At 68.3% G+C, this 54,429-nt stretch carries 52 protein-coding genes (1 of these 52 only partly in view); 29 read left to right on the top strand and 23 right to left on the bottom strand.

Going from position 1 to position 54,429, the window contains the following annotated elements; translation table 11 throughout:
- Positions 1 to 1,396 carry the 3' portion of a thiamine pyrophosphate-binding protein gene (locus tag HMPREF2914_RS14480; protein ID WP_023091890.1) on the top strand. 263 nt of this gene lie to the left of the window's left edge, so only the last 1,396 of its 1,659 coding nucleotides appear in the window; the start codon falls outside the window, past its left edge; it ends in the stop codon at positions 1,394 to 1,396.
- A gap of 7 nt (positions 1,397 to 1,403) precedes the next feature.
- On the opposite strand, the gene HMPREF2914_RS14475 is transcribed toward HMPREF2914_RS14480, so the two are convergent.
- From HMPREF2914_RS14475 to HMPREF2914_RS14465, 3 genes are all read right to left on the bottom strand, one after another.
- Positions 1,404 to 2,078: a class I SAM-dependent methyltransferase gene (locus HMPREF2914_RS14475; RefSeq protein ID WP_009315628.1), complete on the bottom strand. Its 675-nt coding sequence runs from the start codon at positions 2,076 to 2,078 to the stop codon at positions 1,404 to 1,406.
- Positions 2,078 to 2,986, bottom strand: coding sequence for a siderophore-interacting protein (locus tag HMPREF2914_RS14470; protein WP_003139694.1), 909 nt, complete (start codon positions 2,984 to 2,986; stop codon positions 2,078 to 2,080). The genes HMPREF2914_RS14475 and HMPREF2914_RS14470 overlap by 1 nt, the downstream gene beginning before the upstream one ends.
- Positions 2,987 to 3,120: 134 nt before the next feature.
- Positions 3,121 to 4,545 carry an aminotransferase-like domain-containing protein gene (locus HMPREF2914_RS14465; RefSeq protein WP_003100354.1) on the bottom strand — a complete coding sequence of 475 codons (1,425 nt, stop codon included), beginning with the start codon at positions 4,543 to 4,545 and terminating at the stop codon, positions 3,121 to 3,123.
- Positions 4,546 to 4,724: 179 nt separating this feature from the next.
- Here HMPREF2914_RS14465 and HMPREF2914_RS14460 point away from each other — a divergent pair, with 179 nt between their 5' ends.
- Both HMPREF2914_RS14460 and HMPREF2914_RS14455 read left to right on the top strand, forming a co-directional pair.
- Entirely contained in the window at positions 4,725 to 4,979 is a 255-nt protein-coding gene (locus HMPREF2914_RS14460) for a DUF1127 domain-containing protein (protein WP_003100355.1), read from the top strand.
- Positions 4,976 to 5,233, top strand: coding sequence for a hypothetical protein (locus HMPREF2914_RS14455; RefSeq protein ID WP_003128788.1), 258 nt, complete (start codon positions 4,976 to 4,978; stop codon positions 5,231 to 5,233). Before HMPREF2914_RS14460 ends, HMPREF2914_RS14455 begins: the two co-directional genes overlap by 4 nt.
- Before the next feature lie 74 nt (positions 5,234 to 5,307).
- Here HMPREF2914_RS14455 and HMPREF2914_RS14450 read toward each other — a convergent pair whose 3' ends face one another.
- Positions 5,308 to 5,607: a winged helix-turn-helix domain-containing protein gene (locus HMPREF2914_RS14450; RefSeq protein WP_003088651.1), complete on the bottom strand. Its 300-nt coding sequence runs from the start codon at positions 5,605 to 5,607 to the stop codon at positions 5,308 to 5,310.
- Between the two features lie 23 nt (positions 5,608 to 5,630).
- Complete coding sequence (locus HMPREF2914_RS14445; protein ID WP_003088649.1) at positions 5,631 to 6,104, bottom strand: Lrp/AsnC family transcriptional regulator; 474 nt, start codon at positions 6,102 to 6,104, stop codon at positions 5,631 to 5,633.
- A 132-nt stretch (positions 6,105 to 6,236) separates the two neighbouring features.
- Here HMPREF2914_RS14445 and HMPREF2914_RS14440 point away from each other — a divergent pair, with 132 nt between their 5' ends.
- Both HMPREF2914_RS14440 and HMPREF2914_RS14435 read left to right on the top strand, forming a co-directional pair.
- Complete coding sequence (locus HMPREF2914_RS14440; protein ID WP_003088646.1) at positions 6,237 to 6,629, top strand: hypothetical protein; 393 nt, start codon at positions 6,237 to 6,239, stop codon at positions 6,627 to 6,629.
- Between the two features lie 152 nt (positions 6,630 to 6,781).
- Positions 6,782 to 7,783 (top strand): bile acid:sodium symporter family protein, encoded by a 1,002-nt coding sequence (locus HMPREF2914_RS14435; RefSeq protein WP_003128792.1) that lies wholly within the window; start codon positions 6,782 to 6,784, stop codon positions 7,781 to 7,783.
- A gap of 54 nt (positions 7,784 to 7,837) precedes the next feature.
- On the opposite strand, the gene gorA is transcribed toward HMPREF2914_RS14435, so the two are convergent.
- Positions 7,838 to 9,193, bottom strand: coding sequence for a glutathione-disulfide reductase (gene gorA, locus HMPREF2914_RS14430; protein WP_003128794.1), 1,356 nt, complete (start codon positions 9,191 to 9,193; stop codon positions 7,838 to 7,840).
- Positions 9,194 to 9,337: 144 nt separating this feature from the next.
- On the opposite strand from gorA, the gene HMPREF2914_RS14425 reads away from it, so the two are divergent.
- Entirely contained in the window at positions 9,338 to 9,760 is a 423-nt protein-coding gene (locus HMPREF2914_RS14425) for a VOC family protein (protein WP_003088641.1), read from the top strand.
- 181 nt (positions 9,761 to 9,941) lie between these two features.
- On the opposite strand, the gene galU is transcribed toward HMPREF2914_RS14425, so the two are convergent.
- Both galU and HMPREF2914_RS14415 read right to left on the bottom strand, forming a co-directional pair.
- Complete coding sequence (galU, locus tag HMPREF2914_RS14420) at positions 9,942 to 10,781, bottom strand: UTP--glucose-1-phosphate uridylyltransferase GalU (RefSeq protein ID WP_003088639.1); 840 nt, start codon at positions 10,779 to 10,781, stop codon at positions 9,942 to 9,944.
- 47 nt (positions 10,782 to 10,828) lie between these two features.
- Complete coding sequence (locus HMPREF2914_RS14415) at positions 10,829 to 12,190, bottom strand: UDP-glucose 6-dehydrogenase (protein WP_015503026.1); 1,362 nt, start codon at positions 12,188 to 12,190, stop codon at positions 10,829 to 10,831.
- Positions 12,191 to 12,343: 153 nt separating this feature from the next.
- On the opposite strand from HMPREF2914_RS14415, the gene HMPREF2914_RS14410 reads away from it, so the two are divergent.
- A complete protein-coding gene (locus HMPREF2914_RS14410) occupies positions 12,344 to 12,568 on the top strand; it encodes a DUF3203 family protein (RefSeq protein ID WP_003088627.1) in 225 nt (74 codons plus the stop codon).
- 5 nt (positions 12,569 to 12,573) lie between these two features.
- Here the strand turns inward: HMPREF2914_RS14410 and amrR are convergent, their stop codons facing one another.
- The gene (gene amrR, locus HMPREF2914_RS14405) at positions 12,574 to 13,206 is read right to left on the bottom strand and encodes an efflux pump transcriptional repressor MexZ (RefSeq protein WP_003088626.1); all 633 of its coding nucleotides are present in this window, start codon (positions 13,204 to 13,206) and stop codon (positions 12,574 to 12,576) included.
- A 164-nt stretch (positions 13,207 to 13,370) separates the two neighbouring features.
- Between amrR and mexX the strand changes: the two genes are divergently transcribed.
- The 3 genes from mexX to HMPREF2914_RS14390 are packed head-to-tail and all read left to right on the top strand — an operon-like array spanning position 13,371 to position 17,932.
- Complete coding sequence (gene mexX / locus HMPREF2914_RS14400; protein WP_003118551.1) at positions 13,371 to 14,561, top strand: multidrug efflux RND transporter periplasmic adaptor subunit MexX; 1,191 nt, start codon at positions 13,371 to 13,373, stop codon at positions 14,559 to 14,561.
- A 15-nt stretch (positions 14,562 to 14,576) separates the two neighbouring features.
- A complete protein-coding gene (mexY, locus tag HMPREF2914_RS14395) occupies positions 14,577 to 17,714 on the top strand; it encodes a multidrug efflux RND transporter permease subunit MexY (RefSeq protein ID WP_003110686.1) in 3,138 nt (1,045 codons plus the stop codon).
- On the top strand, positions 17,714 to 17,932 hold the full coding sequence (locus HMPREF2914_RS14390; protein ID WP_003110687.1) for a hypothetical protein: 219 nt from the start codon (positions 17,714 to 17,716) through the stop codon (positions 17,930 to 17,932). The genes mexY and HMPREF2914_RS14390 overlap by 1 nt, the downstream gene beginning before the upstream one ends.
- Positions 17,933 to 17,954: 22 nt before the next feature.
- Here HMPREF2914_RS14390 and HMPREF2914_RS14385 read toward each other — a convergent pair whose 3' ends face one another.
- Complete coding sequence (locus HMPREF2914_RS14385; RefSeq protein WP_003088602.1) at positions 17,955 to 18,884, bottom strand: SdiA-regulated domain-containing protein; 930 nt, start codon at positions 18,882 to 18,884, stop codon at positions 17,955 to 17,957.
- 192 nt (positions 18,885 to 19,076) lie between these two features.
- On the opposite strand from HMPREF2914_RS14385, the gene liuR reads away from it, so the two are divergent.
- The 6 genes from liuR to liuE all read left to right on the top strand — a co-directional run bounded on the left by liuR (position 19,077) and on the right by liuE (position 26,121).
- Positions 19,077 to 19,481: a liu genes transcriptional regulator LiuR gene (liuR, locus tag HMPREF2914_RS14380; RefSeq protein ID WP_003139704.1), complete on the top strand. Its 405-nt coding sequence runs from the start codon at positions 19,077 to 19,079 to the stop codon at positions 19,479 to 19,481.
- Positions 19,482 to 19,529: 48 nt separating this feature from the next.
- A complete protein-coding gene (gene liuA / locus HMPREF2914_RS14375) occupies positions 19,530 to 20,693 on the top strand; it encodes an isovaleryl-CoA dehydrogenase (RefSeq protein WP_003088600.1) in 1,164 nt (387 codons plus the stop codon).
- Between the two features lie 122 nt (positions 20,694 to 20,815).
- Positions 20,816 to 22,423: a methylcrotonyl-CoA carboxylase subunit beta gene (liuB, locus tag HMPREF2914_RS14370; protein WP_003100387.1), complete on the top strand. Its 1,608-nt coding sequence runs from the start codon at positions 20,816 to 20,818 to the stop codon at positions 22,421 to 22,423.
- A gap of 13 nt (positions 22,424 to 22,436) precedes the next feature.
- Entirely contained in the window at positions 22,437 to 23,234 is a 798-nt protein-coding gene (locus tag HMPREF2914_RS14365; RefSeq protein WP_003110689.1) for a gamma-carboxygeranoyl-CoA hydratase, read from the top strand.
- Positions 23,231 to 25,198, top strand: coding sequence for a methylcrotonyl-CoA carboxylase subunit alpha (gene liuD, locus HMPREF2914_RS14360; protein WP_009315622.1), 1,968 nt, complete (start codon positions 23,231 to 23,233; stop codon positions 25,196 to 25,198). The genes HMPREF2914_RS14365 and liuD overlap by 4 nt, the downstream gene beginning before the upstream one ends.
- A gap of 20 nt (positions 25,199 to 25,218) precedes the next feature.
- Entirely contained in the window at positions 25,219 to 26,121 is a 903-nt protein-coding gene (gene liuE / locus HMPREF2914_RS14355; RefSeq protein WP_003088593.1) for a bifunctional 3-hydroxy-3-isohexenylglutaryl-CoA lyase/hydroxymethylglutaryl-CoA lyase, read from the top strand.
- Positions 26,122 to 26,188: 67 nt separating this feature from the next.
- Here liuE and HMPREF2914_RS14350 read toward each other — a convergent pair whose 3' ends face one another.
- Positions 26,189 to 26,992 carry an IclR family transcriptional regulator gene (locus HMPREF2914_RS14350; RefSeq protein WP_003111362.1) on the bottom strand — a complete coding sequence of 268 codons (804 nt, stop codon included), beginning with the start codon at positions 26,990 to 26,992 and terminating at the stop codon, positions 26,189 to 26,191.
- Positions 26,993 to 27,152: 160 nt separating this feature from the next.
- On the opposite strand from HMPREF2914_RS14350, the gene hmgA reads away from it, so the two are divergent.
- The 7 genes from hmgA (at position 27,153) to bdhA (ending at position 35,798) form a co-directional block, all read left to right on the top strand.
- Complete coding sequence (gene hmgA, locus HMPREF2914_RS14345; RefSeq protein ID WP_003088587.1) at positions 27,153 to 28,451, top strand: homogentisate 1,2-dioxygenase; 1,299 nt, start codon at positions 27,153 to 27,155, stop codon at positions 28,449 to 28,451.
- 4 nt (positions 28,452 to 28,455) lie between these two features.
- A complete protein-coding gene (gene fahA / locus HMPREF2914_RS14340; RefSeq protein WP_003111363.1) occupies positions 28,456 to 29,754 on the top strand; it encodes a fumarylacetoacetase in 1,299 nt (432 codons plus the stop codon).
- Positions 29,751 to 30,389, top strand: a complete 639-nt coding sequence (gene maiA, locus HMPREF2914_RS14335; RefSeq protein ID WP_003128823.1) for a maleylacetoacetate isomerase — start codon at positions 29,751 to 29,753, stop codon at positions 30,387 to 30,389. Before fahA ends, maiA begins: the two co-directional genes overlap by 4 nt.
- An 84-nt stretch (positions 30,390 to 30,473) precedes the next feature.
- Positions 30,474 to 31,826 carry an MFS transporter gene (locus tag HMPREF2914_RS14330; RefSeq protein WP_003088580.1) on the top strand — a complete coding sequence of 451 codons (1,353 nt, stop codon included), beginning with the start codon at positions 30,474 to 30,476 and terminating at the stop codon, positions 31,824 to 31,826.
- A 68-nt stretch (positions 31,827 to 31,894) separates the two neighbouring features.
- Positions 31,895 to 33,340: a sigma-54-dependent transcriptional regulator HbcR gene (gene hbcR, locus HMPREF2914_RS14325; RefSeq protein ID WP_023091891.1), complete on the top strand. Its 1,446-nt coding sequence runs from the start codon at positions 31,895 to 31,897 to the stop codon at positions 33,338 to 33,340.
- A gap of 262 nt (positions 33,341 to 33,602) precedes the next feature.
- A complete protein-coding gene (locus HMPREF2914_RS14320; protein ID WP_019726133.1) occupies positions 33,603 to 34,994 on the top strand; it encodes a GntP family permease in 1,392 nt (463 codons plus the stop codon).
- Between the two features lie 33 nt (positions 34,995 to 35,027).
- Entirely contained in the window at positions 35,028 to 35,798 is a 771-nt protein-coding gene (gene bdhA / locus HMPREF2914_RS14315; protein WP_023091892.1) for a 3-hydroxybutyrate dehydrogenase, read from the top strand.
- Positions 35,799 to 35,988: 190 nt separating this feature from the next.
- Here the strand turns inward: bdhA and HMPREF2914_RS14310 are convergent, their stop codons facing one another.
- From HMPREF2914_RS14310 to HMPREF2914_RS14295, 4 genes are all read right to left on the bottom strand, one after another.
- Positions 35,989 to 37,413: a short-chain fatty acid transporter gene (locus HMPREF2914_RS14310; protein WP_003088572.1), complete on the bottom strand. Its 1,425-nt coding sequence runs from the start codon at positions 37,411 to 37,413 to the stop codon at positions 35,989 to 35,991.
- A gap of 212 nt (positions 37,414 to 37,625) precedes the next feature.
- Complete coding sequence (locus HMPREF2914_RS14305) at positions 37,626 to 38,807, bottom strand: acetyl-CoA C-acetyltransferase (protein ID WP_003088570.1); 1,182 nt, start codon at positions 38,805 to 38,807, stop codon at positions 37,626 to 37,628.
- 149 nt (positions 38,808 to 38,956) lie between these two features.
- Positions 38,957 to 39,613 carry a CoA transferase subunit B gene (locus HMPREF2914_RS14300; RefSeq protein WP_003088567.1) on the bottom strand — a complete coding sequence of 219 codons (657 nt, stop codon included), beginning with the start codon at positions 39,611 to 39,613 and terminating at the stop codon, positions 38,957 to 38,959.
- A 34-nt stretch (positions 39,614 to 39,647) separates the two neighbouring features.
- The gene (locus HMPREF2914_RS14295; protein ID WP_003088566.1) at positions 39,648 to 40,346 is read right to left on the bottom strand and encodes a CoA transferase subunit A; all 699 of its coding nucleotides are present in this window, start codon (positions 40,344 to 40,346) and stop codon (positions 39,648 to 39,650) included.
- A 131-nt stretch (positions 40,347 to 40,477) separates the two neighbouring features.
- Here HMPREF2914_RS14295 and HMPREF2914_RS14290 point away from each other — a divergent pair, with 131 nt between their 5' ends.
- The 6 genes from HMPREF2914_RS14290 (at position 40,478) to HMPREF2914_RS14265 (ending at position 46,025) form a co-directional block, all read left to right on the top strand.
- Entirely contained in the window at positions 40,478 to 41,398 is a 921-nt protein-coding gene (locus HMPREF2914_RS14290) for a LysR family transcriptional regulator (protein WP_003088564.1), read from the top strand.
- Positions 41,399 to 41,465: 67 nt separating this feature from the next.
- Positions 41,466 to 43,421: an acetoacetate--CoA ligase gene (locus HMPREF2914_RS14285; RefSeq protein ID WP_003139739.1), complete on the top strand. Its 1,956-nt coding sequence runs from the start codon at positions 41,466 to 41,468 to the stop codon at positions 43,419 to 43,421.
- Between the two features lie 57 nt (positions 43,422 to 43,478).
- Entirely contained in the window at positions 43,479 to 43,757 is a 279-nt protein-coding gene (locus HMPREF2914_RS14280; protein WP_003088559.1) for a peptidylprolyl isomerase, read from the top strand.
- Between the two features lie 18 nt (positions 43,758 to 43,775).
- The gene (locus tag HMPREF2914_RS14275) at positions 43,776 to 44,132 is read left to right on the top strand and encodes an MmcQ/YjbR family DNA-binding protein (protein WP_003111913.1); all 357 of its coding nucleotides are present in this window, start codon (positions 43,776 to 43,778) and stop codon (positions 44,130 to 44,132) included.
- On the top strand, positions 44,129 to 44,692 hold the full coding sequence (locus HMPREF2914_RS14270; protein WP_003132242.1) for a putative glycolipid-binding domain-containing protein: 564 nt from the start codon (positions 44,129 to 44,131) through the stop codon (positions 44,690 to 44,692). Before HMPREF2914_RS14275 ends, HMPREF2914_RS14270 begins: the two co-directional genes overlap by 4 nt.
- Before the next feature lie 124 nt (positions 44,693 to 44,816).
- Positions 44,817 to 46,025: an MFS transporter gene (locus HMPREF2914_RS14265; protein WP_003139740.1), complete on the top strand. Its 1,209-nt coding sequence runs from the start codon at positions 44,817 to 44,819 to the stop codon at positions 46,023 to 46,025.
- On the opposite strand, the gene HMPREF2914_RS14260 is transcribed toward HMPREF2914_RS14265, so the two are convergent.
- The 8 genes from HMPREF2914_RS14260 to pqqA form a co-directional block, all read right to left on the bottom strand.
- The gene (locus HMPREF2914_RS14260; RefSeq protein ID WP_003139741.1) at positions 45,970 to 47,754 is read right to left on the bottom strand and encodes a PAS domain-containing hybrid sensor histidine kinase/response regulator; all 1,785 of its coding nucleotides are present in this window, start codon (positions 47,752 to 47,754) and stop codon (positions 45,970 to 45,972) included. The two genes, HMPREF2914_RS14265 and HMPREF2914_RS14260, sit on opposite strands and share 56 nt — an antisense overlap.
- Positions 47,738 to 48,901, bottom strand: a complete 1,164-nt coding sequence (gene ercA, locus HMPREF2914_RS14255; protein ID WP_003088548.1) for an alcohol dehydrogenase-like regulatory protein ErcA — start codon at positions 48,899 to 48,901, stop codon at positions 47,738 to 47,740. Before ercA ends, HMPREF2914_RS14260 begins: the two co-directional genes overlap by 17 nt.
- An 85-nt stretch (positions 48,902 to 48,986) precedes the next feature.
- Positions 48,987 to 50,813: an alpha/beta hydrolase family protein gene (locus HMPREF2914_RS14250; protein WP_015503037.1), complete on the bottom strand. Its 1,827-nt coding sequence runs from the start codon at positions 50,811 to 50,813 to the stop codon at positions 48,987 to 48,989.
- A 4-nt stretch (positions 50,814 to 50,817) separates the two neighbouring features.
- Positions 50,818 to 51,963 carry a pyrroloquinoline quinone biosynthesis protein PqqE gene (pqqE, locus tag HMPREF2914_RS14245; protein WP_003119136.1) on the bottom strand — a complete coding sequence of 382 codons (1,146 nt, stop codon included), beginning with the start codon at positions 51,961 to 51,963 and terminating at the stop codon, positions 50,818 to 50,820.
- A complete protein-coding gene (gene pqqD, locus HMPREF2914_RS14240) occupies positions 51,935 to 52,213 on the bottom strand; it encodes a pyrroloquinoline quinone biosynthesis peptide chaperone PqqD (protein WP_003088542.1) in 279 nt (92 codons plus the stop codon). The genes pqqE and pqqD overlap by 29 nt, the downstream gene beginning before the upstream one ends.
- A complete protein-coding gene (pqqC, locus tag HMPREF2914_RS14235) occupies positions 52,210 to 52,962 on the bottom strand; it encodes a pyrroloquinoline-quinone synthase PqqC (protein WP_003111679.1) in 753 nt (250 codons plus the stop codon). The genes pqqD and pqqC overlap by 4 nt, the downstream gene beginning before the upstream one ends.
- Before the next feature lie 9 nt (positions 52,963 to 52,971).
- Positions 52,972 to 53,886, bottom strand: coding sequence for a pyrroloquinoline quinone biosynthesis protein PqqB (gene pqqB, locus HMPREF2914_RS14230; protein ID WP_003113495.1), 915 nt, complete (start codon positions 53,884 to 53,886; stop codon positions 52,972 to 52,974).
- Between the two features lie 52 nt (positions 53,887 to 53,938).
- A complete protein-coding gene (gene pqqA, locus HMPREF2914_RS14225; RefSeq protein WP_003106462.1) occupies positions 53,939 to 54,010 on the bottom strand; it encodes a pyrroloquinoline quinone precursor peptide PqqA in 72 nt (23 codons plus the stop codon).
- Positions 54,011 to 54,429: the final 419 nt, after the last annotated feature.

Raw genomic sequence — 54,429 nt, 5'->3', positions numbered from 1 at the left:
TGGCGTGCACACGGCGCAGCAGGACTCGACGCCGATGATCCTGTTCGTCGGCCAGGTGGAAAGCGCCTTCAAGGGCCGCGAGGCGTTCCAGGAAGTCGACTACGTGCAGATGTTCTCGGGCCTGGCGAAGTGGGCCGTGGAAATCGACCGTATCGAACGCATCCCGGAGATCGTCGGCCGCGCCTTCAGCGTCGCCACCTCGGGCCGACCGGGCCCGGTCGTGGTCGCCCTGCCCGAGGAAATCCTCTTCGGTTCCGCGCAGGTCGCCGATGCGCCGGTGCCAAGGGTGCTTCCGGGGCGGCCGGGCGCCACGGCGATGGCAGAACTGCGCGAACTGCTGGCGAACGCCAGGCGGCCCCTGCTGGTACTTGGCGGCAGCGGCTGGGACGGCGCCGCCAGGAAACGGCTAGGCGCCTTCGTCGACGCCAATGGCCTACCGGTGGCCACCTCGTTCCGTCGCCAGGACCTGTTCGACAACCGTGACCCGCACTACGCCGGGCAACTGGGCTTCGGCGCGGCGCCGGCACTATTGGAGCGGCTGCGCCAGGCCGACCTGCTGCTGGTGGTCGGGGCGCGCCTGGGCGAAACGCCGAGCGCCGGCTACAGCCTGGTGCGTAGTCCGGCCCCCGCGCAGACGCTGGTCCACGTGCATCCGGACAGCGCGGAACTGAACCGCGTCTACCTGGCGCGACTGCCGATCCAGGCCACCCCGTGTACCTTCGCCGAGGCCCTGGCCGACCTCGCGCCGTTGCCCTCGAGCACCTGGCAGGACTGGCGCGAAGCCGCCCATGCCGACTACCTGGCCTACTCGACCCCGGCCGCGAGCGACCCCGCCATCCAGGGCGTCGACCTGGCGTCCGTGGTCGCGTACCTCAGCGAAAACCTGCCGGACGACGCGGTGATCGCCAACGGTGCCGGCAACTATGCCGTCTGGGTGCATCGCTTCTACCGCTATCGCCAGGCCCGCACGCAGTTGGCGCCGACCAACGGCGCCATGGGCTACGGCCTGCCCGCCGCGATCGCCGCCAGCCTGCGCGATCCGCAGCGCAGCGTGGTGTGCTTCGCCGGCGACGGCTGTTTCATGATGTATCCGCAGGAGCTGGCGACCGCCGCGCAGTTCGGCGCGACGCCGGTGGTGATCGTGGTCAACAACGGCATGCTCGGCACCATCCGCATGCATCAGGAACGCGAATATCCCGGGCGGGTATCCGCCACCCGCCTGGACAACCCCGACTTCGTCGCCCTGGCGCGAGCCTTCGGCGCCCACGCCGAACGAGTGGAATGCAGCGCCGACTTCCCCGCCGCGTTCCGCCGCGCCCGCGAAAGCGGACGCCCGGCGCTGCTGGAGCTGCTGACCGACCCACGCCAGATCACGCCGCAGGCGCGCCTCGCCTGAGGCATCCTCAGCCGGCGCGGAAGGCGATCCAGGCCTGGTAGCCCACGGCCTGGAAATAGCGGCTGGGCAGGACGAAGCCGGTGTCTTCCAGCAGTTCGCCGAGGCGCTGCTCGGACAACGGATCGAAATCCTCGCGCAAGCGTTGCAGCATGCCGTCGCTGTCCTCCGGGGAAAGCCCGGCCAAACGGCAGGCCTCGGCCTGCACCGGGCGTTCGAAGGCGTCCCGGGCTTCCATCAGGTTGGCCAGCAGCAACGGCGCCGCTGGCGCCAGACGCTCGGCGACCGCCTCGAGGAAGCGCCGCTTGGCCTGGTCGCCGCGCAGGAAATGCAGCACCAGCAGGACCAGCGCCGCATCGCAAGGCGGCGCAGGCGGTAGCCCGGCGACGTCGCCGCAGTGCAGCTCGATCCGCTCCAGCAGGCCGAGCCTGGCGCAGCGCTGGCGGGCCAGGGCGAGCATGTCGGCCGACAGGTCCGCCCCGACGAAACGCCAGCCTGGACGCAACCCGGCCAGCTCCGCCAGTTCGCCGCCGGCGCCGCAGCCGACGCTGAGCAGGCGCGCCCGTTCCGGCATACGGGCCAGCAACTGCGCGCGACTGAGCAGGTGCAGCAACTCGTAGCCCGGCAACAGGCGGCCGATCCGCGTCTCGTAGCCGTCCGCCTGTTTCCCGACGAAGCGGCCCATCAGTCGAACACCTTGCCCAGGCGCCAATAGCCCATCAGGGTCAGATGACGCTTGTCGATACCGCGCTCCTGCACCAGGTAGCGCCGGATCGCCATCACCGCCGCCGACTCGCCGGCGACCCAGGCGTAGAAACTGCCGCTCTCGGGGCTCGCCAGTTCCCAGAGGATCTCCTCGTCGATATCGATGTCCTCCAGCTCCTGGGCCGCACCACCCGCCACCTCGCGCTCCGGCAGCCGCGCCTGGCGCGCCGCCTCGATCATCCGCTCGCCGTTGCGCGAATGGATGCCGGCCTGGTGGCGCGGCAGCCAGTGCAGGCGCGCACCGGGAATCGCCGGCAGGTCGAGGATATCGGCTTCTCCCGGCACTTCGAGAAAGGCCTCGACCACCGGCGGCTCGGCTTCGCCGGCCAGCTCCTCGAGAATTCCCGCCACCGCGGGCAAGGCGGTTTCGTCGGCGATCAGCAGGATATGGCGGACGCCAGCCGGCGGCTTCCATTCGTAGCCGCCGGGGTCATCGCCGTATTGCCGGTTGGGCGCGGCCAGTTGCAGGCGGTCGCCGATCCGCGCGTGGGTCGCCCAGGCCGAGGCCGGGCCGTTCTCGCCGTGGAGGACGAACTCCACGTCGACCTCCTCCTGCTCGGCGCGCAGCGCACGGATGGTGTAGGTACGCATCGGCGGCCGGCGAGCCGGCTCGACGCTGCGATAGGCCTGGTACCACTCGCTGCCACCGGGCAGGCTGGGCGGCTGGCCGCTGGCATCGGGGAAGAAGATCTTGATCCGCTGGTCGGCGGCCAGGGTCTTCATCTCGGCGACCTCCGGGCCGCCGAAGACGAAGCGGGTCAGCGCCGGGCTGAGTTGCTCGCGGCGCTTGAGTTCGACATTGAACAGACGATAGGCGGGTTGCGACATGACGATGGTCTCCTGGTGACCGGCGCCCAGCGGCGCCGGCGGATGCATGCATCAGGCAACTCTAGCAAACAATGCGAATGATTAGCATTTGCTATTTGTGCAATCGTCGACTGCGTCGAAAGCACGACTGCCGCTCAGGCCTCGCAAGGCTCCAGCAGCTCGCAAGCGCTCTCCCCTACTCGCCTGACCGCCTGCTCGATGGCCGGGGTCGGCAACGCCGCGTAGTTCATCCGCAGGCAGTTCCGGTACTTGCCGGAAGCGGAGAAGATGCAGCCCACCGCGACTTGTACGCCGCGGTTGCGCAAGGCCTTGTCCAGGCGCAGGGTGTCGAACGCCTCGTCCAGTTCGACCCAGAGCAGGAAACCGCCCTGGGGCCGGCTGGCGCGGGTGCCCTCCGGGAAATAGCGCGCCACCCAGTCGATCATCAGATCGCGTCCGCGCTGGTACTGGGCGCGCATGCGCCGCAAGTGCGGCTCGTAGTGGCCGTTGCCGATGAATTCGGCGATCGCCAGTTGCGGTTGCAGGGCGCTGGCGCCGGTACTGATGTACTTCATGTGCAGCACGCGGTCGGCGTAGCGCCCGGGTACCATCCAGCCGATCCGCAGGCCCGGCGCCAGGACCTTGGAGAACGACCCGCAGAGCAGCACCCGGCCATCGTCGTCGTACGACTTGATGGTGCGCGGGCGCGGATAGGTGTAGGCCAGGTCGCCGTAGACATCGTCCTCGATGATCGCCACGTCGTAGCGCTGGGCCAGGGCCAGCAGCGCCCGCTTGCGCGACTCGGGCATGATGTAGCCGAGCGGGTTGTTGCAGTTCGGGGTCACCTGGATGGCCTTGATCGGCCACTGTTCCAGCGCCAGTTCGAGGGCTTCCAGGCTGATGCCGTTGACCGGATCGGTGGGGATCTCCAGGGCCTTCATGCCGAGGCCTTTCAGCGATTGCATGGCGCCATGGAAGCTCGGCGACTCCACCGCGACGATATCGCCCGGTTCGCACACCGCGCGGATGCTCACCGACAGGGCCTCGTGGCAGCCGGTGGTGATCACCACGTCGCTGGCGGTGGCCCGACAGCCGGAGTCCACCAACAGGCGGGCGACTTCCTCGCGCAGCAACGGCGAGCCGTGGATCCCGTCGTAGGCCAGCGCACGGGCGTCGGCGTGGCGGTTGAGCCGGGCCAGGCTGCGGGTCAGCGGTTTCAGCGAAGGGCTGGAGATGTCCGGCATGCCGCGGCCGAGCTGGACCACGTCCGGCCGCGGTACCGTGCTGACCAGGGCCAGCACCTGCTCCCATTGCGAGATTTCCACCGGCCGCTGGGCCAGGCGGGCGATCGCCGGCAGCGGCGGCATCTGTCGCGCGACCGGGACGAAATAGCCGGACTTCGGCCGCGGCTCGGCCAGCCCGCGATCTTCCAGCAGCCTGTATGCCTGTTGCACGGTGCTCAGGCTGACGCCGTGCTCGATGCTCATGGCCCGCACCGAGGGCAGCCGGTCGCCCGGACGGTAGAGGCCCTGTTCGATGCGCGAACCGAGGGTCTCGGCGAGTTGCAGATAAAGGGTCATGAACGGGACTCCAGGGTGAGCGAAAGCGGGACCGGTACAGATGGTGGCGAAATCCACCATTCAGGCCGGGGAGCGCTTGATCTGTATGCAGTCAACCCACCTTTTCTGGACCTGTACGGAACAGCGCGCGATGGCCATTCTATCTCCGTCGTCCAGCCGATCAATATGGAGTACGCAGCATGACGCGACTCAGTGCGAAATCCGAGCGCCGCCAACGCCTCGATGGCCCCTTCCCACTCGCCGCGATGGACAACCTGGCGCAGGCCCTGCGTCGCGGCTATCGCCTGGCCCGGCAACGCCAGTTGACCCGGCGCGCGCTGCTGGACCTGGAAGCGGCGGAACTGAAGGATATCGGCCTGAGCGCCGAGCAGGCCCGCGAGGAAGCCTCGCTGGCGTTCTGGCAGGCGGGAAAATCCGGCGGGAGGAAGGCATGATCCGCTGTCGCAACTGTGGCGAACGCCCAGCCAGCGAAGGGCATATCTGTATGGTCTGCAAGCGCCGATCCGACATCGACCCATACAAGGCGCTGATCGCCATGGCCCTGCTGGTCTACTGCGGCGTCAGCCTGGCGGCCTACCTCAAGCCGCATATGCCGTCACCGCCGCCTACCGCCGGCAGCAGCGTCCAGCCCGCCGAGGAGCTGGCCCAGCGCGCCCGCCAGGCCACCCTGGAACAGCGCGGCATCTGAAGAACGCATGCTCGGGAGGGGAGGCAGTTTGAGCCCCTCCTTCTTTTATATGCATATGGCCGCCAGCGCGTGGCTCATTGCGCCGGATACTCCAGCGCCGCCGCGATTCGCCGATGCTGCTCGACCACCCACTCCCGCCGTACCGCCCCCCAGTCGCGGATGACATAGCCGCCCTGGTGGTTGCGCGCACCCTCCCGCTGCTCGAACTCGCAGACGATGTCCAGTTCCTCCAGCGCGGCGATGGTGTCCTGGGCGGTACGCCGGGGCATGCCGGTGGCGGCCATGATCTCCGGCACGCTGGCGATGCCGCTGTCGATCAGGTAGGCGACGTAGAGGCGGCGGTAGAAGCTGGACTTGGTCTTGCTGATGGTCATGGGCAGGCGTTCTCCGGGAAGGCTCAGGGAGCGAGCAGGGGCAAGGTAGTGGTGGATTTGATTTCCGACAAGGCGACGATGGAGTTCACTTCCTGAATGCCCGGCACCGCCGACAGCTTCTCGAAGAAAAAGCGTTCGTAGGATTCGATATCGCGGGTGACGATACGCAGCATGAAGTCCACCGCGCCCATCAGTACGTGGCACTCCAGCACCTCGGGAAACTGGTGCATCGCCTCGGCGAAGTCGGTGAGGTTCTTGCGCCCATGGGCGTTGAGCTTGATCTGGGCGAATACCTGGGTATTCAGGCCGATCTTCTTGCGGTCGAGCAGGGTCACCTGCTTGCGGATCACCCCCTCCTCCTTCAGGCGTTGGATGCGCCGCCAGCAGGGCGATTGGGAAAGTCCGATGCGCTCGGCGATCTCGGCGGTGGAAAGCGAGGATTCCTCCTGCAGCAAAGCGAGAATACGCTGATCGTACATATCCAGTGGAATGGACATAAATATTCCCTACAAAGAAAAATATAGGGATCAAGTATGCACGGATAGCGCAAAATCACGCAAAAACAGGAGAAAAAATCCGGCACGCCTCTGGGAGAATTTCTCTCGTCGAAACACTGCCTGGAGCGTCACATGTCAACCCTCGCCCCCCTTTTCCTGGCCAAACACCCTGACGGCGAAGAACGCCAGGTGATCCGCCCGAACGTCTGGGAAACCTCCTGCGCAGATACCGAGACCCTGTCGATCTTCCATATCGAGGGCATGGCCGACCCGGACCTGCTGTGCCGGGTGCTCAACCTGTTCGCCGTGCAGTCCTTCACCCCGGAGCGGGTTCGTGCCGACCGCGAGGACCACAAGATCCGCCTGCTGCTGACCTTCCCCGGCCTCAGCCAGCACCGCGCCAGCGTGATCGCGGAGAAACTGCGCTCGCTGGTCACCGTGCTCGCCGTCCGCCTGGAGTTCTCTCCCCATGCCGGCAAGGTCCGTCCCAGCGTCAGCGAGCCGCTGCTGGCCAGCGTCGTCTGAGCCCCTCGGGGCGGCGCGGCGGCCGCCCTGTCCACTCAGCGTCATCGGCTGGCCTTCTGGCGTTAGCCGGTCGCCCAGCCCATGGCTACAGTGCAGGTTCGCCAGGCAGCCAGAAGACTGCCGTGTGTTCCCCGATCCTGCAGAGCGTGCCCATGTCCCGACCGCGTTTCCTTCCGGATAACTTCACCCTGGCGCTGATCGCCACCGTCCTTCTCGCCACTTTCCTGCCCTGCAGCGGCCAGACCGCCGTGGTCTTCGAATGGGTGACCAACATCGGCATCGGCCTGCTGTTCTTCCTCCACGGCGCCAAGCTGTCGCGCCAGGCGATCGTCGCCGGCATGACCCACTGGCGCCTGCACCTGCTGGTGTTCGCCTGCACCTTCGTGATGTTCCCGCTGCTCGGCCTGGCGCTGAAACCGGCGCTGTCGCCGATGGTCACCCCGGAGCTGTACCTCGGCATCCTGTTCCTCTGCGCCCTGCCGGCCACGGTGCAATCCTCCATCGCCTTCACCTCGCTGGCGCGCGGCAACGTGCCGGCAGCGGTATGCAGCGCTTCCGTGTCGAGCCTGCTCGGCGTATTCCTCACCCCGCTGCTGGTCAAGCTGCTGCTCGGCGCCGAAGGCGAGACCGGCAACGCGCTGGACGCCATCGGCAAGATCACCCTGCAACTGCTGGTACCCTTCATCGCCGGCCAGGTCCTGCGGCGCTGGATCGGCGCCTGGGTGGAGCGCAACAAGCCGGTGCTACGCTATGTCGACCAGGGCTCGATCCTGCTGGTGGTCTACACCGCCTTCAGCGCCGCGGTGATCCAGGGTCTGTGGCACGAAGTACCCTGGCTGGCGCTGCTCGGCCTGACCGTCGCCTGCTGCGTGATCCTCGCCCTGGCCCTGGTGCTGACCACGGTGCTGGCGCGACGCCTGGGCTTCAGCAAGGAAGACGAGATCACCATCGTCTTCTGCGGTTCGAAGAAGAGCCTGGCCACCGGCGTGCCCATGGCCAAGGTGCTGTTCGCCACCAGTGCGGTGGGGCCGATGGTGTTGCCGCTGATGCTGTTCCACCAGATCCAGCTGATGGTCTGCGCGGTGCTCGCGCAACGCTACGCCAGGCGCCGCGACGACGCAGCGGCGGCGCTGGCCGAGGCCCCCTCGCGCTGAGCGCGAAAATGAAAGAAGCCGGCCCTGGGGCCGGCTTCTTCGTTCAGACGCGGCTCAGCGCGTCGGCGTGCGCAGGGTGACGAACTCTTCCGCCGCGGTCGGGTGGATGCCGATGGTCTCGTCGAACGCCTGCTTGGTCGCCCCGGCCTTCATCGCCACCGCGATACCCTGGAGGATCTCGCCGGCCTCGGCGCCGACCATGTGGCAGCCCAGCACCCTGTCGTCGTGGGCATCCACGACCAGCTTCATCAGGGTCTTTTCCTGGTCGTCGGTAAGGGTCAGCTTCATCGGCCGGAAGCGGCTCTCGAAGATCTTCACCTTGTGCCCGGCGCTCAGCGCCTCCTCCTCGGTCAGGCCGACGGTGCCGATGTTGGGCAGGCTGAACACCGCGGTGGGAATCAACTTGTAGTCCACCGGACGGTACTCCTCCGGCTTGAACAGCCGCCGCGCCACCGCCATGCCCTCGGCCAGCGCCACGGGGGTCAACTGGACGCGACCGATCACGTCGCCCAGGGCGAGGATCGACGGCTCGCTGGTCTGGTAATGCTCGTCGACCGCGATGAAGCCCTTGTCGGTCAGCTTCACTCCGGTGTTTTCCAGGCCAAGGTCATCCAGCATCGGCCGCCGCCCGGTGGCATAGAACACGCAGTCCGCCTCCAGCACCCGGCCGTCCTTGAGGGTCGCGGCCAGGCTGCCATCGGCCTGTTTGTCGATACGGGCGATGTCGCTGTTGAACTGCAGGTCCAGGCCCTTCTTGCCCAATTCGTCGCGCAGGTGTTCGCGGACGCTGCGGTCGAAGCCGCGCAGGAACAGGTCGCGACGGTAGAGCAAGGTGGTCTCGGCGCCGAGCCCGTTGAAGATCGAGGCGAACTCGACGGCGATGTAGCCGCCGCCGACCACCAGCACGCGGCGCGGCAGGCGCTCGAGGAAGAACGCTTCGTTGGAGGTGATCGCGTGTTCCTTGCCGGGAATGTCCGGCACCTGCGGCCAGCCACCGGTGGCGACGAGAATGTGCTTGGCGCTGAAGCGCTGGCCGTCCACCTCGACGTTGTGCGCATCGAGCAGACGGGCGTGACCTTCGAGCAAGGTCACCCCGCTGTTCACCAGCAGGTTGCGGTAGATGCCGTTGAGCCGCTGGATCTCGCGGTTCTTGTTGCCGATCAGGGTCGCCCAGTCGAACTGCGCCTCGCCGGCGCTCCAACCATAGGCCCGGGCCTGCTCGAAGTCCTCGCTGAAATGCGCGCCATAGACCAGCAGCTTCTTCGGCACGCAGCCGACGTTGACGCAGGTGCCACCCAGGTAGCGACTCTCCGCCACCGCGACACGGGCACCGAAGCCGGCGGCGAAGCGGGCGGCGCGTACGCCCCCGGAGCCGGCGCCGATGACGAACAGATCGAAATCGAAAGACATGTTCCTACTCCTGGATCAGATGCGTTCCAGCATAACCCATTCACCAGCGTCGGCTCCCGCCGGATCGACGCAGAAACCTGTCGAAACGGCTCAGCGCAGGGCCTGGCAGGCGATGGGCTATGCTTGTCCGTGGAGGTAAGCGCGATGTCCCCCACCCTCACCCACCTGGCGCTGCACGTCCCCGACCTCGACGCCTGCATCGCCTTCTACGAAACCTTCTGCGGCATGCGGGTGATCCACCGGCGCCCCGGCAAAGGCTCGCAGATCGTCTGGATGGCCGAACCCGGCCAGGAACAACGCTTCATCTTCGTCATCATGCCCGGCGGCCAGCCGCGCAACCTGGCCAGCGACGATTACAGTCATTTCGGCTTCGCCCTCTCCAGCCGCGCCGCGGTAGACGATCTGGCGCGCCGCGCCGAGGCCGCCGGCTGCCTGGTCTGGGCGCCGCGCGACGAGCCCTATCCGGTCGGCTACTACTGCGGCCTGCGCGACCCGGCGGGCAACTACGTGGAGTTCAGCTACGGCCAGCCGCTGGGCCCGGGTTCCGAGGCGCTGTCGATTCCCTGACCGGGCGCGGAGGCGCCGCGTGGCCCAGGCCAGGCTGGCGGGGTTATTCGCCCGACGCCAACAACGCCACGCCCGCCGACAGCTCGGGTAGAGCGGATAACCCCCCATGGTCGTTCGCCCCATACGAAAAACGCCGCGCCCCCATCGGGGACGCGGCGTTTTTCATCGGGAACGGCGAGGCTCAGTGAGCCTTGCCGGTCTTGTAGAGGTTTTCGTAGCAGAAGTTGGTCGCCTCGATGTAACCCTCGGCGCTGCCGCAGTCGAAACGCTTGCCCTTGAACTTGTAGGCCAGCACGCAGCCGTCCTGGGCCTGCTTCATCAGGGCATCGGTGATCTGGATCTCGCCGCCCTTGCCCGGTTCGGTCTGCTCGATCAGGTCGAAGATGTCCGGGGTCAGGATGTAGCGGCCGATGATCGCCAGGTTCGACGGCGCCTCTTCCGGCTTCGGCTTCTCGACCATGGTGTTCACCCGGAAGATATCGTCGCGGATCATCTCGCCGGCGATCACGCCGTACTTGTTGGTCTCTTCCGGCGGCACTTCCTGGATCGCCACGATGGAGCAGCGGAACTGGTTGTACAGCTTGACCATCTGCTTCAGCACGCTGTCGCCTTCGAGGTTCAGGCACAGGTCGTCGGCCAGGACCACGGCGAACGGCTCGTCGCCGATCAGCGGACGACCGGTGAGGATGGCGTGGCCGAGGCCCTTCATCTCCACCTGGCGGGTGTAGGCGAAGGTGCACTCGTCGATCAGCCGACGGATGCCGACCAGGTACTTTTCCTTGTCGGTGTTGCGGATCTGGTGTTCCAGCTCGTAGCTGATGTCGAAGTGGTCTTCCAGCGAACGCTTGCCGCGGCCGGTGACGATGCCGATCTCGGAAAGGCCGGCTTCCAGCGCCTCCTCCACCGCGTACTGGATCAGCGGCTTGTTCACCACCGGCAGCATTTCCTTGGGCATGGCCTTGGTGGCCGGGAGGAAACGGGTGCCGTAACCGGCGGCCGGGAAAAGACATTTCTTGATCATGAGAATCCTTCGACATGGACGAAGTATGCGGATGGCGCGCAGTCTAATCAGGCTGCGCTCGCCTTACAATGCCCGGCCCTTGGACGTCCTATGCCCTGGTAGATGAAGCCCAGTTCCGCCATCCGCGCCGGTGCGTAGAGATTCCGACCGTCGACCAACAGGGGAGTTCGCATGGATCCACGGATTTTCTGGAAGTCCGGCTGGCGGAACTGTTTCCACTCGGTCACCAGCACCAGGGCATCGGCGCCCTCGACGGCGGCGTAGGGCGAGTCGTGGAGCGTCAACTGGGCGCACGCCAGCGCGTCCGGATAGCGTGCCGCGACCCCGGCGTTGGCCACCGGGTCATGGGCCCTGACCCGCACCCCGTGGCGCAGCAGTGCCTCCAGCAGGACCAGGCTCGGCGCCTCGCGCAGGTCGTCGGTACCCGGCTTGAAGGCCAGCCCCCAGAGCGCCACCGTGCGCCCTTGCCAGCGTCCCTGGAACAGTTCGCCGAGGGTCTCGAAGAGCAGTTCCTTCTGCCGCGCGTTGCGCGCTTCCACCGCACGCAGTATCTGGCTGTCGAAGCCCTGTTGCTCGGCGCTGCGGATCAGCGCGCGGACGTCCTTGGGAAAGCACGAGCCGCCGTAGCCGCAGCCGGCGTAGATGAAATGGGTGCCGATGCGCTTGTCGCTACCCATGCCGCGGCGCACGTCCTCGATGTCGACGCCGGTGAGGGCGCACAGCCCGGCCATCTCGTTCATGAAGGAAATCTTGGTGGCGAGGAAGGCATTGGCCGCGTACTTGCTGAACTCGGCCTCGCGGCGCCCCATCAGCAGGACCCGTTCGTGATTGCGCAGGAACGGCGCGTAGAGCTGGCGCAGGGTTTCCCCGGCCTGCGCCTCGGCGCTGCCGATGATGACCCGGTCCGGGCGCCTGAAATCGTCCACCGCCGAGCCTTCCTTGAGGAACTCCGGATTGCTCGCCACCGTCACCCGGAAGCGCTTGCGCCGGCGCGCCAGGCCCAGGCGGATGATCTCTTCGACCCGTTCGGCGGTGCCCACCGGCACGGTCGACTTGTTGACCACGATGCAGGCCTGGCGCAGTTGCGCGCCAAGTTGTTCGGCGACCGCCATCACGTGGCTGAGGTCGGCCGAGCCGTCCTCGCCGCACGGCGTGCCGACGGCGATGAACACCACCTCGGCGTCGGCCAGGCCTTCCGCCAGGCTGGCGGTGAAGGTCAGGCGGGCGGCGTCCAGCTGATCGCGCAGGATGCTTTCCAGGCCCGGTTCGTAGATCGGCATCTCGCCGCGTCTCAGCCGCGCGACCCGCTCGCGGTCACGCTCCACGCAACGCACCTGGTTGCCCATCTCGGCGAAACAGGCCGCCGTCACCAGTCCCACATAGCCCGCACCAATCACGCATAGCCGCATGGCGTCGTCCTCCGCTGGCCTCGCCCTCTCTCTGCGGACGATTGCAGCCAAGCGCGGTGGCAGGCGCGTGACGCTGGCGTGAAGCTACCGTGACAGAACCCGCGCGGATGCCCGGGGTCCACCCAAGGTAGGCGGAGAAAACGGGAGGTTCCCATGTCCATCGAAATCGATTCGGAACAAGGCATCTGCAGCGTGGAGATCGAAGGCAGCCGGCATCGCGCGCCGGTCGACAGCCTGCGCATCGGTACCGACGCCGAGGCGCGCCTGTCGGTGCTCTACATCGACGGCAAGCGCCTGCACATCAGCGAGGAAGACGCCCAGCGGCTGGTGGTCGCCGGCGCCGAGGACCAGCGCAGGCACCTGATGGCGGACGATTGACGCCCTCAGGCGTCCGCCAGCAACAGGTAGGGAGAACTGCGCAGGCTGTCGAGGCCGGCGCGGAACATGCGTTCGGCGCGGTTCCAGGGATCGTCGCGCAGGCGCTCGGTCCAGGCCAGGGTGCCGCAGATGCCGTCCCAGAGCGATTGCAGATAGATGCTGGCCAGCTCGACGTCCAGCCGCGCCGGCAGTTCGCCGCGCTCCACCGCCCGGCGGATCTGCCGGAGGCCGAAGCGTTGCCCCTGCTTCTCGAGCAGCTCGCGGCGGCGCAGCAGCGGCTCATTCTCGTCGCTGCGTTCGCACTTGAGGTAGAGGATCTCCAGCACCCGCTGCACCGAACCGGGCTCGCAGCACTGGCGGAGAAAGCCCATGCCGGCGCGCAGGAGGATATCCAGCGCCGGCACCCTGGCGTTTTCGTCGGGTACCTCGATCTGGCCGAAGGCGCGGTCGCACATCGCCAGGCAGACCTCGATCTTGTTCTTGTAGTGGCCGTAGACCGCACCGCGAGAAACCCCGGCGGCGTCCGCCAGGTCGGCCATGGCAGTAGTGCCCACGCCCTTTTCCAGGAAAACCCGCTCGGCGGCATCGAGTATGCCGTCGCGGGTTTTCTGGGATTCCTCTTTGGTTTTCCTGGCCACTGAACGTCCTCACAAGGGAAAGGCGCCGCAGATCATAAGGATATGTTACAGAAACGCCAATTAATTAATCACTCATGATTGATTATATGCTACTGTCGCGCCGCTCGTGAGTTGCGGTGCCCTTTCCCGGGCAAGCTCGCGAGTTCACGAATCGAGGGACACCCATGCACATCCAATGGACCGGCTCGCTGCGCGGGCTGCTGGCGGCCCTGGTCGCCCTATTCCTGCTGGGCTGCGAAGAAGCAGCGGACGCCGGGAAGACTGCGGAGGCCCCCGCCGAGGTCGGCGTGATCGTCGCCAGGCCGGCGCCTATCGGCATCACCAGCGAGCTGCCCGGACGCCTGGAAGCGTACCGCCAGGCTGAAGTGCGGGCGCGCGTCGCCGGCATCGTCACCCGTCGCCTGTACGAGGAAGGCCAGGACGTCCGCGCCGGCACCGTGCTGTTCCAGATCGACCCTGCGCCCTTGAAGGCGGCCCTGGACATCAGCCGCGGCGCCCTGGCCCGGGCCGAGGCCAGCCACGCGGCGGCGGCCGACAAGCTCAAGCGCTACGCCGACCTGATCAAGGACCGCGCCATCAGCGAACGCGAGTACACCGAAGCGCAGACCGACGCGCGCCAGGCCCTGGCGCAGATCGCCTCGGCCAAGGCCGAACTGGAGCAGGCCCGCCTGCGCCTGGGCTACGCCACGGTCACCGCGCCGATCGACGGCCGCGCGCGGCGCGCGCTGGTCACCGAAGGCGCGCTGGTCGGCGAGGACTCGCCGACACCGCTGACCCGCGTCGAGCAGATCGATCCGATCTACGTGAACTTCTCCCAGCCGGCCGGCGAAGTCGCCGCCATGCAGCGGGCGATCCGCGAAGGCCAGGTGAAGGGCGTCGCCGACAAGGACATCGCCGTGCGCCTGGTCCTGGCCGACGGCAGCGAGTACCCGCTGGCCGGCGAGCTGCTGTTCTCCGACCTGGCGGTCGACCCCGGCACCGACACCATCGCCATGCGTGCCCTGTTCCGCAATCCGCATCGCGAATTGCTGCCCGGCGGCTACGTGCAGGTGCGCTTGCAACGCGCGGTGAACCCGCAGGCGATCACCGTCCCGCGCGACGCGCTGATCCGTACCGCCCAGTCCGCCGTGGTCAAGGTGGTCAACCCACAGGGCGTGGTGGAAGACGTGGAGGTCCGCGCCGACACCCTGCAGGGCCGCGACTGGATCATCAGCCGCGGGCTCAAGGGCGGCGAGCGGGTGATCGTCGAGAACGCCGCCCAGCATGCCGCCGGCTCCAGCGTCCAGGCGGTGGTCCGCCAGCCGGCCAGCGCCGACGCCCCCTCACCGCTGGCCGCGTCGCCGGCGGGCCAGTGACGGAGAACGCTACGAATGGCTCGTTTCTTCATTGACCGGCCGGTCTTCGCCTGGGTGATCTCCCTGCTGATCGTGCTCGCCGGGGTCCTGGCGATTCGCTTCCTGCCGGTCGCCCAGTACCCGGACATCGCGCCGCCGGTGGTCAACGTCAGCGCCAGCTATCCCGGCGCCTCGGCCAAGGTGGTCGAGGAAGCGGTGACCGCGATCATCGAGCGCGAGATGAACGGCGCGCCCGGCCTGCTCTACACCAAGGCCACCAGCAGCACCGGCCAGGCTTCGCTGACCCTGACCTTCCGCCAGGGCGTGAACGCCGACCTCGCTGCGGTGGAAGTGCAGAACCGCCTGAAGATCGTCGAGTCGCGCCTGCCCGAGTCGGTGCGGCGCGACGGCATCTATGTGGAGAAGGCGGCGGACAGCATCCAGCTGATCGTCACCCTCACCTCCTCCAGCGGCCGCTACGACGCCATGGAACTGGGCGAGATCGCCTCGTCCAACGTGTTGCAGGCGCTGCGCCGGGTGGAGGGCGTGGGCAAGGTCGAGACCTGGGGCGCCGAGTACGCCATGCGCATCTGGCCCGACCCGGCCAAGCTGACCTCGATGAACCTCAGCGCCAGCGACCTGGTCAACGCCGTGCGCCGGCACAACGCCCGCCTCACCGTGGGCGACATCGGCAACCTCGGGGTCCCCGACTCGGCGCCGATCAGCGCCACGGTGAAGGTCGACGACACCCTGGTGACGCCCGAGCAGTTCGGCGAGATTCCGCTGCGCATCCGCGCCGACGGCGGCGCGATCCGCCTGCGCGACGTGGCCCGCGTCGAGTTCGGCCAAAGCGAGTACGGCTTCGTCTCGCGGGTCAACCAGATGACCGCCACCGGCCTGGCGGTGAAGATGGCGCCCGGCTCCAACGCAGTGGCCACCGCCAAGCGCATCCGCGCCACCCTCGACGAGCTGTCGCGCTACTTCCCGGAGGGCGTGAGCTACAACATCCCCTACGACACCTCGGCGTTCGTCGAGATCTCGATCAGGAAGGTGGTCAGCACCCTGCTCGAGGCGATGCTGCTGGTGTTCGCCGTGATGTACCTGTTCATGCAGAACTTCCGCGCCACCCTGATCCCGACGCTGGTGGTGCCGGTGGCCCTGCTCGGCACCTTCACGGTGATGCTCGGCCTGGGCTTCTCGATCAACGTGCTGACCATGTTCGGCATGGTCCTGGCGATCGGCATCCTGGTGGACGACGCGATCATCGTGGTGGAGAACGTCGAGCGGCTGATGGCCGAGGAAGGCCTGTCGCCGCACGACGCCACGGTCAAGGCGATGCGCCAGATCAGCGGGGCCATCGTCGGCATCACCGTGGTGCTGGTCTCGGTATTCGTGCCGATGGCGTTCTTCAGCGGCGCGGTGGGCAACATCTACCGCCAGTTCGCGGTGACCCTGGCGGTCTCCATCGGCTTCTCGGCGTTCCTCGCGCTGTCGCTGACCCCGGCCCTGTGCGCCACCCTGCTGCGCCCGATCGACGCCGACCACCATGAGAAGCGCGGCTTCTTCGGCTGGTTCAACCGCGCCTTCCTGCGCCTGACCGGACGCTACCGCAACGCGGTGGCCGGCATCCTCGCCCGGCCGGTCCGCTGGATGCTGGTCTACGCCCTGGTCATCGGCGTGGTCGCCCTGCTCTTCGTGCGCCTGCCGCAGGCGTTCCTGCCGGAAGAGGACCAGGGCGACTTCATGATCATGGTGATGCAGCCCGAAGGCACGCCGATGGCGGAGACCATGGCCAACGTCGCCGATGTAGAGCGCTACCTGGCGGAGCACGAACCGGTGGCCTACGCCTATGCGGTCGGCGGCTTCAGCCTGTACGGCGACGGCACCAGCTCGGCGATGATCTTCGCCACCCTGAAGGACTGGTCGGAACGCCGGGAGGCCAGCCAGCACGTCGGCGCCATCGTCGAGCGCATCAACCAGCGCTTCGCCGGCCTGCCCAACCGTACGGTGTATGCGATGAACTCGCCGCCGCTGCCGGACCTGGGTTCCACCAGCGGCTTCGACTTCCGCCTGCAGGACCGTGGCGGGGTCGGCTACGAGGCCCTGGTCAAGGCCCGCGACCAGTTGCTGGCGCGCGCCGCCGAGGACCCGCGCCTGGCCAACGTGATGTTCGCCGGCCAGGGCGAGGCGCCGCAGATCCGCCTGGACATCGACCGGCGCAAGGCGGAGACCCTCGGCGTGAGCATGGACGAGATCAACACCACCCTGGCGGTGATGTTCGGCTCGGACTACATCGGCGACTTCATGCACGGCAGCCAGGTGCGCAAGGTGGTGGTCCAGGCCGACGGCGCCAAGCGCCTGGGCATCGACGACATCGGCCGGCTTCACGTGCGCAACGAGCAGGGCGAGATGGTCCCGCTGGCGACGTTCGCCAAGGCCGCCTGGACCCTCGGCCCGCCGCAACTGACCCGCTACAACGGCTATCCCTCGTTCAACCTCGAGGGCCAGGCCGCACCGGGCTACAGCAGCGGCGAAGCCATGCAGGCGATGGAGGAATTGATGCAGGGCCTGCCCGAGGGCATCGCCCACGAGTGGTCCGGCCAGTCCTTCGAAGAACGCCTGTCCGGCGCCCAGGCGCCGGCGCTGTTCGCCCTCTCGGTGCTGATCGTGTTCCTCGCCCTGGCCGCCCTCTACGAAAGCTGGTCGATCCCGCTGGCGGTGATCCTGGTGGTGCCGCTGGGCGTGCTCGGCGCACTGCTCGGGGTGAGCCTGCGCGGCCTGCCCAACGACATCTACTTCAAGGTCGGCCTGATCACCATCATCGGCCTCTCGGCGAAGAACGCCATCCTCATCATCGAGGTAGCCAAGGACCATTACCAGGAAGGCATGAGCCTGCTGCAGGCGACCCTGGAGGCCGCGCGCCTGCGCCTGCGACCGATCGTCATGACCTCGCTGGCGTTCGGTTTCGGCGTGGTCCCGCTGGCGCTCTCCAGCGGCGCCGGTTCCGGCGCCCAGGTCGCCATCGGCACCGGGGTGCTCGGCGGGATCGTCACCGCCACGGTACTCGCGGTGTTCCTGGTACCGCTGTTCTTCCTGGTGGTCGGGCGCCTGTTCCGGTTACGCAAGGCGCCGCGCACCGGCACCTCGCCCCGGATCCCGACGGAGCAAGCCTGATGCCCCTAGCGAAACTCTCGCTCCCCACCCTGGCACTGTGCGTCGGGCTGCTCGGCGCCTGCCCACCGACGCCTCGCCAGCCGCGCGCGGCCCCGATCGTTCCGGCCAACGGCCCCGACCTTCGGGGCAAGCTGGACGACTGGCAACAGCAGTTCACCGACCCGCTGCTGCGACAGATGATCGGCTACGCGCCGGCGCTATCCGGCGCGCAAGCCTGAATTCCGCCGTCCTTTTCCCGCCCTAGTCGGCCGCCGGCAGCGCTCGGCTGAAGCGGTAGAACAGGTTCGGCTCGCTGACCACGTACAGGCTGCCCCGGTCGTCCATCGCCAACCCTTCGGCCTGCGGCACGTCGTCCGTCAGGCCATGGTTGCCGCCACGCAGGGTCAGGCTACCGAGCGGATCCCCGGCGCGATCCAGTTCGATGACCACCCGCGACTCGTCGGAAAGCACCAGCAGGTGATCGCTGGCCTTGTCGTAGTAGAGGCTCGACAGATCGGTGAGGAACAACCCGCGATCGCGCTGCGGGTCGCCGCCGACGCTCAGGTCGAGCGCCTCGCCGCGGTCGTTGAAGAAGCCGTTTACCTCGATGATGCCCACCGGCGCCTTTTCCCGGGCCACGAACAGGCGCTCGCGCAGCGGGTCGTAGGCCAACCCCTCGAAGCCCTTGTTGCGTTTGTTTGCACTGCCCAGGGAGAACTTCCGGGCGTTGCGCGGATCGTCGATGTCGATCACCCGGGTGTCGGCGTCGACATGGATCTCCACCAGGCGTTGGCGACGCTCCTCGGCGACCACGTAGACGCCGGGCCGGATGTACTCGATAGCCTCCGGATCCTGGAAACCGCGCAGGGGGATGCGTCGCAGCAATTCGCCGTCCAGCGACAGCTCGAGGAAATGCGGGTCCTGGTTGGTCACGCTGACCAGGCTGCGCCGGCTGGGGTCGAAGGACAGCGCCGAGACGTTGGACTCCGCGCCCAGCACGCGGGCTTCGATATCGACCCGATAGTCGGCCAGGCGCAGGGCGTTCTCGCGCGCAACATCGCCGCCGTAGCGCTGCTCCAGCTTGAACCAGATGCGCTCGAACGCGCGCTGCTGCTGACCCGCCACCAGCAGCGCAAGCAACGCGGCGAGCAGGCAAGCCAGCAGCGTCCTGTAGGTCATCAGCCGACTCATCGTTACGACTCCTCCGAGAAACACAGTGTTCGGCGAAGCAGAACAGAGCCATCCGTGCCCTTTCATGAGGCGCCGATTAAATATTTCTGACAAGTATCTTTCACGGCTGTCATTTTTCCCCCGTTCCAGGCGTTGACAGGATTTCGGTGCAGCTTTACGTTAACGTAAAGGTAAACAAGCAGGTGCCTGCGCATGTCCACCACCTACACCATCTCCGATCTCGCCCGCGAACTGGACATCACCACCCGCGCCATCCGCTTCTACGAGGAGCAAGGCATGCTCTCCCCCGAGCGACGCGGCCAGGAACGCATCTATTCGCCGCGCGACAAGGTCAGCCTGAAGCTGATCCTGCGCGGCAAGCGCATCGGTTTTTCCCTCGCCGAATGCCGCGAACTGATCGAGCTCTACGACCCGGACCCGAGCAGCGGCAACCAGAAGCAGTTGAACACCATGCTGGAGAAGATCGCCGAGCGCCGCGCCCAGCTGGAACAACAGTTGCTGGACATCGAACAGATGCAGCTGGAACTGGATACTGCCGAGGAGCGCTGTCGAGCTGCGCTGATTAAAAGCTATAACAAACAACCAGTTGCAACATAAACCTCATTCGAAGCTTTAAACCGGACAAGCACAATTACAGGTGAAAGCATGACCTATCCCAGCCTCAACTTCGCCCTCGGCGAAACCATCGACATGCTCCGCGACCAGGTCCGCGGCTTCGTCACCGCCGAACTGCAGCCGCGCGCCGCGCAGATCGACCAGGACAACCAGTTCCCCATGGACATGTGGCGCAAGTTCGGCGAGATGGGCCTGCTCGGCATCACCGTCGACGAGGAGTACGGCGGTTCGGCGCTGGGCTACCTGGCACACGCCGTGGTCATGGAAGAGATCAGCCGGGCCTCGGCCTCGGTGGCGCTCTCCTATGGCGCGCATTCCAACCTCTGCGTCAACCAGATCAAGCGCAACGGCAACGCCGAACAGAAGGCCCGCTACCTGCCGGCCCTGGTGTCCGGCGAACACATCGGTGCGCTGGCGATGAGCGAACCCAACGCCGGCTCCGACGTGGTCTCGATGAAGCTGCGCGCGGACCGGGTCGGCGACCGCTTCGTTCTCAACGGCAGCAAGATGTGGATCACCAACGGTCCCGATGCCCATACCTATGTGATCTACGCCAAGACCGACGCGGACAAGGGCGCGCACGGGATCACCGCGTTCATCGTCGAGCGCGACTGGAAAGGCTTCAGCCGCGGGCCGAAGCTGGACAAGCTGGGCATGCGCGGCTCGAACACCTGCGAACTGATCTTCCAGGACGTCGAGGTGCCCGAGGAGAACGTCCTCGGCGCGGTCAACGGTGGGGTCAAGGTACTGATGAGCGGCCTCGACTACGAGCGCGTGGTGCTTTCCGGCGGCCCGGTGGGAATCATGCAGGCGTGCATGGACGTGGTGGTGCCGTACATTCATGACCGCCGCCAGTTCGGCCAGAGCATCGGCGAATTCCAGCTGGTCCAAGGCAAGGTGGCCGACATGTACACCGCCCTCAACGCCAGCCGCGCCTACCTGTACGCCGTGGCCGCCGCCTGCGACCGCGGCGAGACGACCCGCAAGGACGCCGCCGGGGTGATCCTCTACAGCGCCGAGCGCGCCACCCAGATGGCCCTGGACGCGATCCAGATCCTCGGCGGCAACGGCTACATCAACGAGTTTCCCACCGGCCGCCTGTTGCGCGACGCCAAGCTCTACGAGATCGGCGCCGGCACCAGCGAGATCCGCCGCATGCTGATCGGCCGCGAGCTGTTCAACGAAACCCGCTGAAGCCTCGCTCTTCCCGGCCCTTTTCCGCCAGGGAGAGGGCATTCCATTGCATCGACAGGCGCATCGCCAGGTCGGGAGCGGGCGCCAACCGCTTCCGCCCGCCTCGACACGGAGCCACCGCCATGGCCATCCTGCACACCCAGATCAATCCACGCTCCGCCGAGTTCGCGGCCAACGCCGCGACCATGCTGGAACAGGTCAACGCCCTGCGCACCCTCCTCGGCCGCATCCACGAAGGCGGCGGTAGCGCCGCCCAGGCCCGGCACAGCGCGCGCGGCAAGCTGCTGGTGCGCGAACGCATCAACCGCCTGCTCGACCCCGGCTCGCCGTTCCTCGAGCTTTCCGCCCTCGCCGCCCACGAAGTCTACGGCGAAGAGGTCGCCGCCGCCGGCATCGTCGCCGGGATCGGCCGGGTCGAAGGGGTGGAATGCATGATCGTCGGCAACGATGCCACGGTGAAGGGCGGCACCTACTATCCGCTGACCGTGAAGAAACACCTGCGAGCCCAGGCCATCGCCCTGGAGAACCGCCTGCCATGCATCTACCTGGTGGACTCCGGCGGCGCCAACCTGCCGCGCCAGGACGAGGTGTTCCCCGACCGCGAGCACTTCGGCCGGATCTTCTTCAACCAGGCCAACATGAGTGCCCGCGGCATCCCGCAGATCGCCGTGGTCATGGGCTCCTGCACCGCCGGCGGGGCCTATGTGCCGGCGATGTCCGACGAGACCGTGATGGTGCGCGAACAGGCCACCATCTTCCTCGCCGGGCCGCCGCTGGTGAAGGCCGCCACCGGCGAGGTGGTCAGCGCCGAGGAGCTTGGCGGCGCCGACGTGCACTGCAAGGTCTCCGGGGTCGCCGACCACTATGCCGAGGACGACGACCACGCCCTGGCCATCGCTCGCCGCTGCGTCGCCAACCTCAACTGGCGCAAGCAGGGCCAGCTGCAATGCCGTGCGCCGCGCGCACCGCTGTACCCCGCCGAGGAGCTGTACGGGGTGATTCCCGCCGACAGCAAGCAGCCCTACGACGTGCGCGAAGTGATCGCACGGCTGGTGGACGGCTCCGAGTTCGACGAGTTCAAGGCGCTGTTCGGCACCACCCTGGTCTGCGGCTTCGCCCACCTGCACGGCTATCCGATCGCCATCCTGGCCAACAACGGGATCCTCTTCGCCGAGGCCGCGCAGAAAGGCGCGCACTTCATCGAACTGGCCTGCCAGCGCGGCATCCCGCTGCTGTTCCTGCAGAACATCACCGGTTTCATGGTCGGCCAGAAGTACGAGGCCGGCGGCATCGCCAAGCACGGCGCCAAGCTGGTGACCGCGGTGGCCTGCGCGCGGGTGCCGAAGTTCACCGTGCTGATCGGCGGCAGCTTCGGCGCCGGCAACTACGGCATGTGCGGACGCGCCTACGACCCGCGCTTCCTGTGGATGTGGCCGAACGCGAGGATCGGCGTGATGGGCGGCGAACAGGCCGCCGGGGTGCTCGCCCAGGTCAAGCGCGAGCAGGCCGAGCGCGCCGGCCAGCAGCTCGGCGTCGAAGAAGAGGCGAAGATCAAGGCGCCGATCCTCGAGCAGTACGAGCACCAGGGCCATCCCTACTACTCCAGCGCGCGACTGTGGGACGACGGCGTGATCGATCCGGCGCAGACCCGCGAGGTGCTCGCCCTGGCGCTTTCCGCCGCCCTCAACGCCCCCATCGAGCCGACCGCCTTCGGCGTGTTCCGCATGTGACGAGCAGACCAGCATGAGCGAATTCCAGACCATCCAGCTTGAGATCGACCCGCGCGGCGTAGCCACCCTGTGGCTGGACCGGGCGGAAAAGAACAACGCCTTCAATGCCGTCGTGATCGACGAACTGTTGCAGGCCATCGACCGCGTCGGCAGCGACCCGCAGGTCCGCCTGCTGGTGCTGCGCGGCCGTGGCCGGCACTTCTGCGGCGGTGCCGACCTGGCCTGGATGCAGCAGTCGGTGGACCTCGACTACCAGGGCAACCTGGCCGACGCCCAGCGCATCGCCGAACTCATGACCCATCTCTACAACCTGCCCAAGCCGACCCTGGCGGTGGTCCAGGGCGCGGTGTTCGGCGGCGGGGTCGGCCTGGTCAGTTGCTGCGACATGGCCATCGGCAGCGACGAGGCGACCTTCTGCCTGTCCGAGGTGCGCATCGGCCTGATCCCGGCGACCATCGCCCCGTTCGTGGTCAAGGCCATCGGCCAGCGCGCCGCGCGACGCTATTCGCTGACCGCCGAGCGCTTCGACGGACGCCGCGCCAGCGAACTGGGCCTGCTCAGCGAAAGCTGTCCCGCCGCCGAACTGGAAAGCCAGGCCGAGGCCTGGATCGCCAACCTGCTGCAAAACAGCCCGCGCGCCCTGGTCGCCTGCAAGGCGCTCTACCATGAGGTCGAGGCCGCCGAGCTGAGCCCGGCGCTGCGCCGCTACACCGAGGCGGCCATCGCCCGCATCCGCATCAGCCCGGAAGGCCAGGAAGGCCTGCGCGCCTTCCTGGAGAAACGCACGCCCGCCTGGAGAAACGACGCATGAACCCGGACTACCGCAGCATCCAGCGCATCCTGGTCGCCAACCGCGGCGAGATCGCCTGCCGGGTGATGCGCAGCGCGCGCGCCCTCGGCATCGGCAGCGTCGCCGTGCACAGCGACATCGACCGCCACGCCCGCCACGTCGCCGAAGCCGACATCGCCGTCGACCTGGGCGGCGCCAAGCCCGCCGACAGCTACCTGCGCGGCGACAGGATCATCGCCGCCGCCCTCGCCAGCGGCGCCCAGGCGATCCATCCCGGCTACGGCTTCCTCTCGGAGAACGCCGACTTCGCCCGCGCCTGCGAGGAAGCCGGCCTGCTCTTCCTCGGACCGCCGGCGGCGGCCATCGACGCCATGGGCAGCAAGTCGGCGGCCAAGGCGCTGATGGAAGAAGCCGGCGTGCCGCTGGTGCCCGGCTACCACGGCGAAGCCCAGGACGCCGAGACCTTCCGCCGGGAAGCCGGAAGGATCGGCTACCCGGTGCTGCTCAAGGCCGCCGCTGGCGGCGGCGGCAAGGGCATGAAGGTGGTGGAGCACGAGGCCGAGCTGGCCGAGGCCCTTTCCTCCGCCCAGCGCGAGGCCAAGGCCGCCTTCGGCGACGCGCGGATGCTGGTGGAGAAATACCTGCTGAAGCCGCGCCACGTGGAGATCCAGGTATTCGCCGACAGCCATGGCCACTGCCTGTACCTCAACGAACGCGACTGTTCGATCCAGCGCCGCCACCAGAAGGTCGTCGAGGAAGCCCCCGCCCCCGGTCTCGGCGCGGAACTGCGCCGGGCCATGGGCGAGGCCGCGGTACGTGCGGCGCAGGCGATCGGCTACGTCGGCGCCGGCACCGTCGAATTCCTCCTCGACGAACGCGGCCAGTTCTTCTTCATGGAAATGAACACCCGCCTGCAGGTGGAACACCCGGTCACCGAGGCCATCACCGGCCTCGACCTGGTCGCCTGGCAGATCCGCGTCGCTCGCGGCGAGGCGCTGCCGCTGACACAGGAACAGGTGCCGCTGAACGGCCACGCCATCGAAGTGCGGCTCTACGCGGAAGACCCCGAGGGCGGTTTCCTCCCCGCCAGCGGCCGCCTGGCGCTGTACCGCGAAGCGGCCGCCGGCCCCGGCCGGCGGGTCGACAGCGGGGTACGCGAAGGCGACGAGGTCTCGCCGTTCTACGACCCGATGCTGGCCAAGCTGATCGCCTGGGGCGAAACCCGCGAGGAAGCCCGCCAGCGCCTGCTGGCGATGCTGGCGGAAACCTCGGTCGGCGGCCTGCGCACCAACCTGGCATTCCTCCGCCGCATCCTCGGCCATCCGGCGTTCGCCGCCGCCGAACTGGACACCGGTTTCATCGCGCGCCACCAAGACGACCTGCTGCCGGCGCCGCAAGCGCTGCCGGAACACTTCTGGCAAGCCGCCGCCGATGCCTGGCTGCAGAGCGAAGCGGGCTACCGTCGCGACGACGACCCGTATTCGCCGTGGAGTCGCAACGACGGCTGGCGCAGCGCCCTGGCGCGGGAGTCCGACCTGATGCTGCGCTGCCGCGACGAACGCCGCTGCGTCCGCCTGCGCCACGCCAGCCCCAGCCAGTATCGCCTCGACGGCGACGACCTGGTCAGTCGGGTGGACGGTGTCACCCGTCGCTCGGCGGCGTTGCGCCGCGGACGCCAGTTGTTCCTCGAATGGGAGGGCGAACTGCTGGCCATCGAAGCCGTCGACCCGATCGCCGAGGCCGAGGCCGCCCATGCCCACCAGGGCGGTTTGAGCGCGCCGATGAACGGCAGTATCGTGCGGGTCCTGGTCGAGCCCGGCCAGACGGTCGAAGCCGGCGCCACCCTGGTGGTGCTGGAGGCGATGAAGATGGAACACAGCATCCGCGCGCCCCACGCCGGGGTAGTGAAGGCGCTGTATTGCAGCGAGGGCGAACTGGTCGAGGAAGGCACGCCGCTGGTGGAGCTGGACGAGAACCAGGCCTGACAGCCAAGACGAGGAACAGCATGAACCTGCCGAAGAAGGTCCGCCTGGTGGAGGTCGGTCCGCGCGACGGACTGCAGAACGAGAAACAGCCGATCGAGGTGGCCGACAAGATCCGCCTGGTCGATGACCTGAGCGCCGCCGGCCTGGACTACATCGAAGTGGGCAGCTTCGTCTCGCCCAAGTGGGTGCCGCAGATGGCCGGCTCGGCCGAGGTGTTCGCCGGCATCCGCCAGCGTCCCGGCGTGACCTACGCGGCGCTGGCGCCGAACCTGAAAGGCTTCGAGGCGGCGCTGGAGTCGGGGGTGAAGGAAGTGGCGGTGTTCGCCGCCGCGTCGGAAGCCTTCTCCCAGCGCAACATCAACTGCTCGATCAAGGACAGCCTGGAGCGCTTCGTACCGGTGCTGGAGGCGGCGCGCCAGCACCAGGTGCGGGTGCGCGGCTACATTTCCTGCGTGCTCGGCTGTCCCTACGACGGCGATGTCGATCCGCGCCAGGTCGCCTGGGTCGCCCGCGAACTCCAGCAGATGGGCTGCTACGAGGTGTCCCTGGGCGACACCATCGGCGTCGGCACCGCCGGCGCCACCCGCCGGCTGATCGAGGCGGTGGCCAGCGAGGTTCCCCGCGAGCGCCTCGCCGGGCACTTCCACGACACCTACGGGCAAGCCCTGGCGAACATCTACGCCAGCCTGCTGGAAGGCATCGCGGTATTCGACAGCTCGGTGGCCGGCCTCGGCGGTTGTCCCTACGCCAAGGGCGCCACCGGCAACGTCGCCAGCGAAGACGTCCTCTACCTGCTGAACGGCCTGGAGATCCATACCGGGGTCGACATGCACGCCCTGGTCGACGCCGGCCAGCGCATCTGCGCGGTGCTCGGCAAGAGCAACGGGTCGCGAGCGGCGAAGGCGTTGCTGGCCAAGGCCTGAGAAGCGGCGGATAACCGCGAGCGGTTATCCGCCCTACCCGACGTCGCGCCCAGGCTCGGAGACTGCGTCATCCACCCTGGGTGCCGTCATACCCCATCCGCCAACTGATAGCCCGAGTCGTCGCAAGCAGCCGTTCCGCCGCTGGCCCCTGCTCCTCGGCCTGGAAGATGCTCGCCGGGCCGACCACCGTGAGCACCGCCGCCACCCGCCCGCGGGCATCGAACACCGGCGCCGAGAGCGCTTCCACCCCAGGCATCAGCAGCCCATGGATCGCATGCAGGCCGCGCGCGCGGATGCCCTCCAGCAGCACCGCATAGGCCGCCGGGTCGGCCAGCGGATGGTCGGCGCGCCCGGCCAACTCTTCCTCGCGCAGCTCGGCCACCTCGCGTTCCGGCAGGAACGCGGCGAACACCAGGCCGGTGGACGAACCGAGCAGCGGCAGCACCGAGCCGACCTGGGTGACCACCGTCACCGCGCGCACCGCCTGTTCCACCTGTACCACGGTGGCGCCACGGTTGCCCCAGACGGCGAGGAAGCAGGTCTCGTTGAGCACGTCGCGCAGCTCGGCCAGCGGCGCGGCGGCGCTCTTCAGCACGTCCATGCTGTCCAGCGCCGCCAGGCCGACGCGCAACGCCTCGCGCCCCAGCGAGTAATGGTTGGTGGAGGCGTCCTGGACCGCGAAGCCGCTGGCGATCAACGCCTGCAGGTAGCGATGGACCTTGCTCGCCGGCATCCCCACATGCTCCGCCAGGCGCGACAGCGAGGTCGCCGGGGAGAGTTCGGCGAGGGCCTTGAGGATATCGGTACCGACTTCGGCGGAGCGGACCTTCTGCTTGCCAGAGGTTTCGGCGGGACTGCTGTTCTTTTCCATGGACGCGGGTTCCTGCGGGCGGGGTCGACGTTATAGCTTGACGCTGCCATCCACTCAAATTACGTTATGCGTAATTGAATTACGATAAAAATAACGCAGCCAGCGTGCCAGGTCCCCGGCGGATCGGCGGCAAGCTGCCCCCACTCCCCGGAGGCCTCAGATGAACCTCGACTCCACTGCCCTCGCCTATCAATCGGGCTTCGGCAACGAATTCAGCAGCGAAGCGCTCCCCGGCGCCCTGCCGGTCGGCCAGAACTCCCCGCAGAAAGCGCCCTACGGCCTGTACGCCGAACTGCTCTCCGGCACCGCCTTCACCATGGCTCGCAGCGAGGCCCGGCGCACCTGGCTGTACCGCATCACGCCGTCGGCCAAGCATCCGCCGTTCCGCCGCCTGGAACGACAGATCGCCGGTGCCGAACTGGATGCGCCGACCCCCAACCGCCTGCGCTGGGACCCGCTGGCACTGCCCGAGCAGCCCACCGACTTCCTCGACGGCCTGCTGCGCATGGCCGCCAACGCGCCCGGCGACAAGCCCGCCGGCGTGAGCATCTACCAGTACCTGGCCAACCGCTCGATGGAGCGTTGCTTCTACGACGCCGACGGCGAACTGCTGCTGGTCCCGCAGTTGGGCCGCCTGCGCCTGTGCACCGAACTCGGCGCGCTGCAGGTCGAACCGCTGGAGATCGCGGTGATCCCGCGCGGGATGAAGTTCCGCGTCGAGCTGCTCGACGGCGAGGCACGCGGCTATATCGCCGAGAACCACGGCGCGCCGCTGCGCCTGCCCGACCTCGGCCCGATCGGCAGCAATGGCCTGGCCAATCCGCGCGACTTCCTGGCCCCGGTGGCGCGCTACGAAGACAGCCGCCAGCCGCTGCAACTGGTGCAGAAATACCTCGGCGAGCTGTGGGCCTGCGAGCTTGACCACTCGCCGCTGGACGTGGTCGCCTGGCACGGCAACAACGTGCCCTACAAGTACGACCTGCGCCGCTTCAACACCATCGGCACGGTCAGCTTCGACCACCCGGACCCGTCGATCTTCACCGTGCTGACCTCCCCCACCAGCGTCCACGGCCTGGCCAACATCGACTTCGTGATCTTCCCGCCGCGCTGGATGGTGGCCGAGAACACCTTCCGTCCGCCATGGTTCCACCGCAACCTGATGAACGAATTCATGGGCCTGATCCAGGGCGCCTATGACGCCAAGGCCGGCGGCTTCGTGCCCGGCGGCGCCTCGCTGCACAGTTGCATGAGCGCCCACGGCCCGGACGCGGAAAGCTGCGACAAGGCCATCGCCGCCGACCTCAAGCCGCACAGGATCGACCAGACCATGGCCTTCATGTTCGAGACCAGCCAGGTCCTCCGGCCGAGCCGTGCCGCCCTCGAGACGCCGGCCCTGCAGAATGACTACGATGCCTGCTGGGCGTCGCTCGTATCCACCTTCAACCCGCAACGGAGATAACCCCATGAACCAGCCAACCCCCACTCGTAGCTGGGTCGCCTCCGCCAATGGGCATGCCGACTTTCCCCTGCAAAACCTGCCGCTGGGCATCTTCAGCCGTGCCGGCCTGAGCCCGCGTTGCGGCGTGGCCATCGGCGACTCGATCCTCGACCTGGACGCGGCGCTGGCCGCCGGCCTGTTCGAGGGGGCCGCCGGCGAAGCCGCCGAAGCCACCCGCGGCGGCGCGCTGAACGCCTTCTTCGCCCTCGGCAAACCGGCCCGCGTGGCGCTGCGCCAGCGCCTGCTGGAGCTGCTCGGCGAAGGCGCCGCGGAGCGCCCGGAGCTGCTCCATGCGGCCGCCGAGTGCCAAATGCACCTACCGGCCAGGATCGGCGACTACACCGACTTCTACGTCGGCATCCGCCATGCCGAGAACGTCGGCAAGCTGTTCCGCCCGGACAACCCGCTGCTGCCCAACTACAAGCACGTGCCCATCGGCTACCACGGCCGCGCCTCGACCGTGCGCGTCTCCGGCAGCGAAGTGCGCCGGCCCAACGGCCAGACCCTGCCGGCCGGCGCCAGCGAGCCGGTGTTCGGTCCCTGTGCGCGTCTGGACTACGAACTGGAGCTAGGCATCTGGATCGGCCAGGGCAACGCCCTCGGCGAAGCCATCCCGGTTTCCCGCGCCGCCGAGCACATCGCCGGCTTCTGCCTGCTCAACGACTGGTCGGCGCGCGACATCCAGGCCTGGGAATACCAGCCGCTCGGCCCGTTCCTGTCGAAGAGCTTCATCACCAGCGTTTCGCCCTGGGTGGTCACCGCCGAAGCCCTGGAGCCGTTCCGCCGCGCCCAGCCAGCGCGCCCCGAAGGCGACCCGCGGCCGCTGCCGTATCTTTACGACGACAACGACCAGGCCCACGGCGCCTTCGACATCGAACTGGAGGTCCTGCTGCTCACCGAGGGCCTGCGCGAGAAAGGCCTGCCGCCGCAGCGCCTGACCCTGAGCAACAGCCTGAGCATGTACTGGACGGTGGCGCAGATGGTCGCCCACCACAGCGTCAATGGCTGCCAGTTGCAGCCCGGCGACCTGTTCGGCTCCGGCACCCTGTCCGGCGCCGAGCCCGGCCAGTTCGGCTCGCTGCTGGAGATCACCGCTGGCGGCAAGCAGCCGGTGCAACTGGCCTCCGGCGAGACCCGGCGCTTCCTCGAGGACGGCGACGAGGTCATCCTCCGCGCCCGCTGCAAGCGCGAGGGACACGTCTCGATCGGTTTCGGCGAATGTCGCGGCAAAGTGCTCGCGGCCCATCCGGGGGCGCGCGGATGAAGCTCTATACCTACTACCGTTCCACCTCCTCCTACCGGGTGCGCATCGCCCTGGCGCTGAAGGGGCTGGACTACCAGTCGCTGCCGGTCAACCTGGTCCGCGACGGCGGCGAACACCGCCAACCCGCCTACCTGGCGCTCAACCCGCAGGGCCGCGTACCGGCCCTGCAGGTCGACGAGGGCGAGCTGCTGATCCAGTCGCCGGCGATCATCGAGTACCTCGAGGAGCGCTACCCGCACCCCGCCCTGCTCTCCAGCGATCCGCTGCGCCGCGCCCACGAGCGCGGAGTCGCGGCGCTGGTCGGCTGCGACATCCACCCGTTGCACAACGCCAGCGTGCTCAACCTGCTGCGCCAGTGGGGACACGACGAAGAGCAGGTCCGGCAGTGGATCGGCCACTGGGTCGGCCAGGGTCTCGCCGCCGTCGAGCAACTGATCGGCGACCAGGGTTGGTGCTTCGGCGACCGGCCAGGCCTGGCCGACGTCTACCTGGTCCCGCAGCTCTACGCCGCCGAGCGCTTCGGCGTGGCGCTGGACGCCTGGCCACGGATCCGCCGGGTCGCCGACCTGGCCGCCGCTCATCCGGCGTTCCGCCAGGCCCATCCGGCCAACCAGCCGGACACCCCGGCCGCCTGAGGGACCGCAGAGTCCCGCTCCTGAAGATAAAGGGGGGCGTCCGCCGGACGCCCCATCACCGATAAGAACCTCAGGTACCTTGCGATGCACAACCAGATCGCCAGCTTTCGCGCGGCGCTCGACGCGCGCCCCGTGTCCCGCTACCAGTGGCTGTTGCTGCTGCTCCTCGCCCTGTTGTTGGTCACCGATGGCTACGATGCCCAGGTGCTCGGCTACGTGGTGCCGACCCTGGCCCAGGAATGGGGCCTGGACAAGGCCGCGTTCGGCCCGGTGTTCAGCGCCAACCTGTTCGGCCTGACCGTCGGTTCGCTGCTGGTGACGCCGCTGGCGGACCGCTTCGGCATCCGCCGGGTGCTGCTCTGCTGCGTGCTGATCTACGCCAGCCTGACCGTCCTGATGGTCTTCGCCGGTTCCCTGGAAAGCCTGATGCTGGCGCGCTTCGTCTGCGGCATCGGAATGGGCGGGGCGATGCCCAGCGCCATGGCGCTGATGGCCGAGTATTCGCCACCGCGCCTGCGTACCCTGATGGTCACCCTGGCGGCCTGCGGTTTCTCCTTCGGCGGCGCCGCCGGCGGTTTCGTCGCCGCCGCCTTCATGGACGGCTTCGGCTGGCAGGCGGTGTTCCTCGCCGGCGGCGTCACCCCGTTGCTGCTGTTCCCCTTCCTCCTCCTGTTCCTCCCGGAGTCGCTGCCGCGCCTGCTCCGCGACGCACCGCCCTATGCCCGCCTGCGCCAGCTCAGCGAGCGTATGGCGCCGGGCTGGCAGCCGCCGCCGGCACAGGCCGACGCCGAGCCGGCGGCGAGCCTGACCGTGCTGGAGCTGTTCCGCCACGGTTACGCGCGGCCGACCCTGCTGCTCTGGGCGACCTTCTTCGTCAGCCTGATCCTGCTCTACTTCATGGTCAGCTGGCTGCCCTCGCTGCTCCAGGAAAGCGGCCTGACACGCAATGCGGCGAACCTGGCGACCTCGATGTTCCTCTTCGCCGGCACCCTCGGCGCGATGCTCCTGGCCTGGCTCGCCGACCGCCTGCGCAGCAAGGTCCGCCTGCTGGCGGCGATTCTCGCCGGCGCCGCGCTGTTCACCCTGCTCCTCGGCCTCAACCACGACCAGCCGCGCTGGCTGCTGGCGTTCGTCTTCGCCGCCGGCTTCTGCATCATCGGCGGGCAGTTGACCCTGAACGCCTTCGCCAGCAACTTCTACCCGGCCCAGGTACGCGCCACCGGCACCGGCTGGGCGCTGGGCGTGGGCCGCTTCGGTTCGATCCTCGGCCCACTGTTCGGCAGCCTGCTGCTGGGCATGCACATATCCGTGGAGAACATCTTCATGCTTGCGGCGATTCCCGCCGGGCTCGCCGCGCTACTGATCCTCCAGGTCCGCTCGCCCGCCGCCCAGGCGCAGCGGGAAAGCGCCGCCGCGCTGGCCGTCGAGGAATCCTGAGCCTTCACCGCGAGCGGCTTCCCGGCTACAGTGGCGGGCCGTTTCGCCGTCCGCCGCAGGAGCCGCCGATGAACGACGCCGACAGCCTCCAGGATTACCAACGCGTACGCCAGCAGGCGATCCGTTCGCTGTTCGAGATCGTCGAAGGCTCCAGCGAAGGCACGGTGATCGTCGACCGCGAGGCCCGCATCGTCTGGATCAACCAGCGCTACGCCCAGCGTTTCGGCCTCGCCGACCCGGCGCAGGCCATCGGCCGGCCCTGCGAAAGCGTGATCCCCGGTAGCCTGCTGCGCGAGGTGGTAGGCAGCGGCAAGCCGATCCTGCTGGACATGATGGACAGCGCGAAGGACCCGCTGGTGGTGATGCGCCTGCCGATCCACGACGACGCCGGCGAGGTGATCGGCGCCATCGGCTTCGCCCTGCTCGACGAACTGCGTTCGCTGTCGCCGCTGGTGACCCGCTACCTGAGCATGCAGCGCGAACTGGCCTCGACCCGCTCGCAATTGCAGGCGCGCCAGGCCAAGTACAGCTTCAGCCACTTCGTCGGCACCAGTCCGGCCAGCCTGGAAGTCAAGCGCCGCGCCCGTCGTGGCGCGGCCAGCGAAGCGCCGGTGCTGTTGCTCGGCGAGACCGGCACCGGCAAGGAACTGCTCGCCCACGCCATCCACAGCGCTTCGCCGCGGGCGCACAAGGCCTTCGTCAGCGTGAACGCCGCGGCGATCCCGGAAAGCCTGCTGGAGGCCGAATTCTTCGGTACCGCCCCGGGGGCCTTCACCGGTGCCGAGCGCAAGGGCCGGCCAGGCAAGTTGCAGGTGGCCCAGGGCGGCACGTTGTTCCTCGACGAGATCGGCGACATGCCGCTGGCCTTGCAAGGCAAGCTGTTGCGCGTGCTACAGGAGAAAGAGTTCGAAGCGGTGGGTTCCAACGAAGTGATCCGCAGCGACATCCGCCTGGTCGCCGCCACTTCCATCGACCTGCAGCAGGCGATGCGCGAAGGCCGTTTCCGCGCTGACCTCTACTACCGGCTGAACGTCCTGCCGATCGAGATCCCACCGTTGCGCCAGCGCCTGGACGACCTCCCGGCGCTCTGCGAGTCGATCCTCGACAGCCTCGACCACGGCCGTCTCCACGAACTCGGCGACGACGCCCTGGCGCTGCTCGCCCGGCATGCCTGGCCGGGCAATGTTCGCGAACTGCGCAACGTGCTGGAACGCGCGCTGCTGCTGGCCGACCAACCGTTGCTGGACGCCGCCGCCCTCGGCGCGGCGCTGGGCCCCCTGCAACCGCTGCCGGAGCTGCCTCGAGCGGCGGACGACAGGCCGGTCGGGGATTTCCAACAGGCCCGCGAAGCCTTCGAGCGCGACCTGATCGGACGGGCCCTGGCACAGAGTGCCGGCAATGTGGTGGAAGCGGCGAAACGCCTGGGCCTGGGTCGCTCGACCCTGTACAAGAAGATCGTGGCGCTGGGCATGCGTCTCGATAACGGGACCCGTCTCGAAATAGAGACGAACTGAGACCTGCATAGCCACGGCACTTTCGCTCGATTACGTCTCCATTTTGAGACAACGCTGTTCCCCACGCTCCCCTTCGTCTCGCCGCAGCCCGCGAAAACCGCGATTCTGTGGCCTGGCACGGTTATCGCAACGCGCCTTTCCGACGGCCCTGCCCCGTTCCAGGCCGTCACGCCGGTGCCCGCACCGTTCGACAACAAGAAACAGGCCCGGAGCGCCCTTCCCCATGCGGAGCGCGCCCCGCAGCGCCGTGGAGATATGCCCGATGAGCGTGATCATCGCCCTTGCCGCCCTGGGCCTGCTGATGCTGGCCGCCTACCGCGGCTACAGCGTCATCCTGTTCGCCCCCCTCGCCGCCCTCGGCGCCGTCCTGCTCACCGATCCCAGCGCGGTCGCGCCGACCTTCACCGGGGTGTTCATGGAGAAGATGGTCGGTTTCATCAAGCTTTACTTCCCGGTATTCCTGCTTGGCGCGGTGTTCGGCAAGCTGATCGAGCTGGCCGGCTTCTCCCGCTCCATCGTCGCGGCGGCGATCCGCCTGCTCGGCACCCGCCAGGCGATGCTGGTGATCGTACTGGTCTGCGCGCTGCTCACCTACGGCGGCGTCTCGCTGTTCGTGGTGGTGTTCGCGGTCTACCCGTTCGCCGCGGAGATGTTCCGCCAGAGCGACATCCCCAAGCGGTTGATTCCGGCGACCATCGCCCTCGGCGCGTTTTCCTTCACCATGGACGCGCTGCCCGGCACCCCGCAGATCCAGAACATCATCCCCTCGACCTTCTTCGGCACCCACGCCTGGGCCGCGCCCTGGCTCGGCACCCTCGGCGCGCTGTTCGTCTTCGCCGTGGGCATGCTCTACCTGCGATGCCAGGCGAACAAGGCGCGGCGCAACGGCGAAGGCTACGGCAGCGACCTGCGCAACGAGCCGGAGACCGCCGATGACCTGCGCCTGCCGAATCCCTGGCTGGCGCTCTCGCCGCTGATGCTGGTCGGGGTCGCCAACCTGCTGTTCACCCACTGGATCCCGCAATGGTACGGCCAGGTCCATACCCTGCAACTGGCCGGCATGGCCACGCCGTTGCAGACCGAGGTCGGCAAGCTCACCGCGATCTGGGCAGTGCAGGCGGCCCTGCTGCTGGGCATCCTGCTGGTGCTGGCGAGCGGCTTCGCGGCGATCCGCAGCCGCCTCGCCGAAGGCACCCGCAGCGCGGTGGCCGGCTCGCTGCTGGCGGCGATGAACACCGCCTCGGAATACGGCTTCGGTGCGGTGATCGCCTCGCTGCCGGGCTTCCTGGTGCTGGCCGACGCGCTCAAGAGCATTCCCAATCCGCTGGTCAACGAAGCGATCACCGTCACCCTGCTGGCCGGCATCACCGGTTCCGCGTCGGGCGGCATGAGCATCGCCCTGGCGGCGATGTCCGATACCTTCATCGCCGCCGCCAACGCCGCGCAGATCCCCCTGGAAGTCCTCCACCGGGTCGCCGCCATGGCCAGCGGCGGGATGGATACCCTGCCGCACAACGGCGCGGTGATCACCCTCCTGGCGGTCACCGGCCTGACCCATCGGGAGGCGTACAAGGACATTTTCGGTATTACCCTGATCAAGACCCTGGCGGTGTTCTTCGTCATCGGACTGTTCTACGCCACCGGCCTGGTCTGATCCGCCCTTTTTTCATCCAGCGGGAGAAACAGCATGACCCTGAAAGGCAAGACCGCCCTGGTCACCGGTTCCACCAGCGGCATCGGCCTGGGCATCGCCCTGAGCCTGGCCGAGGCCGGCGCCGACCTGCTCCTCAACGGCTTCGGCGAGGTCGACGCGGCGCTGGCGCAGGTCCGCGCCCACGGCGTGCGCGCAGAGCACCACCCGGCCGACCTCTCCAGCCCGGAGCAGATCGGCGAACTGATGGCCTTCGCCGAGCGGACCTTCGGCGGCGTCGACATCCTCGTCAACAACGCCGGCATCCAGTACGTGGCGCCGGTGCAGGAATTCCCCATGGAACGCTGGGACGCGATCATCGCGATCAACCTGTCCTCGGTGTTCCATACCACCCGCCTGGCCCTGCCGGGCATGCTCGCGCGCGGCTGGGGGCGGATCGTCAACGTCGCCTCGACCCACGGGCTGGTCGCCTCAGCCGGGAAGAGCGCCTACGTCGCCGCCAAGCATGGCGTGCTCGGCCTGACCAAGAGTGTGGCGCTGGAAACGGCGCGCACGCCGGTGACCTGCAACGCCATCTGCCCCGGCTGGGTGCTGACCCCGCTGGTGCAGAAGCAGATCGACACGCGCATCGCCGAGGGCGTCTCGCCCGAACAGGCGGAACACGACCTGCTGGCGGAAAAGCAACCCTCGCTGGCCTTCGTCACCCCCGAGCAACTCGGCGGACTGACGCTGTTCCTTTGCAGCGAAGCCGCCGACCAGGTGCGCGGCGCGGCCTGGAACATGGATGGCGGCTGGGTGGCGCAGTAGCCGGGGCGGCCAGCCTCTCCCCAGACCCTCTCCCTGAAGGGAGAGGGAACCATCCGGAGTTCGCCCGCCCCATTGCGTAGGGCGGATAACGCCACAGGCGTTATCCGCCGATACCTCGTCTCCCGGCGCGGCTGCCCGGTCCCCAACCTCCTCCCTGAAGGGAGAGGAAGTTATCGGGGGTGGCGATGCGCTACGGCATCACCGGCGGGATGTACGCCAGGGTGCTGCCCAGGGCCCAGAGCAGCACCAGCACCAGCGGGATGTGCACCAGCAACTGGACGAACGAGAAGCCGATCAGGTCGCGCGCCTTCAGCCCCAGCACGCCGAGCAACGGCAGCATGTAGAACGGGTTGATCAGGTTCGGCAGCGCCTCGGCGGCGTTGTAGATCTGCACCGCCCAGCCGAGGTGGTATTGCAGCTCGTTGGCCACCTGCATCACGTACGGCGCCTCGATGATCCACTTGCCGCCGCCGGAGGGAATGAAGAAGCCCAGCACCGCCGAGTACACGCCCATCAGCAGCGCGTAGGTGTCGTGGGAGGCGATCTGTACGAAGAAGGTCGAGATATGGTGGGCCAGGGTCTCGCCGTCGCTGCCGTTGACCGTGGTCATGATCGCCGCGATCGAGCCGTACAGCGGGAACTGGATCAGCACCCCGGTGGTGGTCGGCACCGCGCGCGCCACCGCGTCGAGGAAGCTGCGCGGGCGCCAGTGCAGCAACGCGCCGAGCATCAGGAACAGCAGGTTATAGGTGTTCAACCCGGAGATCGCCAGGATCGCCGGCTTGGTCGAGAACTCGTGGACCAGCCAGCCGCCGGCCAGCAGTACCAGCAGGATGATCAGCAACGGGCTGTGCTCCAGCCACTCGCCGGGCCGGGTCGGCGCCAGCCTGGCCGGAGCGGTGAAGCTCACGTCGACCCCGCAATCCTTGGCGTCGCGGGCGCTGGCGGCGCTCGGCGCGGTCATGTAGGCGATCACCAGCGAGACCAGGATCAGCGCCAGCAGCATGACCCCGGACTGCCAGAGGAAGATGGTCTCGGTGAACGGGATCACCCCGGTGATCGCCAGGATCGACGGTGGCAGGCTGGCCGGGTTGGCCTGCAACTGCGCGGCCGACGACGACAGGCCCAGCGCCCACACCGCGCCCAGGCCGAGGTAGGCCGCGGCGCCGGCGGCGCGGTAGTCCATGCGCAGGTCGCTGCGGCGCGCCAGGGCGCGTACCAGCAGGCCGCCGAAGACCAGGCTGAGGCCCCAGTTGAGCAGCGAGGCGAGCATCGACACCAGCGCCACCCAGCAGACCGCCGAGCGGCCATTCTTCGGCACCCGCGCGAGCAGGTCGATGAGACGCGAGGCGGGGCCTGAACTGGCCACCACATAGCCGCCGATGACCACGAAGGCCATCTGCATGGTGAACGGGATCAGGCTCCAGAAACCGTCGCCGAAGGCTTTCGCCGTGGCGGTCGGTCCGGCGCCCATGGCCAGCGCGGCCAGGCTGACGATGAGGATGGCCAGGGCGGCGAACACCCAGGAGTCGGGAAACCAGCGCTCGGCCCAGTTCGAGCAACGCATGGCGAAGCGCGCGGAGCGGCTTTCTTGGATGGGAAGGATAGCGGTCATCGCGGATTCTCTCGGTTTTATTGTTATTCGGCGACTACGGGGCCGCCTGTGTGTGCTACGGCTCCCTGGGCACCCGGCCGTCCCGAGGGGCGGAACGGTACGGGGCCGGTCGGACGGTCAAGGCCGTCCGCCGCTCGTTCCCTGGACACGAGCGCGCCATGCCCCCGCGAAAGGACATGGCGCGATCACGCCGCGAGCGGCAGGTCGATGGATCAGTCGCGGGCCAGGGTCAGGGCGACGCCCTGCCCGCCGCCGATGCACAGGGTGGCGAGGCCCTTCTTCGCGTCGCGACGGATCATCTCGTACAGCAGGGTCACCAGCACCCGGCAGCCGGACGCGCCGATCGGGTGGCCAAGGGCGATGGCGCCGCCGTTGACGTTGACCCTGGCGGCATCCCAGCCCAGTTCCCGGCCCACCGCCAGGGACTGCGCGGCGAAGGCCTCGTTGGCCTCGATCAGGTCCAGTTGCTCCAGGCTCCAGCCAGCCTTGTCGAGCGCGCGACGGCTGGCGGAGACCGGGCCGATGCCCATGATCGCCGGGTCGACCCCGGCGCTGGCGTAGCTGGCGATCCGCGCCAGCACCGGCAGGCCCAGGGCCTTGGCCTTGGCCGCGCTCATCAGCAATACCGCGGCGGCACCGTCGTTGAGGCTGGAGGCGTTGCCGGCGGTGACGCTGCCGTCCTTCCTGAAGGCCGGCTTGAGCTTGGCCAGGGCCTCGACGGTGGTGCCGGCGCGCGGCTGCTCGTCGGTGTCGAAGCTCAGCGGCTCGCCCTTGCGCTGCGGGACCTGGATCGGCGTGATCTCGTCGCGGAAGCGCCCGCCCTCGATGGCGGCGATGGCTTTCTGCTGCGAAGCGGCGGCGAAGGCGTCCTGCTCCTCGCGGGTCAGGCCGTACTTCTCCGCCAGGTTCTCGGCGGTGATGCCCATGTGGTAGTCGTTGAAGGCGTCCCACAGGCCGTCCTCGATCATGCTGTCGACCAGCTTCGCATGGCCCATGCGCAGGCCAGTGCGGGCGCCGGGCATGACGTAGGGCGCCAGGCTCATGTTCTCCTGGCCGCCGGCGACGATCACCTCGGCGTCGCCGCAGCGGATCGCCTGGGCGCCCAGGTGCAGGGCCTTGAGGCCGGAGCCGCAGACCTTGTTCAGGGTCATGGCCGGCACGCCGACCGGCAGGCCGGCCTTGATCGCCGCCTGGCGCGCCGGGTTCTGCCCGGACCCGGCGGTGAGCACCTGGCCGAGGATCACTTCGTCGACCTGGCCGGCATCGAGACCGGTCTGTTCGAGCAGGCGGCGGATCACCGCGGCGCCCAGCTCGGGGGCGGGAATGCCGGCCAGCGAGCCCTGGAAGCTGCCGACGGCGGTACGGGTAGCGGCGACGATGACGACGTCTTGCATGGATGGTTCTCCTGGATTCGCCCGTGGCCGGGCCGAATCGCTGCGGGTGGACGTAGGCGGTGCGACAGCCTCCTATCCTACGCCCTCTGGAAAGGACGGTCCGCGCGGCCGGCGCCTTGCGTGGAGGCGCCGGCCGCGCGGGCCGCGATTCAGAAACTCATTTCCGGCACGTGTTCGGGGACGATCAGCTTGCCGGCGGTCTTCGCCACGATCTCCTCGACGCTGACCCCGGGGGCGCGCTCGCGGAGGATGAAAGCGCCGTCCTCGATCTCCAGGTAGGCCAGGTCGGTGAGCACCTTGCGAATGCAGCCGCAACCGGTCAGCGGCAGGGTGCAGTACGGCAGCAGCTTGGACTCGCCGTCCTTGGAGGCGTGGGTCATGGTGACGATGATGTTCTCGGCGCCGGCCACCAGGTCCATGGCGCCGCCCATGCCCTTGACCAGCTTGCCGGGGATCATCCAGGAGGCGATGTTGCCGCGCACGTCCACCTCGAAGGCACCGAGCACGGTGAGGTCGACGTGGCCGCCACGGATCATGGCGAAGGACTGCGCCGAGTCGAAGATCGACGCGCCGACGCGGGCGGTCACGGTCTGCTTGCCGGCGTTGATCATGTCGGCGTCGACTTCCGCCTCGCTGGGGAACGCGCCCATGCCGAGCAGGCCGTTCTCCGACTGGAGCATGACGTCGATGCCCTCCGGTACGTAGTTGGCCACCAGGGTCGGGATGCCGATGCCGAGGTTGACGTAGTAGCCGTCCTTCAATTCGCGCGCCACGCGCTGCGCCATCTGTTCGCGGGTAAGTGCCATCTGGGGAAACCTCTTGTCGTTGTAGCGGCCGCCGTCAGGCGCGCAGCGTGCGTTTCTCGATGCGTTTCTCGAAGCGACCCTGGATGATCCGGTCGACGTAGATGCCGGGGGTGTGGATCTGCGTCGGGTCCAGTTCGCCGGGCTCGACGATCTCCTCCACCTCGACCACCGTGATGCGCCCGGCGGTGGCGACCAGCGGGTTGAAGTTCTGCGCGGTGTGGCGATAGACGACGTTGCCGAAATGGTCGGCCTTCCAGCCCTTGACGATGGCGAAGTCGCCGGTGATGGCCGGTTCGAGGATGTAGTGGCGGCCATTGAACTCGCGCGCCTCCTTGCCCTCGGCGACCGGGGTGCCGTAGCCGGTGGCGGTGAAGAAGGCCGGGATGCCGGCGCCGCCGGCGCGGATCTTCTCGGCCAGCGAGCCTTGCGGGGTCAGTTCGACTTCCAGCTCGCCACTGAGCAGTTGTTGCTCGAACAGGGCGTTCTCGCCGACGTAGGAGGCGATCATCTTGCGGATCTGCCGGTCTTCCAGCAGCACGCCGAGGCCGAAACCGTCGACGCCGCAGTTGTTCGAGACCACCGTGAGGTCCCTGACCCCGCGCCGGCGGATTTCCGCGATCAGGTTCTCGGGAATCCCGCAGAGGCCGAAGCCCCCGGCGAGGACGGTCATGCCGTCGGTCAGGCCTTCGAGGGCCTCTTCGTAACTGCCTACTCGCTTGTCGAGTCCGCTCATGCTGCTGTGCCTCTTCCGGCTCTTGTGATTGTGCGTGCGGCAGTCTGACTGCCGGGTCGCACAGAGCTTCTCCGCTGCGGACTGATTTGTTAAGTTTGTTTTTCCAATCCATTGATGAGAAAAACAAATAAATGACCGTCAAGCAGTTGCGCGCCTTCCTCGCCGTGGCGCAGAGCCTCAGCTTCGCCCAGGCCGGCGAACGCCTGCACCTCTCCCAGCCGGCCCTGAGCCTGGCGATCAAGAGCCTGGAGGAAAGCCTCGGCGGTCCGCTGCTGGAACGTACCACCCGCAGCGTCAGCCTCACCCCCGAGGGCGAGACCCTGCTGCCGCTGGCGCTGCGCCTGCTGGCCGACTGGGACAATACCGAGGAATTGCTGCGCCAGCACTTCACCCTGCAACTGGGCAAGGTCTCCATCGCCGCCATGCCCTCCTTCGCCGGCAACCTGCTGCCGCTGGTCTTGAAGACCTTTCGCGAACGCCACCCGCGGGTCAACGTGGCGGTGCACGACGTGATCAACGAGCAGGTGCTGGAGATGGTCCGCAACCGACGCGTCGAGCTGGGCATCGCCTTCGAGCCGGAGTCCCTGGAAAACCTCGAGTTCACCCCGTTCTACAGCGACCGCTTCGTCGCCGTGGTGCCGACCGGCTCGCCGCTGTCCGGGCAGGAGCGGATCAGTTGGCGCGAACTGCTCGGCGAGCCCTTCATTACCCTGCAACGCCCCTCGGCGGTGCGCCTGCTCCTGGAAGAAAGCGTGGCCGCCGAGCACGGCCGCTTGCCGGTGGCGTTCGAGAGCCACCAACTGGTCACGGTCGGGCGGATGGTCGCCCAGGGACTGGGTGTCAGCGCCGTGCCGACCCTGTGCATCCAGCAGATGCAGGAACTCGGCGCGCGCTGCCTGCCGCTCTACGCGCCGCAGGTGCAGCGACGGGTCGGCCTGCTGCGGCTGAGCGAGCACAAGCTGTCCACCGCCGCCCAGGCCCTCAGCGACGTGCTGCTGCATGGCACCGACTGGCGCTCGCTGGCGCTGCCGCAGGACCAGTCCACGGAGTGAGGCAGGCAGCGGCGGGTCCGGTTATGCTTCCTGCATGTCCCGGAACAACAACAAGGACGGACACGCCATGCCCGCACCGCTCTGGAGCCCTTCCGCCGAACGCATCGCCGCCAGTCGCATGGAGGCCTTCCGGCGCTTCGTCAACCAGCGCCATGCCCTCGGTCTGGCCGACTACCCGGCGCTGCATGCCTGGAGCGTGCAGCGGCGCGAGGCGTTCTGGCAGGCCATCGTCGACTTCTTCGAGGTGCGCTTCCAGCAACCGCCGCGTGCGGTCCTCGAGGAAGGCACGCAGATGCCCTCGGCGCGCTGGTTCCCCGGCGCCACGCTGAATTTCGCCGAACACCTGCTGCGCCGCCGCGATGATGCCCCGGCGCTGATCGCGGTGAGCGAAGACGGTCGCCGCGAGGTGCTCAGCCACGCCGAACTGGCCCGTCACGTGGCGGGCCTGCAGAAGCGCCTCGCCGCCCTGGGCATAGGCCCCGGCGACCGGGTCGCCGCGCTGATGCCGAACACCTGGCAGACCGTGGTCGGCATGCTCGCCACCGCCAGCCTCGGCGCCACCTGGTCGAGCTGCTCGCCGGACTTCGGCACCCAGGGCGTGATCGACCGCTTCGGCCAGATCGAACCGCGCGTGCTGATCGCCTGCGCCGGCTACCGCTACGCCGGCAAGTCGCTGGACCTGACCGCCAAGCTCAACGAGGTGCTCGCCGGCCTGCCCGGCCTGGAGCAACTGCTGGTGGTGCCCTACGACCGTCCGCAGGCGCAGCCGCAGGACTACCGCTGCCAGGCGCGTGTCGCGCTGTGGGACGGGTTCTACCAGGCCGAGGGCGAGCCGGTCTTCACCCCGGTGCCCTTCGAGCAGCCGCTGTACATCCTCTATTCGTCGGGCACCACCGGGGTACCCAAGTGCATCGTCCATGCCACCGGCGGCGTGCTCCTGCAACATCTCAAGGAGCACGGCCTGCACACCGACCTGGGCGACGGCGACCGGCTGTTCTACTACACCACCTGCGGCTGGATGATGTGGAACTGGCTGGCCTCCGGCCTGGCGGTGGGCGCCAGCCTGGTGCTCTACGACGGCTCGCCGTTCCACCCCGGCCCCGAGCGCCTGCTGGACCTCGTCGACGCCGAGGACATCGCCGTGTTCGGCGCCAGCGCCAAGTACCTGGCGGCGCTCGAGAAGGCCGGCGTGCGCCCGCGCCACAGCCACCGCCTGGACAGCCTGAGGACACTGCTCTCCACCGGTTCGCCGCTGGCCCACGAAAGCTTCGACTACGTCTATCGCGAGCTGAAGAGCGACCTCTGCCTGTCGTCGATCTCCGGCGGCACCGACATCGTTTCCTGCTTCGCCATCGGCAACCCGGTGCTGCCGGTGTGGCGCGGCGAACTGCAATGCAAGGCGCTGGGCATGGCCGTGGAAATCTGGGACGACGACGGCCGCCGCCTCGCCAGCGGCAAGGGCGAGCTGGTCTGCACCCGGCATTTCCCGTCGATCCCGCTGGGCTTCTGGAACGACCCGGATGGCACCAGGTTCCACGACGCCTACTTCGCCAGTTTTCCCGGCGTCTGGGCCCATGGCGACTACGCCGAGGAAACCGCCCACGGCGGGCTGGTCATCCACGGCCGCTCCGACGCGGTGCTCAATCCCGGCGGCGTGCGCATCGGCACCGCGGAAATCTACCGCCAGGTGGAAAAGGTCGAGGAAGTCCTCGAGTCCATCGCCATCGGCCAGGACTGGCAGGGCGATGTGCGTGTGCTGCTGTTCGTCCGCCTGCGCGACGGCGTGCGACTCGACGAGCCGCTGCGTGAACGCATCCGCCAGACCATCCGCGCCAACGCCACGCCGCGCCACGTACCGGCGAAGATCATCCAGGTCGCCGATATCCCGCGCACCCTGAGCGGCAAGATCGTCGAGCTTGCGGTGCGCAACGTGATCCACGGCCGCCCGGTGAAGAACACCGACGCCCTGGCCAACCCGCAGGCGCTGGAGCTTTATCGCGACCTCGCCGAACTGCGCGACTGAAACCGCGGCGAGCCTGGGCTAGAATGCGCGTTCCGTGCTACCGCAAAAGGTAATCCCATGCCCGTCGCCATGGCCCGCCACATCCTGGTCAAGACCGAAGCCGAGGCCGCCCAACTGAAGCAGCGCCTGGCCAAGGGCGAGGACTTCGCCACACTGGCGAAGAAGCATTCGACCTGCCCGTCCGGCAAGCGCGGCGGCGACCTCGGCGAGGTGCGTCCGGGGCAGATGGTCAGGTCCATCGACAATGCCATCTTCAGGAAACCCGTGGGCGTGCTCCAGGGTCCGCTGAAGAGCCAGTTCGGCTACCATCTCCTGGAAGTGTATTTCCGCGACTGAACCGCCACCGGAGCGTCCATGACCGCCGACCAGATCGCCGCCTTCTGCCTGCAACTGCCCGGCGCCCGGGAAGACCTCAAGTGGGGTTCGAACCGGGTGTTCTCGGTGGCCGGCAACAAGATGTTCGCCATCCTCGACTTCGTCGACAAGGACGGCGGCCTGGCCTTCAAGGTCGGCAGCGAGCTGTTCCTCGGCTATGTCGACCGCCCCGGCATCCGTCCGGCGCCCTACCTGGCGCGCGCGCACTGGATCGTCATGGCCCGCCCCTACCCGATGAAGGCGGCGGAGTTGCGCGAGGCCCTGGTCCGTTCCCATCAGCTGGTGGTGGCGCGCCTGCCCAAGCGCCAGCGCCTCGGCCTGGTACTCGACGCATGAGTCGCGACCGTCTGTACACCTGGGCCGGCCTGTGGCGCTCGCCGTCGTCCAGCTGGGAGGCCCTGCGCCTGGAGGACGACCAGGCGGAAAGCCAGTTGCGCGCGCCGGACGAACGCAGCGGCCTGCCCTACCAATTGGACTACCGGCTGCGCTGGGACGCCGACTGGCATCTGCGTGAGGCGGTGTTCCACGTCGAAAGCGAAACCGGGGTGCGCAAGCTGCACCTGCTCGCCGATGGCCGCGGCCACTGGCAGGACGGCGACGGCGAAGCGCTACCGGCGTTCGACGGTTGCCTGGACATCGATCTCTGGCCAAGCCCCTTCACCAACACCTTCCCGATCCGCCGCCTGGGCCTGGCCGATGGCCAGCGCGCGGAAATCCGCGCGCTCTACATCGAGGCCCCGGCCCTGGAGCCGCGTAGCATGCGCCAGGCCTACACCCGCCTGGACGCCAGCCACTACCTCTACGAGAACCTCGAAGGCAGCGCGTTCAAGGCGGTACTGCTGGTGGACGAACAGGGCCTGGTGATCGACTACCCGGGTCTCTTCCAGCGTCTCTGAACGCGCTAGCGCCAGGCACCGCGCGTCGCCGATAGCCCGGCGAATCCGTTAGCCTGCTTTCATTCGTCATCCGCAACGGTCATCATGGCGGACCGCGACAACCCACTGCGACCGCGTTTCCCACATGTCCGTCGATATCCGCCCCACCCCGCCGGCGCAGGACAGCGCCCGGCAGAACGTCACCCTGCAGATCGTCTCGGTGGTGATGTTCACCTTCATCGGCTACCTGACCATCGGCATCCCGCTGGCGGTGCTGCCCGGCTACGTGCACGACGACCTCGGCTACGGCTCGGTGCTGGCCGGCCTGGTGATCAGCCTGCAGTACCTCGCCACCCTGCTCGCCCGGCCCTACGCCGGGCGCGTCATCGACGGGCTCGGGCCGAAGCGCGCGGTGCTCTACGGCATGGCCGGCAGCGCCGCGAGCGGGCTGTTCATGCTGCTCTCGGTGGCGATCCAGGGCTGGCCGGCGCTGAGCCTGGCCAGCCTGCTGGTCGGCCGCCTGGTACTCGGCGCGGCGGAAAGCCTGGTCGGCTCGGCGGCGATCGGCTGGGGCATCGGCCGGGTCGGCGCGCCGCACACCGCCAAGGTGATTTCCTGGAACGGCATCGCCAGCTACGGCGCCATCGCCCTCGGGGCGCCGCTAGGGGTGCTGCTGGTGCAGTGGCTGGGGCTGTGGAGCATGGGCGCGTCCATCGTCCTGCTCGGGGCGCTCGGCTTCGCCCTGGCCTGGCCGAAGTTGCCGGCGCCGCTGGTGCACGGCGAGCGACTGCCGTTCCACCATGTGCTCGGCCGGGTCACCCCGCACGGTATGGGCCTGGCGCTGGGGGCGATCGGCTTCGGCACCATCGCCACCTTCATCACCCTTTACTACGCCAGCCGTGGCTGGGCCAACGCAGTGCTCTGCCTGAGTGCCTTCGGCGGTTGCTTCATCGGCGCCCGGCTGTTGTTCGCCAATAGCATCAACCGGCTCGGCGGCTTCCGCGTGGCGATCATCTGCCTCGGCGTCGAAAGCCTCGGCCTGCTGTTGCTGTGGAGCGCGCCGAATCCCTGGGTCGGCCTGGCCGGCGCGGCCCTCACCGGCTTCGGCTTCTCCCTGGTGTTCCCGGCGTTCGGCGTGGAAGCGGTGAACCTGGTACCGGCTTCCAACCGTGGCGCGGCGCTGGGCGCCTACTCGCTGTTCGTCGACCTGTCGCTGGGCATCACCGGGCCGCTGGTGGGCTTCGTCGCCAACCTGTTCGGCTTCCGCTCGATGTTCCTCTTCGCCTGCCTGGCCTCGCTCAGCGGGCTGGCCCTGGCCATTGCGCTGCACCGACGCAGCCGCCGGCCGGGCTAGGACCTGCACCTTCTCCGGCGCCGCGGGGAGCGCCCTGGGCCTCGCCGAGCAAGGCGCTTAGCGCCGCGCGCAACTTGCCGGGCTTCAGCGGCTTGTTGAGCAGCGGCACGCCCAGGCGGGCCAGCGCGCGGCGGCAATCGTCGCTGCGGTCGGCGGTGATCATCACCGCGGCGATCTCCGCGCCGTAGTCCTCGCGCAAGGCGCCCAGCAACTGGCAACCGGTAGCGCCGTGGTCCAGGTGGTAGTCGACCAGGATCGCATCCGGCGCGCGGCCATCGAGCGCCTTGCGCGCGCCTTCCAGGTCGGTGGCGGTAAGCACCTCGCAGCCCCACTGGCCGAGCAGCGCGGACATGCTGAAGAGAATCTCGGTCTCGTTGTCCACCACCAGCAGCCGCCGTCCCGGCAGCGGATCGCCGGCCGAAAGCCGCGCAGTCGCCTCGCCGGGCACTGGCCGCGCTGGCTTGCGGACCAGCGGCACCTCGATGGCGAACAGCGAGCCTCGGCCGGGAGTCGAATGCACCTCGATGCGGTAGCCGAGGATGCCGGCGATACGGTCGACGATGGCCAACCCGAGCCCGACGCCACGGCGCTCGGAAGCGCGCCCGGCGTCCAGTTGGTTGAACTCGAGGAAGATCGCCTGCAACTGGTCGGCGGGGATGCCCCGGCCAGTGTCCCATACCTCCAGGCGTACCTTGCCGCCACGCCGGCGCGCGCCCAGCAGCACGCTGCCGCGCTCGGTGTAGCGGCAGGCGTTGCTGAGCAAGTTGCGCAGGATCCGCGACAGCAGGCGCGCGTCGGTGCGCACTGCCAGTCGTGGGATCCGCGCACGCAGGGCCAGGCCGGCGGCACGCGCGACTTCCTCGAACTCCGAGGCCAGCGGAGCGAGCAGTTCGTCGAGGGAATAGTCGTCCAGGTCCGGACGGATCGCGCTCTGGTCGAGCCGGGCGATTTCCAGCAGGTCGGTGAGCAAGGTCTCGGCGCCTTCCAGGGCCAGGTGGGTGCGCTCCACCAGTTGCAGTTCGGCGGCCGGCAGGCCCCGCTCACGCAGGGTGTCGACCAGCAGCCGCGCCGCGTTGAGCGGTTGCAGCAGGTCGTGGCTGGCGGCGGCGAGGTACTTGTCCTTGCTGTGGTTGGCGGCTTCGGCGGCGTCGCGCGCCTGGCGCAACTGGCGGTTGAGCTCTTCCAGCTCGTGGGTGCGCTCGGCTACCCGCCGCTCCAGCTCCTCGTTCATGGTCTGCAGGCGCTGCTGGGCCTGGACCCGCTCGGTGATGTCGGCGACAAAACCTTCGACCAATTCTTCCTCGTCGTGCCTGAGCAGCAGGTTCATCAATACCTCGATGTGACTGCCGTCCCTGCGCCAGAGGCGCGTCTCGTAGCCGAACAGGCCGCCGCGCTCGCGCAGCAGCGCGCGGATCCGTCGCATCTCGGCCTCGCCGCCGACGAACAGTTGCCCGGCCATGTCCTCCAGCGACCAGAGCACCTGTTGCGGATCGTCGTAGCCGAGCATCTGCGCCAGCGCCGGATTGGCGGCGCGCAGCCCCTGGCCGAGGCTGGCCTGGAAGATGCCGTGCACCGCGTGCTCGAACAGCCATTTGTAGCGGTTGCGCTCGGCCTCCAGCTCCTCCAGGCGCGCCAGCAGCTCCGGGTAGTGGCTCTTGCGCGCGGAGTGGCTGCCCAGGCCGAGCAACCCGGCCAGGGCCTCCTGCTGCTGCTCAGAGGGCCTCGCCATAGACCACCTCGACATCGCGCTGGCTCGACTCGCGCGGGTTGGTAAGGATGCACGGGTCCTGCATCGCGTGGCGCGAGAGGAAAGGAATGTCGGAGCTGCCGACCCCGTGCAGGGCGAGGCTCTCGTGGAAACCCACGGCGTGCTTGAAGGCGATCAGGTGGTCCACCAGGCGCTGGCGGACCTGCCCCTGGGTCAGGCCGCGGCAATCGATGCCGAAGGTCTCGGCGATCACCTTGAAGCGTTCCGGCGCGGCGCTGTAGTTGAACGCCACCACGTGTTCGACCAGCGCCGCGTTGCACAGGCCGTGGGGCAGGTCGAGATAGCCGCCGAGGCTGTGCGACATGGCATGCACCGCGCCGAGGATGGCGTTGGAGAAGGCCAGCCCGGCCTGCATGCTCCCGAGCATGATCTTCTCGCGCAGGGCGATGTCGCCGGGGTTGGCGATCATCTGTACCAGATTGCCATCGATCAGGCGCATCGCTTCCAGCGCGTGGGGATCGGTCAGCGGCCCGTGGCCGGTGGAGACGAACGCCTCGATGGCGTGTACCAGTGCATCGATGCCGGTACAGGCCGAAAGGAAGGGATCCATGGTCAACGTGGTTTCCGGGTCGATCAGCGAGACGTCAGGCACAACCGCCTTGCTCACCACGGAGAACTTCATGCGCTCGTCCTGGTTGGAAATGATCACGAACTGCGAGACGTCCGCCGAAGTCCCGGCGGTGGTCGGGATCAGGATCAGCGGCGGACTCGGCACCCGCAGCCGGTCGACGCCTTCGAACTCGAGGATGCTGCGGCCATGGGCGGCGACGATGCCGATGCCCTTGGCGCAATCCATCGGGCTGCCGCCGCCCACCGCGACGATCACGTTGCAGCCCTCGCTGCGATAGAACTCGGCGCCGAGCATCACCTCGTCGACCCGGGGGTTGGGCGAAACGTCGGTATACAGACAATAGTCGATGCCCTGCCCCTCCAGGCTTGCCTGGATGTCGGCGACCCAGCCGGCGGCGAGCACGCCGGGGTCGGAGACCAGCAGGACCTTGCGCGCACCGAAGGTCTTCACGTAGTTGGCGACGCTGTGCCGGCAGCCGGCGCCGAAGATGATCTCGGGCGAGACGAATTTACGCAGTTGGCTGAGGTCGTGGCTCATCTGACAGACCATTCTTATTGTTATCGGACATTGCCGGCAGCCTACTGCATTCGTCGGTTATTGCAATGCGACCTTGGCGGCCCTTTCAATCCTCCAGCAGGCCCAGGTAGAAGCGCCATTCCGCCAGCAGCGCATGGGCGCGATTGGCCGGCTGGCGGAAACCGTGGCGCTCCTGCGGATAGCGGTGGCACTCCACGCGCGCGCCGCTGCGCCGCAGGCCGGCGACCATCGCCTCGGTCTGCTCCGGCACCACCACCGCGTCGAGCCCGCCCTGGAAGAACACTACCGGCGCGCGGATACGCCCGACCTGCAGCACCGGGCTGCGCACCAGGTAGCGACGGCGCTGGCGCAGCGGGTCGCCAATCAGCCAGTCGAGGTAGTCACCCTCGAACTTGTGGGTGCAACGCGCCAGTGCCAACGGATCGCTGACCCCATAGAGACTGGCGCCGCCGCGCAGGCCATCGAGGCAAGCCAGGGCGCGCAACGCGCTGTAGCCTCCGGCGCTGGCGCCACGGACGAAGACCCGGGCGCGGTCGATCCGTCCCTCCGCGTCCAGCTGCGCCAGCGCGGCCTCGATATCGCGCAACTCCAGGCGCCCCCACTGGCCGCGCAAGCGCTGCCGATAGGCGCGGCCGTAGCCGCTGCTGCCCCGGTAGTTCAGCGCCGCCACGGCGAAACCGCGCTGGGTCCAGAACTGCAGGCCGGCATCGAACGCCGGCGAATGCATCGAGGTCGGTCCGCCATGCAGCCACACCAGCAGCGGCGGTGGTCGTCGGGGATCGACGCGGCGGCGGGCATTGCGCGGCGGATAGAAGAAACCGTGGCCGTTTTCGCCGTTGCCCAGCCCATAGACGAAGGCCTGCGGATGCGACAGGTCGTCCTCCGCCAGCGGTCGCTCGCCGCCACGCAGCACCTCGACACGCAGCTCGTCGCGATGGATCGCCAGCAGCGCCGGCAGGCGCCCGGCCGCCGCCGCGATGCAGTAGAACGCCCGGGCATCCGCGGCCAGTCCGGCGAACCGGTTCCAGTCCGCGGCCAGGCGCCGCTCGCTGCCGTCCGCTTCGCGCAGGAACAGTTGCCCGCCGCCGGCCTCGACGCGACTGAGCAGCAGCCTTCCCTCTCCCAGCGGCAGGTAGCTGCAAGCGCCCAATTGCCAGGGCGCGCCAGCGTGGTCGGCATCGGCGAAGCGGCCGGCCAACGCGACCTCGGCGCAGGGACGCCACCAGCCGTCGCGGTCGCTCAGCCAGTGAAGGCGGCCGGCGGGATCGAAGCGTGGTTGCTGGATCGACTCGCCGCCTCCGGCTCCGGCCAGGCAGCGCGTACGCCCATTCTCCGCCAGGCCCAGGCGGGTCTCGGTCCAGGGCTGGTGCGGACGGTCCCATTCGATCCAGGCCAGCCGCCGCCCCTGGCCGGCGGCACGCGGCGCGGCGTAGAAATCGGCGCCCTCGACCAGCACCCGGCGCGCGCCATCGGCGTCCAGGCGCACGATGCGATGCACGACCCCGGTCGGCCCATGGCTCTCTTCCACCGCCAGCAGGGCATCCCAGGCATCGACGTAGGCCAGGTCGCCGTAGCGACACTGCGCCCCGCCGCCCAGCACTTGGGCTGCGCGGCCCGCTCGCCAGCGGCGTACCTGCTGGTCGGTTTCGTCGACCCAGGCCAGCCCGTCGAGCGTCACGCAGCAGGCGCCGCCGCCGTACTCGTAGACCCGGCTGCGCACCGAGCCGTCCGGCGCGGTGGGCTCCTCCAGCACGCCGTCGCGCCACAGGTACAGGCGCGAGCGCGCGCTGGCCGGATCGAATTCCACCCAGGCCAGCCCGCCATGGGCCGCCTTCAGCTCGCTGAAATCGCGCCCGGCGGCCACCGCGCGCTCGGCGCTCCAGTCGCTCGGCCAGTCGCCGTAGTCGACCATTGCCTCAGGCCTTGCAGATCAGGCGTGACGCGCGCTGGTTGCGCCAGGTCAGCGCGTCCAGGCCAAGCGGCGCCTCCTCGGCCTGGCGACGGGCCGCGAGGATCAGGTCGTGCCGTGCCGACTTGGCGCAGACCGGGTCGGTGGCGTCGGCATCGCCGGTGAGGAGGAACGCCTGGCAGCGGCAGCCGCCGTGGTCCCTCTCCTTCTCCTCGCAGGAACGGCAGGGTTCGGGCATCCAGGCGTCGCCGCGGTAACGGTTGAAGCCGAACGATTCGTACCAGATGTGGCGCAGGCTGTGCTCGCGCACGTTGGGAAACTGCACCGGCAATTGCCGCGCGCTGTGACACGGCAGCGCGGTGCCGTCGGGGGTGATGTCGAGGAATACGCTGGCCCAGCCGCCCATGCAGGCCTTCGGCCGTTCCTCGTAGTAGTCGGGGGTGACGAAGATCAGCTTGCACGGGTTGCCTTCGGCGGCCAGCCGCTGGCGGTATTCGGCGGTGATCCGCTCGGCGCGCTCCAGTTGGGCGCGGGTCGGCAGCAGCCCGGCACGGTTCAGCGCGGCCCAGCCGTAGAACTGGCAAGTGGCGAGTTCGACGTAATCGGCTTCCAGCTCGATGCACAGCTGGATGATCCGCTCGATGTTGTCGATGTTGTGCCGGTGGGTGACGAAGTTGAGCACCATCGGATAGCCGTGCGCCTTCACCGCGCGGGCCATCGCCAGTTTCTGGGCGAAGGCCTTGCGTGAGCCGGCGAGCAGGTTGTTCACTTCTTCGTCGGCGGCCTGGAAGCTGATCTGCACGTGGTCCAGCCCGGCCTCGGCGAAGCGCGCCAGGCGTGCCTCGTCGAGGCCGATGCCGGAGGTGATCAGGTTGGTGTAGAAGCCCAGGCCGCGCCCTGCCTCGATCAGTTCGGCGAGGTCCTGGCGCAGCAGCGGCTCGCCGCCGGAGAAACCGAGCTGTGCGGCGCCCAACTCGCGAGCCTGGCGGAACACCTCGATCCATTCCGCGGTACTCAGCTCGGCGCCCTCGCGGGCGAATTCCAGCGGGTTCGAGCAGTACGGGCACTGCAACGGACAGCGATAGGTCAGCTCGGCCAGCAGCCAGAGCGGCGGCCCCACGCTTTCACTGCAGCTCGATCCAGAATTGCGCATGGGCCACCTCGAGGAACGCCAGGATGTCTTCGTCTATGCCGGGGACTTCGGGGAAACGCTCGCGCAGCGCCGCGACGATGGCCGCCACGTCGCGGCGGCCATCGACCAGCTTGAGGATTTCCCCGGCGCTGTCGTTGAGCTTGACCATGCCTTCGGGGTAGAGCAGCACATGGCAGTCCTGGGCCGGTTCGAACTGGAAGCGGAAGCCCCGGCGCAGCATCGGCACGCTGTCGAGCGACGGCAGGCTCATGATGCCAGCCCCCGATGCCAGACCCGCTCGCGGGTCACCGTATGGTACGGCGGGCGTTCGAGTTCGTAGGCCATGCTCATCGCGTCGAGCATGCTCCACAACACGTCCAGCTTGAATTGCAGGATATCCAGCATGCGTTCCTGTGCCTCGCGGGTCCGATAGTGCTCCAGGGTGATCCGCAGGCCGTGCTCGACGTCGCGCCGGGCCTGGGCCAGGCGACTGCGGAAATACTCGTAGCCGGCCGCCTCGATCCACGGATAGTGGCGCGGCCAACTGTCCAGCCGCGACTGGTGGATCTGCGGGGCGAAGAGTTCGGTCAGCGAACTGCTCGCCGCCTCCTGCCAACTGGCGCGACGGGCGAAGTTGACGTAGGCGTCGACGGCGAAGCGCACGCCGGGCAGCACCCGCTCCTCGGACAGCACCTGCTCGCGCTCCAGGCCCACCGCTTCCGCCAGACGCAGCCAGGCCTCGATGCCGCCCGCCTCGCCGGGGGCGCCGTCGTGGTCGAGGATACGCTGGATCCACTCGCGGCGGACCTCGCGGTCGGGACAGTTGGCCAGGATCGCCGCGTCCTTCAGCGGGATGTTGACCTGGTAGTAGAAACGGTTCGCCACCCAGCCCTGGATCTGTTCGCGACTGGCACGGCCCTCGTACATCGCGACATGGAACGGATGGTGGATATGGTAGTAGCGTCCCTTGTCGCGCAGCGCCCGTTCGAATTCGGCGCGATCCATGGCGGCACGGCTCATGTTGGCCCCCTACAGCTGGATGTGCATGCCATCCCAGGCCACTTCGATGCCACTGGCATCCAGCTCGGCGCGTTCGGCCGAAGCGGTGTCGAGGATGGGATTGGTGTTGTTGATGTGGATGAGTACCTTGCGCGCGGCCGGCACCTTCGCCAGCACCTCGAGCATGCCGCCCGGCCCGCTCTGCGCCAGGTGCCCCATCTGCCGGCCGAGCTTGTCGCCGACCTCGCAGACCAGCATCTCGTCGTCGCGCCAGAGCGTACCGTCCACCAGCAGGCAGTCGGCGCGGCGCATCCATTCGAGCAGCGCCTCGTCCACCTCGCCGAGGCCCGGTGCATAGAACAGCGCACCGGCGCTATCGAGGTCCTCGACGAACAGGCCGATGTTGTCGCCCGGATGCGGATCGCCGCGATGCGGGGAATACGGCGGCGCGCTACTGCGCAGGGGGATCGCGGTGAAGCGCAGGCGCGGACAGGCCGGGATGGCGAAAGGCTCGCCATCGAGGGCGATCGGCCGGTGGCGCAGGCCGCCGTTCCAGTGGGAAAGCATGGGGAACAGCGGGAAGCCTTCGCTGAGGTCCTGGTGGACCATCTGCGTGCACCAGACTTCGTGCGGGCAGCCTTCGCGCAGGCTGAGCAGGCCGGTGGTGTGGTCGATCTGGCTGTCGAGCAGGACGATCGCGCCGATCGCCGTATCGCGCGGCCGACGCGCCGGCTGGAGGGCCGGGAAGGCGGCGATCTGGGCACGGATGTCGGGCGAGGCGTTGCAGAGGATCCAGCGCTCGCCGTCGTCGGACAGGGCGATGGAGGATTGCGTGCGTGGCTGGGCCGCTACGCTGCCGTCGCGGACCCCGCGACAGTTGCGGCAGTTGCAGTTCCACTGGGGGAAGCCGCCGCCGGCGGCCGAACCGAGAATACGGATGTGCATGGGTCTGCCCCGCGGGCTGGAGGGAGGCCCCGGAAGACCGGGGCCGAACGGATCAGCGGTTGGCGAAGTAGAGGGTCACTTCGAAACCGAGACGCAGGTCGGTGAAGCTGGGCTTGGTCCACATGGGGTCGATCCTCTCTGGTGGGGCCGGGCGATTCCGGCAGGTCGAGTTAAACATCAGCGGGGCTCGCTCCGAATGAGACTTTCGAAGGAGTTTTCCCCCTGATTTGGTAGGGACTGCCTGTTCCGCCCAAGGTTCGCCGGGAGATCGCCGTTGCGCCCCCCTGGTTCGCCCTGGTGCAGGGCAGAAGCCTAGTCCATGCCGGGGCGGCGGCGAGGCGAAAAAAAAGACGCGGCCAGGGCCGCGTCGCGCCAGAACCCGCCATGGGGAAAGCCGCGTCGGGACGCGGGACGAGCGCACCCGCAGGTGCCTTGGCGGAAAGGCCGCGGGTCGGAGCGATCCGCGGCGGCTGAGGACCGCTCAGAAGAAGCCCAGCGGGTCGATGTCATAGCTCACCAGCAGGTTCTTGGTCTGCTGGTAGT

Origin of the sequence: Pseudomonas sp. HMSC067G02, assembly GCF_001813485.1 — a bacterium.
GTDB lineage: Bacteria > Pseudomonadota > Gammaproteobacteria > Pseudomonadales > Pseudomonadaceae > Pseudomonas > Pseudomonas aeruginosa.
This window is presented reverse-complemented; position numbering and strand designations above follow the sequence as displayed.

What these genes read in the sequence shown, in the direction of transcription:
- HMPREF2914_RS14270 (WP_003132242.1), top strand. Translation starts at nt 44,129, where the DNA reads ATGAGTCGCGACCGTCTGTACACCTGGGCCGGCCTGTGGCGCTCGCCG.
- mexY (WP_003110686.1), top strand. Translation starts at nt 14,577, where the DNA reads ATGGCTCGTTTCTTCATTGACCGGCCGGTCTTCGCCTGGGTGATCTCC.
- galU (WP_003088639.1), bottom strand. Translation starts at nt 10,781, where the DNA reads ATGATCAAGAAATGTCTTTTCCCGGCCGCCGGTTACGGCACCCGTTTC.
- HMPREF2914_RS14385 (WP_003088602.1), bottom strand. Translation starts at nt 18,884, where the DNA reads ATGAGTCGGCTGATGACCTACAGGACGCTGCTGGCTTGCCTGCTCGCC.
- pqqB (WP_003113495.1), bottom strand. Translation starts at nt 53,886, where the DNA reads ATGCACATCCGTATTCTCGGTTCGGCCGCCGGCGGCGGCTTCCCCCAG.
- HMPREF2914_RS14290 (WP_003088564.1), top strand. Translation starts at nt 40,478, where the DNA reads ATGACCGTCAAGCAGTTGCGCGCCTTCCTCGCCGTGGCGCAGAGCCTC.
- ercA (WP_003088548.1), bottom strand. Translation starts at nt 48,901, where the DNA reads ATGAGCCACGACCTCAGCCAACTGCGTAAATTCGTCTCGCCCGAGATC.
- HMPREF2914_RS14305 (WP_003088570.1), bottom strand. Translation starts at nt 38,807, where the DNA reads ATGCAAGACGTCGTCATCGTCGCCGCTACCCGTACCGCCGTCGGCAGC.
- HMPREF2914_RS14295 (WP_003088566.1), bottom strand. Translation starts at nt 40,346, where the DNA reads ATGAGCGGACTCGACAAGCGAGTAGGCAGTTACGAAGAGGCCCTCGAA.
- HMPREF2914_RS14470 (WP_003139694.1), bottom strand. Translation starts at nt 2,986, where the DNA reads ATGTCGCAACCCGCCTATCGTCTGTTCAATGTCGAACTCAAGCGCCGC.
- HMPREF2914_RS14350 (WP_003111362.1), bottom strand. Translation starts at nt 26,992, where the DNA reads ATGGAAAAGAACAGCAGTCCCGCCGAAACCTCTGGCAAGCAGAAGGTC.
- HMPREF2914_RS14250 (WP_015503037.1), bottom strand. Translation starts at nt 50,813, where the DNA reads ATGGTCGACTACGGCGACTGGCCGAGCGACTGGAGCGCCGAGCGCGCG.
- liuR (WP_003139704.1), top strand. Translation starts at nt 19,077, where the DNA reads ATGTCCACCACCTACACCATCTCCGATCTCGCCCGCGAACTGGACATC.
- liuE (WP_003088593.1), top strand. Translation starts at nt 25,219, where the DNA reads ATGAACCTGCCGAAGAAGGTCCGCCTGGTGGAGGTCGGTCCGCGCGAC.
- hbcR (WP_023091891.1), top strand. Translation starts at nt 31,895, where the DNA reads ATGAACGACGCCGACAGCCTCCAGGATTACCAACGCGTACGCCAGCAG.
- HMPREF2914_RS14445 (WP_003088649.1), bottom strand. Translation starts at nt 6,104, where the DNA reads ATGTCCATTCCACTGGATATGTACGATCAGCGTATTCTCGCTTTGCTG.
- HMPREF2914_RS14285 (WP_003139739.1), top strand. Translation starts at nt 41,466, where the DNA reads ATGCCCGCACCGCTCTGGAGCCCTTCCGCCGAACGCATCGCCGCCAGT.
- HMPREF2914_RS14455 (WP_003128788.1), top strand. Translation starts at nt 4,976, where the DNA reads ATGATCCGCTGTCGCAACTGTGGCGAACGCCCAGCCAGCGAAGGGCAT.
- HMPREF2914_RS14265 (WP_003139740.1), top strand. Translation starts at nt 44,817, where the DNA reads ATGTCCGTCGATATCCGCCCCACCCCGCCGGCGCAGGACAGCGCCCGG.
- liuB (WP_003100387.1), top strand. Translation starts at nt 20,816, where the DNA reads ATGGCCATCCTGCACACCCAGATCAATCCACGCTCCGCCGAGTTCGCG.
- HMPREF2914_RS14465 (WP_003100354.1), bottom strand. Translation starts at nt 4,545, where the DNA reads ATGACCCTTTATCTGCAACTCGCCGAGACCCTCGGTTCGCGCATCGAA.
- HMPREF2914_RS14390 (WP_003110687.1), top strand. Translation starts at nt 17,714, where the DNA reads ATGCCCCTAGCGAAACTCTCGCTCCCCACCCTGGCACTGTGCGTCGGG.
- fahA (WP_003111363.1), top strand. Translation starts at nt 28,456, where the DNA reads ATGAACCAGCCAACCCCCACTCGTAGCTGGGTCGCCTCCGCCAATGGG.
- maiA (WP_003128823.1), top strand. Translation starts at nt 29,751, where the DNA reads ATGAAGCTCTATACCTACTACCGTTCCACCTCCTCCTACCGGGTGCGC.
- HMPREF2914_RS14435 (WP_003128792.1), top strand. Translation starts at nt 6,782, where the DNA reads ATGTCCCGACCGCGTTTCCTTCCGGATAACTTCACCCTGGCGCTGATC.
- liuA (WP_003088600.1), top strand. Translation starts at nt 19,530, where the DNA reads ATGACCTATCCCAGCCTCAACTTCGCCCTCGGCGAAACCATCGACATG.
- HMPREF2914_RS14280 (WP_003088559.1), top strand. Translation starts at nt 43,479, where the DNA reads ATGCCCGTCGCCATGGCCCGCCACATCCTGGTCAAGACCGAAGCCGAG.
- mexX (WP_003118551.1), top strand. Translation starts at nt 13,371, where the DNA reads ATGCACATCCAATGGACCGGCTCGCTGCGCGGGCTGCTGGCGGCCCTG.
- HMPREF2914_RS14310 (WP_003088572.1), bottom strand. Translation starts at nt 37,413, where the DNA reads ATGACCGCTATCCTTCCCATCCAAGAAAGCCGCTCCGCGCGCTTCGCC.
- HMPREF2914_RS14320 (WP_019726133.1), top strand. Translation starts at nt 33,603, where the DNA reads ATGAGCGTGATCATCGCCCTTGCCGCCCTGGGCCTGCTGATGCTGGCC.
- HMPREF2914_RS14475 (WP_009315628.1), bottom strand. Translation starts at nt 2,078, where the DNA reads ATGGGCCGCTTCGTCGGGAAACAGGCGGACGGCTACGAGACGCGGATC.
- bdhA (WP_023091892.1), top strand. Translation starts at nt 35,028, where the DNA reads ATGACCCTGAAAGGCAAGACCGCCCTGGTCACCGGTTCCACCAGCGGC.
- HMPREF2914_RS14300 (WP_003088567.1), bottom strand. Translation starts at nt 39,613, where the DNA reads ATGGCACTTACCCGCGAACAGATGGCGCAGCGCGTGGCGCGCGAATTG.
- HMPREF2914_RS14365 (WP_003110689.1), top strand. Translation starts at nt 22,437, where the DNA reads ATGAGCGAATTCCAGACCATCCAGCTTGAGATCGACCCGCGCGGCGTA.
- HMPREF2914_RS14425 (WP_003088641.1), top strand. Translation starts at nt 9,338, where the DNA reads ATGTCCCCCACCCTCACCCACCTGGCGCTGCACGTCCCCGACCTCGAC.
- gorA (WP_003128794.1), bottom strand. Translation starts at nt 9,193, where the DNA reads ATGTCTTTCGATTTCGATCTGTTCGTCATCGGCGCCGGCTCCGGGGGC.
- HMPREF2914_RS14410 (WP_003088627.1), top strand. Translation starts at nt 12,344, where the DNA reads ATGTCCATCGAAATCGATTCGGAACAAGGCATCTGCAGCGTGGAGATC.
- HMPREF2914_RS14440 (WP_003088646.1), top strand. Translation starts at nt 6,237, where the DNA reads ATGTCAACCCTCGCCCCCCTTTTCCTGGCCAAACACCCTGACGGCGAA.
- HMPREF2914_RS14260 (WP_003139741.1), bottom strand. Translation starts at nt 47,754, where the DNA reads ATGGCGAGGCCCTCTGAGCAGCAGCAGGAGGCCCTGGCCGGGTTGCTC.
- liuD (WP_009315622.1), top strand. Translation starts at nt 23,231, where the DNA reads ATGAACCCGGACTACCGCAGCATCCAGCGCATCCTGGTCGCCAACCGC.
- HMPREF2914_RS14275 (WP_003111913.1), top strand. Translation starts at nt 43,776, where the DNA reads ATGACCGCCGACCAGATCGCCGCCTTCTGCCTGCAACTGCCCGGCGCC.
- HMPREF2914_RS14460 (WP_003100355.1), top strand. Translation starts at nt 4,725, where the DNA reads ATGACGCGACTCAGTGCGAAATCCGAGCGCCGCCAACGCCTCGATGGC.
- HMPREF2914_RS14330 (WP_003088580.1), top strand. Translation starts at nt 30,474, where the DNA reads ATGCACAACCAGATCGCCAGCTTTCGCGCGGCGCTCGACGCGCGCCCC.
- hmgA (WP_003088587.1), top strand. Translation starts at nt 27,153, where the DNA reads ATGAACCTCGACTCCACTGCCCTCGCCTATCAATCGGGCTTCGGCAAC.
- HMPREF2914_RS14450 (WP_003088651.1), bottom strand. Translation starts at nt 5,607, where the DNA reads ATGACCATCAGCAAGACCAAGTCCAGCTTCTACCGCCGCCTCTACGTC.
- pqqD (WP_003088542.1), bottom strand. Translation starts at nt 52,213, where the DNA reads ATGAGCCTGCCGTCGCTCGACAGCGTGCCGATGCTGCGCCGGGGCTTC.
- pqqC (WP_003111679.1), bottom strand. Translation starts at nt 52,962, where the DNA reads ATGAGCCGTGCCGCCATGGATCGCGCCGAATTCGAACGGGCGCTGCGC.
- HMPREF2914_RS14415 (WP_015503026.1), bottom strand. Translation starts at nt 12,190, where the DNA reads ATGCGGCTATGCGTGATTGGTGCGGGCTATGTGGGACTGGTGACGGCG.
- pqqE (WP_003119136.1), bottom strand. Translation starts at nt 51,963, where the DNA reads ATGCGCAATTCTGGATCGAGCTGCAGTGAAAGCGTGGGGCCGCCGCTC.